At 35.4% G+C, this 57671-nt stretch carries 59 protein-coding genes and 6 pseudogenes; 47 read left to right on the top strand and 18 right to left on the bottom strand.

All coding sequences use genetic code 11. The features are described 5' to 3' along the window. Positions 1-727 precede the first annotated feature (727 nt). The 3 genes from BIV60_RS00555 to BIV60_RS00545 all read left to right on the top strand — a co-directional run bounded on the left by BIV60_RS00555 (position 728) and on the right by BIV60_RS00545 (position 2126). On the top strand, positions 728-1111 hold the full coding sequence (locus BIV60_RS00555; RefSeq protein ID WP_071353796.1) for a hypothetical protein: 384 nt from the start codon (positions 728-730) through the stop codon (positions 1109-1111). A 201-nt stretch (positions 1112-1312) separates the two neighbouring features. Further along, positions 1313-1510, top strand: a complete 198-nt coding sequence (locus BIV60_RS00550) for a hypothetical protein (protein WP_071353795.1) — start codon at positions 1313-1315, stop codon at positions 1508-1510. Positions 1511-1667: 157 nt separating this feature from the next. Next, a complete protein-coding gene (locus tag BIV60_RS00545) occupies positions 1668-2126 on the top strand; it encodes a hypothetical protein (RefSeq protein ID WP_071353794.1) in 459 nt (152 codons plus the stop codon). Between the two features lie 42 nt (positions 2127-2168). Here the strand turns inward: BIV60_RS00545 and BIV60_RS00540 are convergent, their stop codons facing one another. Together BIV60_RS00540 and BIV60_RS29380 are read right to left on the bottom strand one after the other, a co-directional pair. Further along, positions 2169-2393 (bottom strand): hypothetical protein, encoded by a 225-nt coding sequence (locus BIV60_RS00540; RefSeq protein ID WP_071353793.1) that lies wholly within the window; start codon positions 2391-2393, stop codon positions 2169-2171. Positions 2394-2470: 77 nt separating this feature from the next. Then, positions 2471-2632, bottom strand: coding sequence for a hypothetical protein (locus tag BIV60_RS29380; protein WP_177177191.1), 162 nt, complete (start codon positions 2630-2632; stop codon positions 2471-2473). Here BIV60_RS29380 and BIV60_RS00535 point away from each other — a divergent pair. Continuing rightward, positions 2626-3006: a hypothetical protein gene (locus BIV60_RS00535; protein WP_071353792.1), complete on the top strand. Its 381-nt coding sequence runs from the start codon at positions 2626-2628 to the stop codon at positions 3004-3006. The genes BIV60_RS29380 and BIV60_RS00535 overlap by 7 nt on opposite strands. A 148-nt stretch (positions 3007-3154) precedes the next feature. Here BIV60_RS00535 and BIV60_RS30105 read toward each other — a convergent pair whose 3' ends face one another. Beyond that, complete coding sequence (locus BIV60_RS30105; protein WP_371261496.1) at positions 3155-3325, bottom strand: transposase; 171 nt, start codon at positions 3323-3325, stop codon at positions 3155-3157. A 161-nt stretch (positions 3326-3486) separates the two neighbouring features. Next, positions 3487-3870: a winged helix-turn-helix transcriptional regulator gene (locus BIV60_RS00525; RefSeq protein WP_071353790.1), complete on the bottom strand. Its 384-nt coding sequence runs from the start codon at positions 3868-3870 to the stop codon at positions 3487-3489. Between the two features lie 207 nt (positions 3871-4077). Here BIV60_RS00525 and BIV60_RS00520 point away from each other — a divergent pair, with 207 nt between their 5' ends. The 15 genes and pseudogenes from BIV60_RS00520 to wrbA (BIV60_RS00450) all read left to right on the top strand — a co-directional run bounded on the left by BIV60_RS00520 (position 4078) and on the right by wrbA (BIV60_RS00450) (position 15346). Then, positions 4078-5271, top strand: a complete 1194-nt coding sequence (locus tag BIV60_RS00520; protein WP_071353789.1) for an MFS transporter — start codon at positions 4078-4080, stop codon at positions 5269-5271. Positions 5272-5296: 25 nt separating this feature from the next. Further along, on the top strand, positions 5297-6139 hold the full coding sequence (locus BIV60_RS00515; RefSeq protein ID WP_071353820.1) for an aldo/keto reductase: 843 nt from the start codon (positions 5297-5299) through the stop codon (positions 6137-6139). Between the two features lie 148 nt (positions 6140-6287). Beyond that, a pseudogene (locus tag BIV60_RS00510) lies at positions 6288-6497 on the top strand (SDR family NAD(P)-dependent oxidoreductase); the annotation flags it as partial. A 325-nt stretch (positions 6498-6822) separates the two neighbouring features. Continuing rightward, the gene (locus BIV60_RS00505) at positions 6823-7860 is read left to right on the top strand and encodes an NADH:flavin oxidoreductase/NADH oxidase (protein ID WP_071353787.1); all 1038 of its coding nucleotides are present in this window, start codon (positions 6823-6825) and stop codon (positions 7858-7860) included. A gap of 499 nt (positions 7861-8359) precedes the next feature. After that, positions 8360-8962 (top strand): annotated as a pseudogene (locus BIV60_RS00500) (recombinase family protein). Positions 8963-9239: 277 nt separating this feature from the next. Further along, positions 9240-9662, top strand: a complete 423-nt coding sequence (locus tag BIV60_RS00495) for a MarR family winged helix-turn-helix transcriptional regulator (protein WP_071353786.1) — start codon at positions 9240-9242, stop codon at positions 9660-9662. A gap of 64 nt (positions 9663-9726) precedes the next feature. Continuing rightward, entirely contained in the window at positions 9727-10125 is a 399-nt protein-coding gene (locus BIV60_RS00490; RefSeq protein ID WP_071353785.1) for a DoxX family protein, read from the top strand. A gap of 129 nt (positions 10126-10254) precedes the next feature. Next, a complete protein-coding gene (locus BIV60_RS00485) occupies positions 10255-11193 on the top strand; it encodes a ring-cleaving dioxygenase (protein ID WP_071353784.1) in 939 nt (312 codons plus the stop codon). Between the two features lie 23 nt (positions 11194-11216). After that, positions 11217-11825 carry a flavin reductase family protein gene (locus BIV60_RS00480; protein ID WP_071353783.1) on the top strand — a complete coding sequence of 203 codons (609 nt, stop codon included), beginning with the start codon at positions 11217-11219 and terminating at the stop codon, positions 11823-11825. Positions 11826-11859: 34 nt separating this feature from the next. After that, positions 11860-12804 carry a ring-cleaving dioxygenase gene (locus BIV60_RS00475; RefSeq protein ID WP_083402035.1) on the top strand — a complete coding sequence of 315 codons (945 nt, stop codon included), beginning with the start codon at positions 11860-11862 and terminating at the stop codon, positions 12802-12804. Beyond that, positions 12804-13412, top strand: a complete 609-nt coding sequence (locus BIV60_RS00470) for an alpha/beta hydrolase (protein ID WP_071353782.1) — start codon at positions 12804-12806, stop codon at positions 13410-13412. Before BIV60_RS00475 ends, BIV60_RS00470 begins: the two co-directional genes overlap by 1 nt. 18 nt (positions 13413-13430) lie before the next feature. Then, the gene (locus BIV60_RS00465) at positions 13431-13706 is read left to right on the top strand and encodes a hypothetical protein (protein WP_071353781.1); all 276 of its coding nucleotides are present in this window, start codon (positions 13431-13433) and stop codon (positions 13704-13706) included. Positions 13707-13739: 33 nt separating this feature from the next. After that, a complete protein-coding gene (locus tag BIV60_RS00460; protein WP_071353780.1) occupies positions 13740-13874 on the top strand; it encodes a BA3454 family stress response protein in 135 nt (44 codons plus the stop codon). Positions 13875-13926: 52 nt separating this feature from the next. Beyond that, the gene (locus BIV60_RS00455; protein ID WP_071353779.1) at positions 13927-14634 is read left to right on the top strand and encodes a pirin family protein; all 708 of its coding nucleotides are present in this window, start codon (positions 13927-13929) and stop codon (positions 14632-14634) included. Positions 14635-14680: 46 nt separating this feature from the next. Beyond that, positions 14681-15346, top strand: coding sequence for an NAD(P)H:quinone oxidoreductase (wrbA, locus tag BIV60_RS00450; protein WP_071353778.1), 666 nt, complete (start codon positions 14681-14683; stop codon positions 15344-15346). Positions 15347-15451: 105 nt separating this feature from the next. Here the strand turns inward: wrbA (BIV60_RS00450) and BIV60_RS00445 are convergent, their stop codons facing one another. Beyond that, positions 15452-16201 (bottom strand): hydrolase, encoded by a 750-nt coding sequence (locus BIV60_RS00445; protein WP_083402034.1) that lies wholly within the window; start codon positions 16199-16201, stop codon positions 15452-15454. Between the two features lie 412 nt (positions 16202-16613). Between BIV60_RS00445 and cdaS the strand changes: the two genes are divergently transcribed. The 4 genes from cdaS (at position 16614) to BIV60_RS00425 (ending at position 19116) form a co-directional block, all read left to right on the top strand. Further along, entirely contained in the window at positions 16614-17240 is a 627-nt protein-coding gene (gene cdaS, locus BIV60_RS00440) for a sporulation-specific diadenylate cyclase CdaS (RefSeq protein ID WP_071353777.1), read from the top strand. 122 nt (positions 17241-17362) lie between these two features. Then, on the top strand, positions 17363-17986 hold the full coding sequence (gene wrbA / locus BIV60_RS00435) for an NAD(P)H:quinone oxidoreductase (RefSeq protein WP_071353776.1): 624 nt from the start codon (positions 17363-17365) through the stop codon (positions 17984-17986). A gap of 117 nt (positions 17987-18103) precedes the next feature. Continuing rightward, positions 18104-18589 (top strand): hypothetical protein, encoded by a 486-nt coding sequence (locus BIV60_RS00430; protein ID WP_083402033.1) that lies wholly within the window; start codon positions 18104-18106, stop codon positions 18587-18589. Between the two features lie 41 nt (positions 18590-18630). Beyond that, entirely contained in the window at positions 18631-19116 is a 486-nt protein-coding gene (locus BIV60_RS00425; RefSeq protein WP_071353775.1) for a hypothetical protein, read from the top strand. A gap of 633 nt (positions 19117-19749) precedes the next feature. Here BIV60_RS00425 and BIV60_RS00420 read toward each other — a convergent pair. Continuing rightward, the gene (locus BIV60_RS00420; RefSeq protein WP_071353774.1) at positions 19750-21057 is read right to left on the bottom strand and encodes a cytosine permease; all 1308 of its coding nucleotides are present in this window, start codon (positions 21055-21057) and stop codon (positions 19750-19752) included. 451 nt (positions 21058-21508) lie between these two features. Between BIV60_RS00420 and BIV60_RS00415 the strand changes: the two genes are divergently transcribed. Further along, positions 21509-21745 (top strand): hypothetical protein, encoded by a 237-nt coding sequence (locus BIV60_RS00415; RefSeq protein ID WP_141770381.1) that lies wholly within the window; start codon positions 21509-21511, stop codon positions 21743-21745. Between the two features lie 85 nt (positions 21746-21830). Here BIV60_RS00415 and BIV60_RS00410 read toward each other — a convergent pair whose 3' ends face one another. Then, a complete protein-coding gene (locus BIV60_RS00410) occupies positions 21831-22532 on the bottom strand; it encodes a GNAT family N-acetyltransferase (RefSeq protein WP_071353772.1) in 702 nt (233 codons plus the stop codon). Between the two features lie 171 nt (positions 22533-22703). Between BIV60_RS00410 and pdxR the strand changes: the two are divergent. After that, positions 22704-23978, top strand: a pseudogene (gene pdxR, locus BIV60_RS00405) (MocR-like pyridoxine biosynthesis transcription factor PdxR). 240 nt (positions 23979-24218) lie between these two features. Here pdxR and BIV60_RS00400 read toward each other — a convergent pair. Next, a complete protein-coding gene (locus BIV60_RS00400) occupies positions 24219-25442 on the bottom strand; it encodes an IS110 family RNA-guided transposase (protein WP_071353771.1) in 1224 nt (407 codons plus the stop codon). A 562-nt stretch (positions 25443-26004) separates the two neighbouring features. Here BIV60_RS00400 and BIV60_RS00395 point away from each other — a divergent pair. From BIV60_RS00395 to BIV60_RS00370, 6 genes are all read left to right on the top strand, one after another. Next, positions 26005-26601: a hypothetical protein gene (locus tag BIV60_RS00395; RefSeq protein ID WP_071353770.1), complete on the top strand. Its 597-nt coding sequence runs from the start codon at positions 26005-26007 to the stop codon at positions 26599-26601. A 263-nt stretch (positions 26602-26864) separates the two neighbouring features. Beyond that, the gene (locus BIV60_RS00390) at positions 26865-27074 is read left to right on the top strand and encodes a hypothetical protein (RefSeq protein WP_071353769.1); all 210 of its coding nucleotides are present in this window, start codon (positions 26865-26867) and stop codon (positions 27072-27074) included. A 419-nt stretch (positions 27075-27493) separates the two neighbouring features. Continuing rightward, positions 27494-28201, top strand: a complete 708-nt coding sequence (locus tag BIV60_RS00385) for an SDR family NAD(P)-dependent oxidoreductase (protein ID WP_071353768.1) — start codon at positions 27494-27496, stop codon at positions 28199-28201. 747 nt (positions 28202-28948) lie between these two features. Further along, on the top strand, positions 28949-29221 hold the full coding sequence (locus BIV60_RS00380) for a hypothetical protein (protein WP_071353767.1): 273 nt from the start codon (positions 28949-28951) through the stop codon (positions 29219-29221). A gap of 3 nt (positions 29222-29224) precedes the next feature. Further along, positions 29225-29563 carry a hypothetical protein gene (locus BIV60_RS00375; protein ID WP_071353766.1) on the top strand — a complete coding sequence of 113 codons (339 nt, stop codon included), beginning with the start codon at positions 29225-29227 and terminating at the stop codon, positions 29561-29563. A 57-nt stretch (positions 29564-29620) separates the two neighbouring features. Continuing rightward, positions 29621-30088 (top strand): UPF0158 family protein, encoded by a 468-nt coding sequence (locus BIV60_RS00370; protein WP_071353765.1) that lies wholly within the window; start codon positions 29621-29623, stop codon positions 30086-30088. 530 nt (positions 30089-30618) lie between these two features. On the opposite strand, the gene BIV60_RS00365 is transcribed toward BIV60_RS00370, so the two are convergent. After that, positions 30619-30990: a winged helix-turn-helix transcriptional regulator gene (locus BIV60_RS00365; RefSeq protein WP_071353764.1), complete on the bottom strand. Its 372-nt coding sequence runs from the start codon at positions 30988-30990 to the stop codon at positions 30619-30621. Positions 30991-31385: 395 nt separating this feature from the next. Between BIV60_RS00365 and BIV60_RS29375 the strand changes: the two genes are divergently transcribed. Both BIV60_RS29375 and BIV60_RS00355 read left to right on the top strand, forming a co-directional pair. After that, the gene (locus tag BIV60_RS29375; protein ID WP_177177190.1) at positions 31386-31553 is read left to right on the top strand and encodes an SDR family oxidoreductase; all 168 of its coding nucleotides are present in this window, start codon (positions 31386-31388) and stop codon (positions 31551-31553) included. 258 nt (positions 31554-31811) lie between these two features. Beyond that, complete coding sequence (locus BIV60_RS00355) at positions 31812-32168, top strand: hypothetical protein (RefSeq protein ID WP_071353762.1); 357 nt, start codon at positions 31812-31814, stop codon at positions 32166-32168. Positions 32169-32374: 206 nt separating this feature from the next. Here the strand turns inward: BIV60_RS00355 and BIV60_RS00350 are convergent, their stop codons facing one another. Then, positions 32375-32659 (bottom strand): transition state genes transcriptional regulator AbrB, encoded by a 285-nt coding sequence (locus tag BIV60_RS00350; protein WP_071353761.1) that lies wholly within the window; start codon positions 32657-32659, stop codon positions 32375-32377. Between the two features lie 414 nt (positions 32660-33073). Here BIV60_RS00350 and BIV60_RS00345 point away from each other — a divergent pair, with 414 nt between their 5' ends. Next, entirely contained in the window at positions 33074-33586 is a 513-nt protein-coding gene (locus BIV60_RS00345) for a DinB family protein (RefSeq protein ID WP_071353760.1), read from the top strand. A gap of 680 nt (positions 33587-34266) precedes the next feature. Here BIV60_RS00345 and BIV60_RS00340 read toward each other — a convergent pair. Then, positions 34267-34986 carry a DUF6022 family protein gene (locus BIV60_RS00340; protein ID WP_083402032.1) on the bottom strand — a complete coding sequence of 240 codons (720 nt, stop codon included), beginning with the start codon at positions 34984-34986 and terminating at the stop codon, positions 34267-34269. A gap of 195 nt (positions 34987-35181) precedes the next feature. Between BIV60_RS00340 and BIV60_RS00335 the strand changes: the two genes are divergently transcribed. Together BIV60_RS00335 and BIV60_RS00330 are read left to right on the top strand one after the other, a co-directional pair. Continuing rightward, positions 35182-35649, top strand: coding sequence for a MarR family transcriptional regulator (locus tag BIV60_RS00335; protein WP_071353759.1), 468 nt, complete (start codon positions 35182-35184; stop codon positions 35647-35649). A 336-nt stretch (positions 35650-35985) separates the two neighbouring features. Further along, positions 35986-36285, top strand: coding sequence for a hypothetical protein (locus tag BIV60_RS00330; protein WP_071353758.1), 300 nt, complete (start codon positions 35986-35988; stop codon positions 36283-36285). 322 nt (positions 36286-36607) lie between these two features. Here BIV60_RS00330 and BIV60_RS00325 read toward each other — a convergent pair. Both BIV60_RS00325 and BIV60_RS00320 read right to left on the bottom strand, forming a co-directional pair. After that, a pseudogene (locus BIV60_RS00325) lies at positions 36608-37641 on the bottom strand (GerAB/ArcD/ProY family transporter). A gap of 1525 nt (positions 37642-39166) precedes the next feature. Further along, complete coding sequence (locus BIV60_RS00320; protein ID WP_071353757.1) at positions 39167-40441, bottom strand: IS110 family RNA-guided transposase; 1275 nt, start codon at positions 40439-40441, stop codon at positions 39167-39169. Between the two features lie 283 nt (positions 40442-40724). On the opposite strand from BIV60_RS00320, the gene BIV60_RS00310 reads away from it, so the two are divergent. Next, a complete protein-coding gene (locus BIV60_RS00310; protein ID WP_071353755.1) occupies positions 40725-42020 on the top strand; it encodes an IS110 family RNA-guided transposase in 1296 nt (431 codons plus the stop codon). 738 nt (positions 42021-42758) lie between these two features. Further along, positions 42759-43055 carry a DNA polymerase gene (locus tag BIV60_RS00305; protein ID WP_071353754.1) on the top strand — a complete coding sequence of 99 codons (297 nt, stop codon included), beginning with the start codon at positions 42759-42761 and terminating at the stop codon, positions 43053-43055. 92 nt (positions 43056-43147) lie between these two features. Here BIV60_RS00305 and BIV60_RS00300 read toward each other — a convergent pair. Beyond that, positions 43148-43827, bottom strand: a pseudogene (locus tag BIV60_RS00300) (tyrosine-type recombinase/integrase). A 204-nt stretch (positions 43828-44031) separates the two neighbouring features. Here BIV60_RS00300 and BIV60_RS00295 point away from each other — a divergent pair. From BIV60_RS00295 to BIV60_RS28000, 6 genes and pseudogenes are all read left to right on the top strand, one after another. Further along, on the top strand, positions 44032-44691 hold the full coding sequence (locus BIV60_RS00295; RefSeq protein WP_371261495.1) for a lysoplasmalogenase: 660 nt from the start codon (positions 44032-44034) through the stop codon (positions 44689-44691). Positions 44692-44724: 33 nt separating this feature from the next. Then, positions 44725-45006 (top strand): hypothetical protein, encoded by a 282-nt coding sequence (locus tag BIV60_RS00290; protein WP_071353753.1) that lies wholly within the window; start codon positions 44725-44727, stop codon positions 45004-45006. Positions 45007-45473: 467 nt separating this feature from the next. Beyond that, complete coding sequence (locus BIV60_RS00285; RefSeq protein ID WP_071353752.1) at positions 45474-46985, top strand: spore germination protein; 1512 nt, start codon at positions 45474-45476, stop codon at positions 46983-46985. Further along, positions 46978-48087, top strand: a complete 1110-nt coding sequence (locus BIV60_RS00280) for a Ger(x)C family spore germination protein (RefSeq protein ID WP_071353751.1) — start codon at positions 46978-46980, stop codon at positions 48085-48087. Before BIV60_RS00285 ends, BIV60_RS00280 begins: the two co-directional genes overlap by 8 nt. Positions 48088-48106: 19 nt before the next feature. Continuing rightward, positions 48107-49216, top strand: coding sequence for a GerAB/ArcD/ProY family transporter (locus BIV60_RS00275; RefSeq protein ID WP_071353750.1), 1110 nt, complete (start codon positions 48107-48109; stop codon positions 49214-49216). Between the two features lie 101 nt (positions 49217-49317). Then, positions 49318-49719: pseudogene (locus tag BIV60_RS28000) on the top strand (DUF3291 domain-containing protein). Positions 49720-49991: 272 nt separating this feature from the next. Here the strand turns inward: BIV60_RS28000 and BIV60_RS00270 are convergent. Beyond that, entirely contained in the window at positions 49992-50276 is a 285-nt protein-coding gene (locus BIV60_RS00270) for a transition state genes transcriptional regulator AbrB (protein WP_071353749.1), read from the bottom strand. A 375-nt stretch (positions 50277-50651) separates the two neighbouring features. Between BIV60_RS00270 and BIV60_RS00265 the strand changes: the two genes are divergently transcribed. After that, positions 50652-50861 carry a hypothetical protein gene (locus BIV60_RS00265; RefSeq protein ID WP_071353748.1) on the top strand — a complete coding sequence of 70 codons (210 nt, stop codon included), beginning with the start codon at positions 50652-50654 and terminating at the stop codon, positions 50859-50861. Between the two features lie 359 nt (positions 50862-51220). Here BIV60_RS00265 and BIV60_RS00260 read toward each other — a convergent pair whose 3' ends face one another. The 3 genes from BIV60_RS00260 to BIV60_RS00250 all read right to left on the bottom strand — a co-directional run bounded on the left by BIV60_RS00260 (position 51221) and on the right by BIV60_RS00250 (position 54401). Next, positions 51221-52054: a carbohydrate ABC transporter permease gene (locus tag BIV60_RS00260; protein ID WP_071353747.1), complete on the bottom strand. Its 834-nt coding sequence runs from the start codon at positions 52052-52054 to the stop codon at positions 51221-51223. After that, positions 52054-52998 (bottom strand): carbohydrate ABC transporter permease, encoded by a 945-nt coding sequence (locus tag BIV60_RS00255; RefSeq protein ID WP_083402041.1) that lies wholly within the window; start codon positions 52996-52998, stop codon positions 52054-52056. Before BIV60_RS00255 ends, BIV60_RS00260 begins: the two co-directional genes overlap by 1 nt. Positions 52999-53072: 74 nt before the next feature. Next, entirely contained in the window at positions 53073-54401 is a 1329-nt protein-coding gene (locus BIV60_RS00250; protein ID WP_071353746.1) for an ABC transporter substrate-binding protein, read from the bottom strand. A gap of 1029 nt (positions 54402-55430) precedes the next feature. On the opposite strand from BIV60_RS00250, the gene BIV60_RS30785 reads away from it, so the two are divergent. Both BIV60_RS30785 and BIV60_RS00240 read left to right on the top strand, forming a co-directional pair. Continuing rightward, positions 55431-55700: an aspartyl-phosphate phosphatase Spo0E family protein gene (locus tag BIV60_RS30785; RefSeq protein WP_071353745.1), complete on the top strand. Its 270-nt coding sequence runs from the start codon at positions 55431-55433 to the stop codon at positions 55698-55700. Between the two features lie 740 nt (positions 55701-56440). Further along, positions 56441-56812: a bacterial transcriptional activator domain-containing protein gene (locus BIV60_RS00240; RefSeq protein ID WP_083402030.1), complete on the top strand. Its 372-nt coding sequence runs from the start codon at positions 56441-56443 to the stop codon at positions 56810-56812. Positions 56813-57671 lie beyond the last annotated feature (859 nt).

Raw genomic sequence — 57671 nt, 5'->3', positions numbered from 1 at the left:
TAATATTGGATTTTTCTAATTTAAGTATTACTCATACCAAAACAACTTATTCTTCCTTTCATATTTGTATAGAATAAGCGAAAGAAAATAAATAGGTAAAATCTGGAAATGTTTGAATAAGAGTGGACAAGCGTGGGAGAAAAAAACCTTTATAAAATAATACCTTACCTTTTTTCCGACCAAACTTATTTCTTTCTACAATATTACAAATTCGGTACAAGATTGAGAATGAGAAAAAGAAGGGAATAAGCCATTAATTACGGAAAATTTTTTGATTTTAATATTCAGCTCCTATCTACTTTGTGGTAGGGGTTTTTGAATAAAGTATTAGCGACGTAGAAGAAATTCTATACCAAAATTCTTTACCAAAAAACGAACTTAAAAAATGAATATTTTTTCTTTCAAAAGAAAGGATTCAACAATGAAGGATTATTTTGTAAAACTCTTTTTTGCGTTATTGGCAATAGAGATTCTGTATGGAATAGCCTATATTTTTAAGATTGACTGGCTTATCGGGAATTACGGAAGTCACTTTGTTATATTACCATTAGCCTTTGTTGCAGGCTGGGGTGGTTGGTACCTTTATAAAAGAGTATAAAATTAACTTTGACTCTTTTACTTCTTCAACTAATGGAGGATTGTCACAACCAGGATTGTATAGATAACCAATATAAAATATCGAAATGAAATTTGATTATTATTGAGCTGACGGGTGCTTATATGGAATATGGGGGTTGTTTTATTGACAAAAAATCACAGGAAGTATATTTGGATAGAAGCAGAGGAATGGGCAGATGGTGAATGGAATATTGAAGATGATAACACGGATGTCATCGTAACATTTTCAAACCGTTCAAAATGGATAGCTAGTTTTTTTACATATAAAAATATCCAGACATTGAGAGAGAAGAATAAACAGACTGGTGAAAGTATGAACGGTGCATATTTTTGGTCGAGTGAGATGGTTCTTATAGATTTAGTAAGTCGGGAACGGATTGTTGAAGTTATCGAATACCTTATAGAAAATGATGAGTTCAATTCTGTTTTTACAAGATATCCTGATGTTGAACCTGAAGAGGACTATTTATATCCCGAGGGATTCTTTATCTGAAAATTTCTGTTGTAAAGTCTGAATCCTCTTCAACTACGGTTACTTTATTTGAAGAAGGTTGGGGTTGCTGCGGCAGCCTTTTTCCTTATTCCACTAAATGGCAGGTTACTCGAAGAAGGTTAACATTCATAAGAAATCGAATATTAAAACAAGCTGTTAAGCTAAGTACGACATACTGAAGGATGAAGGATGGATAATACTATGACACGTAATCGTGAGCTACCGCAGTTTGAAATCCTAGATGTTTCAAAAGATGATATTGGAAGATACGCTAAGATTAAAGCTATATATCCAGACGGAGAAATAACAATACGATGGGGGCTGGATTCTTTAACTTATGTAAATTTAAAAAGTACATTTTCTGCTCGTGTATTCGACAGGATGCCAAATTTGAACTAACAGTTTTCTTATCTTGCAATACGATCTTCTATAATCGGGCGCAAGAATTGAACAAAAATGGACTGTTTCAGCGGTCCATTTTTCTTAGACTTAAATCAGTTAAATGGCGAATAAGTGAACCATTGTAAGAAAAAATAAGTTTAAAAAGGACATTTTTATGATTGGACTTTTTAGTGCTGTTATTCTTTTTAATTTAATTGCTTTTATAACTAACAAGAGACTTACCAAAAATCAAATTGTTCATATTTGGCTGTTCACCATTACTTTACAGGTTATTGCTGATCTGTTTATTGACCAAAAATACCACGGCTATTGGTACTTTACACAAAATGTTGATTGGGAAGGTTTACCCAGCCTTATAATGCTTTTACCACCTGTAAATATGATGTTTTTGAATTGGTATCCATTTAACTCTCCATTATTAAAAAGAATTCTTTATTATATTTCTTGGTTAGTATTCATGATGATTTATGAAGAAATAGCATTACTACCAGAACCTTGGGGGTACTTCAATTATGGCTGGTGGAAATTGGAGTATTCTATTCTTGTTGACCCTATTTTGTTGATTATATTATTGAATTATTATAAGTGGATTTGTAAGATTGAAAAAAGTTAACAAACGGGGGCTTGAGTTTAACAAAGAGTCGTAGCCCCCTTCTCAATCTTCGAGAGGGGCTTTTTCTAATTCCATTACTAATTCTGTTATATCTTCTCCACTTGCTTTTACTCGTACCAACTCTCCATCAAACGGCATTTCTCTTTTGATCTGTTTCCAAAATTCAAAAGCTACCTCTTCAGGCCGTTTTCTTCTCAAAGGAAATTCTCCCCTACGCATGACTTTATTTTCATTCGAGATAAAATGAAACTCAATGGATACATTCATTCTGGATCAAATCCTAAGCACTTGTTTTTTCTTAGCTTCAAATTCTTCATCTTTCGCGTAGTAAGCACACATTTGTTTTACTTCCGATTCTCCCAATGCTCTTCAATCTCCAATTCCTCTTCAATCATTCTTTTTAACTGTGTTTCATCCACATATTTAGGACCCTTAAATAAAACATTTAAAGCTTCTCGATAGGTATAGACTGTTTTAAAGGATGGGCAATTAAGAAGAAATGTCATTTACACTAAATCTATTTTTCTCCCGTTCTGCAAACATCCTTAATGCCCTTTTGATTTCCTTACCAGAAGCTGCTAAAGTGGTCGAATATCAATGGCTAATGTTTTACCCATGTGTATATATGTATGCCATGTATGATGCGAATAAACATGCAGAAGGGGAAAATCCCAGGTTATCATTCGTTCCATTTGCTTTTGGAGCCTACTTTGTTACAATAGGGCTAATGTATTCACCTAATTTGTTTTTCGGTATATCCTTCGGACCTATATGGCTTCCAATGTTGTCATTGATTCCGGGATTATTAATTGGATTTATTATTGGTTATATTTTAATAAAAATTTCTTCTAAGCCTAATTATAGCGGGAACGAACAATAGATTGATGTTTTTGCTTATCGAAGTAGTCTTCTCCTAAAACTACATACATTTCTTTACAAGTTAAAAGATATTGAGCGAATACAATTCTTGCTCGTTTTTTGCCCTTTCGTTAGGCTGTACGCCTATGCGGTGCTCCTAGATAGTTTTTTTATCCTCTTACAGAATGAGCTGCTTCAGTTAATGCTGATCTCAAATACTTGTTTCCTTTTTTAGTTTTAGCTGTTTTCCTTTTTCCCGCACTTTCGTTATGCCTTGGAACTAATCCTGCCCAGGAGCACATATGAATATAACTTTTCATTTGTTTTGTCGTTTTTATCAACGAGAATGACGCAAAAAGGGTATGCGGGGATTTTGTATACAAAGAAGATTTTCAAACTAAAAAATCCGATCCCCTAAATATTTGAGGAATCGGATTTTTTGATTTGTCTTATTACACAATCATGCCCGATGGTTTTGCGATTGTTGCTGGACTATTTTACGTTATGATGGCACAAAATCAATCTTTTTGTTTAAGATGTTGTCCTCTAAGACAGATGATTTATCACCATATACTTTTGTAATATGATTTTCTCCCCAAGCACATAAAGAATCCAAAATAATTTTCAAACTCCAGCCATATTCGCTAAGCTCATATTCCACTTTTGGGGGAATTTCATTATAAATAATTCGGTTAATAATTCCATCCTGTTCTAATTCACGTAATTGTTGAGTTAACATTTTTTGTGTGATATTTGGCATAAGGCGCTTTAATTCGCTTGTTCGTTTTTTTCCGTGAGTTAGATGGCAGAGAATCACACATTTCCACTTTCCACCGATGACTTCTAATGTCGCTTCAACAGAAATATTGTATTTCTTTTTTTGCATCTTTGTCCTCCTCCTTCATATAGGCACCAAAAAGTACTTATATTACTTTTAGGTGCCTATATAACTTTAAAGTGCGTACTTTTCTTTATAATCAATATATTTCATAATAACATTTGCCGGCCGATTCATACTATACTTTCTTTCAAAATTTATTATTCGCTGAAATGAAAGTTTCCATTTATATAACAGAAAAAAGGAGAGGATAATATGGCTTTAAGTAAAAAGCAAAGCACGTTCGCACTGCTTGCTTTAGCAGTAAGTGCTTTTGCAATCGGAACGACTGAATTCATCAGTGTCGGGTTGCTGCCTCTTATTGCAAATGATTTAAGTATTCCAGTTACCACTGCAGGATTGACTGTATCTTTATATGCTTTAGGGGTAACGTTTGGAGCTCCTATTTTGACATCTTTGACATCGAGAATGTCACGTAAGACATTACTACTTTGGATTATGATTGTCTTTATTATTGGCAATACTATTGCTGCTATTTCTACGACAATTGGTTTATTGCTAGTAGCGCGTGTGATCTCAGCATTTTCACATGGGGTCTTCATGTCAATAGGATCGACAATAGCTGCCGATTTAGTTCCGGAAAATCGCAGAGCTAGTGCGATTTCAATTATGTTTACAGGACTTACAGTAGCTACGGTAACCGGTGTTCCATTTGGAACCTTTATTGGACAGCAACTAGGTTGGAGAACTGCCTTTGTTACCATTGTTATCATTGGCGTCATTGCCTTAATTGCAAATAGCATTCTTGTCCCATCTAATTTACGAAAAGGAGTAAAAACTTCTTTTCGTGATCAGCTTAAGCTTGTGACAAATGGTCGATTATTGCTTTTATTCATTATTACAGCGTTAGGATATGGCGGAACATTTGTTGTGTTTACCTTCTTATCCCCATTGCTTCAAGATATCACCGGGTTTAAAGAAGGAACTGTAGCTGTCATTTTATTAGCTTATGGAATTGCGATTGCGATTGGGAATATGATTGGAGGTAAATTATCGAATCAAAATCCAATTCGTTCATTGTTCTATATGTTTATTGTACAAGCAGTCGTCTTATTTATTTTGATGTTTACAGCTCCATTTAAAATTGCTGGATTAATAACGATTCTTTTAATGGGACTGTTAGCATTTATGAATGTGCCAGGCTTACAAGTATATGTTGTGATGCTGGCAGAGCGCTTCGTTCCTAGTGCGGTTGATGTGGCATCAGCAATAAATATTGCTGCATTTAATGCCGGGATTGCTGTTGGATCCTATTTAGGCGGTCTTATTACAGACTCGATAGGACTTATCCATACGTCTTGGATTGGAGCACTTATGGTTTTAGTGGCTGCAGTCTTAACTGGATTTAGCAGAGCTTTGGAACGAAAAGATCAAGTAAATAAAGCTTAATAAAAATTTGGAGGTATTAAAAATGATGGTTAAAAATATACAAGATACAACAACTTTGAATAATGGGGTAAAAATGCCTTGGCTTGGAATTGGAGTTTTTAAAGTCGAAGAAGGTCCTGAATTAGTAAACGCAGTAAAAACAGCTATTAAACATGGATACCGTAGCGTAGATACCGCTGCAATTTATGAGAATGAAGAAGGTGTTGGTAAAGGAATCCAAGATGGCTTAAAAGAAGCAGGTATTTCAAGAGAACAGCTCTTTGTTACTTCAAAGGTCTGGAATGCAGATCTAGGGTATGAATCAACAATTGCTGCATATGAAACTAGTTTAAAGAAACTTGGCTTAGAGTATTTAGATTTATATTTGATTCATTGGCCGGTTGAAGGGAAATATAAAGATGCTTGGAGAGCATTAGAAACTCTTTATAAAGAAGGCCGAGTAAAAGCAATTGGTGTAAGTAATTTTCAAATTCATCATTTGGAAGAATTAATGAAGGATGCTGAAATTAAACCAATGGTCAATCAAGTAGAGCGCCATCCCCGATTAACTCAAAAAGAGCTGCAAGCATTTTGTCAAAACAACGGTATTCAGCTCGAAGCATGGTCACCATTAATGCAAGGTCAGTTGCTAGACAATGAAGTTTTACAGGAAATTGCGGACAAGCATAATAAATCTGTCGCCCAAATTATTTTGCGTTGGGATTTACAACATGGGGTTGTTATAATTCCGAAATCAACAAAAGAGCATCGAATTGTTGAAAATGCGAATGTGTTTGATTTTGAATTGACGAAAGAAGAAATGCAAATCATTGATGACTTGAATCAGAATTATCGAGTCGGTCCAGATCCGGACGATTTTGACTTTTAATAAATCTATATACTTTTGAGAAATGGGTAGCTCCTCTTATTTTCTGTTTAAAGTAAGAGGGGTGATCCATACGATTAACAATATAAACGTAATTATTCATTCCTACATAGGTTAATGGTATAAAAACACGAATCTGGGAGGGACCTACATGCATCTATATTTAAAAGGAAAAACGGCACTGGTTACTGGGTCGACAGCAGGAATTGGAAAAGCAATCGCCATGTCATTAGTGGCGGAAGGTGCCACTGTACTTATTAATGGACGTCGTGAAGAAAAAGTGAATCAAACTATAAAAGAAATTCAAGCAAAGTATCCTGACGCAATCCTTCAGTCAGTAGTAGCTGATCTAGGAACAGAAATAACCTTTTGGAAGTTATTAGTCTAATAAAAGGCAACTGATCCCTAGCTATCTTTTTTGGCGTTTTTATTTTAGCATTTTGATCATCAGAGTCGTTCACCCGTTAAGAAATACAATGTGTAGGTTTAAAACAAAGTTTGATTGAAAATATATGATAATCGGTGATTTTACGTTATATCTAGAATTTTCTTTTTGAAAAAAAGATTAATTAAAATAACCATTTTCTAATCATAGGAATAATTTCTTATGTAGTACCACTAGCAAAACAAAATGGACAGGCAAAAGCTGACCCAGAACACGAAAAATTATTTGGAGATGATAAGAAATGAGCAATAAGTTATTTTCACCTTTTGAACTGAAATCTTTAAAATTGAAGAACCGGGCTGTTATGGCTCCAATGTGCCAATACTCAGTAACTGAAAAGGACGGGAAGCCTAACGAGTGGCATTATGTTCATTACGTCAGCCGAGCTATCGGAGGGACTGGTCTAATCATAATGGAAATGACTGATATAAATCCTGATGGAAGAATTACGGATTATGACCTTGGTTTATGGGAAGATGACCAAATTCCAGCCTTCTCAAGAATTATTGACCAGGTCCATGCCTATGGGACAAAAATAGGCATACAGATTGCCCATGCCGGACGAAAAGCAGAGGATGCTGCCAATCCTGTTGCCCCCTCTGCGATAAAATTCCCGGATGAAGGCTATAAAACTCCACGTGCTTTATCAACTGAGGAAGTAAAGGAAATGGTTCAGCTGTTTGCTGATACGGCAAGTAGGGCAGTGAAAGCGGGAGTGGACATGATTGAAATTCATGCTGCTCACGGGTATTTGATCCATCAGTTCCAATCACCGCTTACGAATAAACGTGATGATCAATACGGGCAGGATCTTTCCCTTTTTGGGAGGGAGGTTATCCAAGCTGTAAAAAAAGAAATGCCATCTGACATGCCCTTATCTGTCCGTATCACAGCAGTAGAATACGCTGATGGAGGATATGATTTAGATCATGCCGTTATGCTAAGTAAAGCCTATAAAGAAGCAGGTGCTGATATTCTCCATGTTAGCAGCGGTGGTGAAGGAATTCCAGGTGAAAGAAAGCCAGGAAACTACCCAGGTTACCAGGTTCCATTTGCCCGTAAGATTCGTGAGGAGGTTAGCATTCCGGTAATTGCAGTAGGAATGCTCGAGAAACCTGCTGTAGCGGAGGCAGTGATTGGGAATGAAGATGCAGACTTGGTTGCAATTGCCCGCGGAATGCTACTGGATCCATATTGGTCTACACATGCAGCGATTGAATTACGGAGCAAGCAGTTAAATGTACCGAAACAATATGAAAGTGGTTATCATATAAAATAACGCTATTTATTGCGTGGTCAACTTTTTCATAAAGACTTGGATCTATTATTTCTACAAGCATGACAGCTTGGACTGCACTATTCATTGATGGAAACTGACAAAGGATCAAAAAAGTACTCATTCACGGTGATGCAGGTGGGGTAGGCAGTATGGCGATCCAATTAGCAACACATGCAGTACATATGTTGCTTCGACCGGCAGCACATCTAATATGAACTTCATGAAGGAGCTTGGAGCAGATGTAGTGATTGATTATACAAATCAGGATTTTACAAATGTTATACATGGTCCCGGCAAACTGGTTTTTAATAATTTCTTGTAAAATGCCCGTTCGAAAAAGTACACTTTTGCGAACGGGTATTTTTTGTTCAAAAATGGCTATTTTTCACGTTCGTAAAACTTAAAAAATAATTTATGAACGTTCTCTGTTTTTTAAGCACTTTTACGAACGGGTTATAGTAGAATATGAAAAAAAGAATTAAAATTAGGGGAGTTTAAAGTGGAAGTTAGAAAGTTTGGATATATACGAGTCAGTAGCAAAGATCAAAATGAAATACGACAACTTGAAGCCATGAAGGAAAAAGAGATAGACGAACGAGATATCTTTATGGACAAACAAAGTGGAAAAGATTCCAAACGAGTTCAATATCAATTACTCAAGCGTATTTTATGAAAAGGGGACGTTCTTTTTATTCATTCCCTCGATCGCTTTGGACGAAACAAAGAAGAGATATTGCAGGAGTGGAATGACATTACGAAAAACATCCAGGCTGACATTGTTGTATTAGATATGCCCTTATTGGATACCACACAATTTAAAGATAGTCTAGGCACTTTTATTGCCGATCTGGTTTTACAAATTCTTTCTTAGATGGCAGAAGACGAACGCAACCGAATTCGAAAAAGGCAGCGTGAAGGAATAGATGTGGCTTTAAAAAATGGTGTAGCTTTTGGCAGAACGAAATCGCATATCACGGAAGAGTTTAAACAAGCTTATCATCGATGGAAATCAGGAGAGATGACAGCTGTGAAAACGATTGAAGAAATTGGTGTTAGAAAGACAACTTTTTATAAGCTAGTTAAGGAGTACGAAAGAGAATAGAAAAGTATCAGTATATAATAGAAGGAACTCGTAAAAAAAATCTTTGCTTATAGAAAGCAAAAGGATTTTATGTCAACAAATGGGCCCGTTTGTTGAGGAGCAGTATCAATAAAATTGGATATTTATGTTGAAATATAGAGTATAGATTGTGAAAGTTTTCACTTAAACGGGGCAGTTTAGTAAAATAAAAAAAGGTTATTGACAAATAAATTTATAAGTATTATTATTATCTCAGATTCAAGATAATTTAATCCAAGGCTTTTAGGGGGTGAAATCAATGGAGAGGAAATGCAATAATCTGCCCTTTCTGATATTAATGCAAACATCTAAAGCCATTCATGATCGAATAAAGGATGAAATGGCAAAAAATAAGTTAGGTATTACGGAATTTTCTGTTTTAGAGGTACTTTATGAAAAAGGGAAACAAACAATTCAACAAATTGGAAATTGCATATTGATTTCAAGTGGTTCGATGACATATGTTATTGATAAGCTAGAACAAAGAGGTTTATTAAGCCGTAATGCCTGTCCAGATGACCGCCGAGTGATGCACGTGACATTAACTGATGATGGAAATCGATTGATGAACGAAATCATGCCGAAATATATTGAGATCATTAATCATATGTTTGACTCATTAAGTTCTGATGAGGCCGAGATATTGGTGCAGCTTTTGAAAAAAGTAAGGAACAAAGTTTAAGATTGCATTTTTTTGAAATAATATCTCGAATTCGAGATAAAATATAATCTAGGAGGATTTTAAGATGATAAATATTGGTTTATTAATAATTCGTTTGGTAATTGGAGTATTGTTTATCGGTCACGGTGCTCAAAAATTGTTTGGTTGGTTCGGTGGCTACGGATTAAAAGGAACTGGTGGATGGTTCGAATCCATTGGGATGAAACCAGGAGTAACAATGGCTCTTTTCGCAGGATTAGCAGAATTTATTGGCGGAATATTGTTTGCATTAGGATTTTTAACCCCACTTGCAGGAATTTTGATTGTAGGGACTATGGCAATGGCGATTACAAAGGTTCATGCTCCAAACGGATTATGGGCAACAGCAAATGGTTACGAATATAACCTGACCTTGCTTGCAGTTGCTATTGGTATTGCGTTAATTGGCCCTGGTCACTATGCTTTAGATTCATTTTTATTTTAATATATCTCAATTTAGAGATTCCCAAATTACTATCAGTGTTATTGGGCTCTAAAAATTGCAATAAGTGCATAATAAGGTATCAAGTTTATTTAAATAACTGGATTTTACTTTCAAAAGGAGTGCTGAAAAATGAGTAAGAAAACAATGGGTATTCACCATATCACAGCAATCGTCGGCCATCCACAAAAGAATGTAGATTTCTATGCAGGAGTTTTGGGATTACGTTTGGTTAAGCAAACTGTCAATTTTGATGATCCAGGTACTTATCACCTTTATTTCGGTAATGAAGTCGGAAAGCCAGGGACCATTATTACATTCTTTCCATGGACAGGAGCTCGTCAAGGAATCATTGGAGACGGTCAAGTCGGGGTTACTTCTTATGTAATCCCGAAAGGTGCCATGGAATTTTGGGAAAAGAGACTTGAAAAATTCAAAGTTTCATTTACAAAAATGGAGCGATTTGGAGAGCAATATTTAGAGTTTGATGATCCTCATGGGCTTCACCTTGAAATCGTGGAAAGAGAAGAAGGAGAAAACAATACTTGGACTTTTGGTGAGGTAACACCTGAAGTTGCTATCAAAGGATTTGGTGGAGCAACCCTTTTATCTGATCAACCTAATAAAACTGCAGAATTGTTAGAAAATGTGTTGGGCCTAGAAAAAATCGGGACAGAGGGAGATTTTATCCGCTTTCATTCCTTAGCTGATATAGGAAATGTCATTGACCTTAAATTAACTCCAATTGGTCCAGGACAAATGGGTGTTGGTACAGTACACCATATTGCATGGCGCGCTAAAGATGATCAGGACCAATTAGATTGGAAAAAGTTTGTTCAAGCAAATGGATATGGCGTTACACCAGTACAAGATCGAAACTACTTTAATGCTATTTACTTCAGAGAACACGGAAAAATACTGTTTGAAATTGCAACTGATCCTCCAGGATTTGCTCATGATGAATCACAAGAGACAATGGGAGAAAAATTGATGTTGCCATCACAGTATGAGCCTCAACGGGCAAAAATTGAAGCAGCATTATTACCATTTGAAGTTAGAGAACTAGACTGATTTTACGAAAAGGAATGATTTCTTTGCTTTCAATCGATCCATCTTCATTATCTGAACGAGATAATTATAAATTCCTTATTGGAAGTATTATACCTAGACCGATTGCTTTTGTTACAACTAAATCTAAAGAAGGTGTGCTAAACGGTGCACCCTTTAGTTACTTTAATATCATATCATCCAATCCCCCGATGATTTCATTATCCATTCAACGGTCATCGGGGAAACAAAAGGATACAGCAAGAAACATCTTCGAGTCAAAAGAATTTGTTGTTCATATCGTGGATGAACAAAACGTTGAAAAAATAAATAAAACAGCTGCAAACCTTCCTCCTGATGAGAGTGAGATTGAATTAGCAGACTTAACTCCAGTCAAAAGTGTGAAGATTTCAGTTCCTGGAGTTAAGGAAGCAAAGATCAGAATGGAATGTTCGTTGGAGCACTCTTTGGAACTGGGAGGCTCGGATACGCCAGGTTGTGATCTGATTATAGGGAAAATCGTTCAATTTCATATTGAAAGTGATATTTACGAAAATGGAAGAATCGATCCAAGGGGTATGGCTGCTGTAAGTCGATTGGCTGGGAATAATTACGCCAAAATTGGTGAGATTTTTGAAATTGAAAGACCTAAATAGTTCCACATCCCATGGTTGAATTGGAGGGTAAAAAGTGCAAAAAACATCTGGTATTCATCATATCTCAGCAATGGTAAATGATGCTCAACGAAATATAGACTTTTATGCTGGAGTATTAGGTTTAAGACTTGTTAAAAAAACCATCAATTTTGATCGTCCAGAAGTGTACCATCTTTATTTTGGAAATGAAACGGGTCAACCAGGAACTGTGATTACATTTTTTCCATGGGCTAAACAGCTAAAAGGGCGAATTGGAACAGGTCAGGTTGGTGTGACCAGTTATGTTATACCGAAGGGCTCGGTTCCATTTTGGGAAAATCGTTTGCGAAATTTTGGAGTTGAATTTATATCTTCGATTCGATTTGGTCAAAGATATATAAAGTTTAACGATCCTGACGGACTACAGCTTGAATTAACAGAACGAGATGAAGGACCAATGAATACTTGGAACTTTGGTGGAGTTGAAGCTGAAAATGCGATTAAAGGATTTGGGGGTGCTGTTCTGTTTTCTGCACAGCCACATAAGACAACAGAGGTTCTAGAAAATATTTTAGGGCTAGAATGCATTGGTCAGGAAAATGAATTTTTAAGATTTAAATCTGAAGGAAACATTGGAAATACCATCGATATACACTTAAATCCTTCAGTCCGAGGGCTAATGGGAGCAGGAACGGTTCACCATATAGCATGGAGAGCGAAGGATGAAGAAGAACATAAAAGGTGGAGAACACTTCTCCTTGAAAAAGAATATTACCCGACTGAAATTCTCGACCGAAACTATTTCAAAGCCCTTTATTTTCATGAACAAGGGGGCATCCTTTTTGAAATAGCAACCGACCCACCAGGTTTTGCAGTGGATGAACCTGTCGATGAACTGGGAAAAAAGCTTATGCTACCATCTTGGTTAGAGTCAAAAAGAGAAGAATTGGAAGAAACCTTGCCACCTGTTGAGGTTCGAGTTCTGGAGGAAGATAAATAATGAAACATATATTCAATAAGGGTCAAGATCCAAAAAAACCAACATTTTTATTGCTTCATGGTACTGGTGGCAATGAATTAGACCTGTTACCTCTTGCGGGAAGAATTGATGAGGAGGCTTCTGTCTTAAGCGTTCGTGGGAATGTTTTAGAAAATGGAATGCCTAGATTCTTCCGAAGATTGGCTGAAGGAGTATTTGATATTGAAGACCTTATTTTCAGAACAAAAGAATTAAATGAGTTTCTTGACGAAGCAGCAGAAAAGTATGGATTTGACAGAAATAATATTATCGCCATTGGATACTCAAATGGGGCCAATATAGCTGCAAGTTTATTGTTCCACTATCAAAATGCTATAAAGGGTGCTATTCTTCATCACCCAATGGTGCCAAGAAAAGGAATTGATCTTCCTGATTTATCTGGTAAGAATGTGTTTATTGCAGCTGGAACAAATGATCCAATTTGCTCGCCAATGGAATCTGCTGAATTAGAATCTTTATTAAAAAATGTTAATGCTAAAGTTGAACTTCATTGGGAGAATAGAGGTCATCAATTAACCATGGAAGAAGTTGAAGCAGCTGCAAAGTGGTATAAAGAACTTAATAAGTAACATGGGGGTCATTTCTATATGCTATTGATTCGTCATTCTATCGGGAGCCGCCTACTTTGCCAACCTGAACTTTATACGATTGTAAATAAAGGTGAACGTTGGGAGATTAGCCTGTCAGTTGATGAAGAAACATCTTCAAAGATTTTGAATTTTAAGCATGAGTTAAATGTATTTCAGGTAAATGAAACGGAAAAGACCTGGTATTACTCTACTGATGCACAAGTGAATTATCAACCTAATGAAAAACAATTAGTGATACTGGCTGACCATAAAACGGTATATCCAACTAAATAGGTTAACAATTATTTTTAAAAGGAGAAATTAAAAATGTTTGAGGTATTGGTTACAGTTAATTATAAAGGTAAAAATTATCAAACAAATGTCCTTGCTAATAAAGGAATGACTTGTGAAAAAATTATGCACTTAGCCGAAGAGCAAGTAATTAAACAATGGAGTAATTAGAGCACATTGTCATCAATTGGGATATTGAAAATGAACTTAGGAGAGAAATTTTATGCTAAAAAAAATCGAAAGTGGCAAAATGGGTTCAAGTGATATTGGATGGTTAAAAAGTAAATTTCATTTTTCGTTTGCAGATTATTTTAATCCAGACAATATCCATTTCGGCGTTTTACGGGTAATCAACGATGATTTGGTTGAAGCAAAAAAAGGATTTGGTGTACATCCTCATAGGGATATGGAGATAATATCGTACGTTGTCAATGGGGAATTAACACATGGTGATAGCATGGGGAATAATAACACTGTAACTCGTGGTCAAGTTCAATACATGAGTGCAGGTACAGGTGTACTTCATAGTGAGTATAACTTAGGGGAAGATACACTTAGATTTTTGCAGATATGGGTCCTCCCTGTAAAAAATGGACTTGATCCAAACTACGGAGATTTTAGATTCAACTGGGAAGACAGAAAAAATAATTGGCTCCATATGGTTTCAGATATAAACGGAAATGCCCCAATCAAAATTAATCAAGATGCGAATATATATTCCTTGGAATTGGAACAAGGAAAAAACATTGAGTTCCCAGTAAAAGAAGGAAGACAAGCTTATCTAGTTCAAATTGAAGGGACTTCAGTAATAAATGATGTTGAGTTAAACGATCGAGATGGTATGGAAATTATTGAAGAAAATATTTCAATTAAGGCGGTTGAAACGTCACACATCTTAATTATAGAAATGGAAAAACAGTTCGAAGATTAGGGATATAAATTGTGAAAAAAGAAATAATATGGTTGGTGTAAAACAAATGGGTATTTTATCTAAACTATTTGGAGATTCATCTGATAAGGAGACAGAAAAAATGACAAATGTAAAATTAGCAGTAATCTATTACAGCATGGGTGGAACAAACTATCAACTATCAAAATGGGCTGAAGAAGGAGCAAAAGAAGCTGGTGCTGAAGTAAAGGTCTTAAAAGTTCCTGAACTAGCTCCACAATCAGCAATCGAAGGAAATCCTGTTTGGAAATCACATGTTGAAGCTACTAAGGATGTACCAGAGGTTAAATTAGAAGATTTAGAATGGGCAGATGCCATTATTTTCAGCGTACCAACTCGTTTTGGTAATATGCCTTCTCAGATGAAGCAATTCTTAGATACTACTGGTGGTCTTTGGTTTAATGGGAAGCTAGTAAATAAGGTTGTAAGTGCAATGACTTCTGCTCAGAACCCTCATGGTGGTCAAGAGGCAACTATATTATCACTTTATACAACTATGTATCATTGGGGTGCAATCGTTGCAGCACCTGGTTATACTGACCCAGTTACATTTGGAGCTGGTGGTAACCCATATGGAACAAGCGTTACTGTTGGTCAAGACGGAAAAATGATTGAAGATGTTCAAGCAGCCGTAAAACATCAAGCAAAGCGTACTGTTACAGTTGCAGAGTGGGTTAAGAAAGCAAATCAATAAATTTTATTAGAAAAAAGTAATACGGAAAAAAGTACCCCATAGTGTAGATTTTAAAAAAGTCTACTAAGGGGTACTTTTTCTTGTTTGTTTACTATACTTCATATATTATTTTCCATTACTTCCTTTTCTTCCGTACTGAATCCCGAACATCTCATTCGCATAAATTATTCCCAGTCCGTAAGCACCCCCGTGTTGTTTTATAATATCGAGTGTCCCATTGTAAGTCTCTTTAATAGCAAAATCACGCTGTAATTCTAACAAATATTGTAACCAGGTGATTGGGTGTGCTCCAGCCTGTGTCATACGTATTACGGCCATGTCATGTGATTCTTTATTTACTCCACCAGAAGCATCAGTGATAAAAAACACTTCATATCCGTCGGCGATAGCACTCAGTACAGGTTCAAGCAAACACACCTCTGTCCAAAGACCCGCCATGACTATTTTACGTTTTCCATATTCGTGGATTTGCCTAACTACTCTTGGATCTTCCCAAGCGTTAATCACTGTTCGATCAATTGGTCTTCGGTCAGGAAAGACTGATTGGATTTCGGATAAAATTTTACCGCTAAAAGTTGCTGCCGTTATTGTTGTCATTATAATAGGGATACTAAATAATTTTGCGGTTTTTGACAATCCAGCGATGTTATTTCGCAAATGTGCAATATCATGTGATTGCACTGAAAATGTCATTTGCGGCTGATGGTCAATTAACATCAGAGTATGGTCAGTCGGGGTAAGTAAATACTGAGAACGGGGCTCTGTCGTTGTTATCCTTGACGTTCCAGAAACATCAGTAGGAATACCGTAAAAATGGTTTCTACAAATTGGGCACCTATAAACTACAGGGTTCATGTGAATTTCCCTCCAATATCCATGGGGATAAGAAAATTATTCATGAAGTAATATATGCATAAAGACACGATGAGTGGCTTGTTGTTACAAATGGTATTGATACCTGCCAAGCAAAGCGTACAGTAACAGTTGCAGAGTGAATTAAGAAAGAAAATTAATAAACTATTCGTTTAAAGGCTAATCGTAACTTCACGATTAGCTTTTGTTTTTTTCGATTATATGAGAGATAAGAAGTTGTAATTTTTAATTTCAAAAATAGCCACGCGACTAGTCATCCGTTAAACAAAAGAAGGGAACACTTTAAACAACATACCATTCTTATATTAATTAAATCAGAATCTTTTTAGAGGGGGCTCATTGGGAATTAATCATTCAAAAGTTACTGATAATAAAACGATCTGGAGGGACCATCTTGGAGAACACTAAATGTGATTTTTCACCTTTGAAAGAGAATTTAGAAAATGGCATTAAACATCTAATACATATACTCCAATCTAACCTAAACGTTCTAGGAAGTGAAAATTATTGTGTATTAGGTAGTCTAGAGGATGCTAAAAACCAGCTAAATTCAATTGAATCTACGGCCGCCTCTTATTATTTAGAATGTTATTTATCCTCTTTTACTGATGTATATAAGGATCTGTCAACAACTGTGCAGCTCCTTTCAAAATTAAAACATGGTGCACTAATCGTAGTTGAACGTGCTAAATCTATTGAAACTATTATTCAAAAAGGAACAACAATTGGAGCAATGGTAACACCTAAATTATTAGAATCGATTTTTTACCCTGGAAACCCTCTCCATGATGGAGCTGTTTTAATCCGTGGAAATGTGGTGGTTTCAGCAGCCAATGTTCTTCCTTTAACTAATAAAGTATTTGAAGGAAAGAAACTTGGAACCCGTCACCGTGCAGCTCTCGGAATATCTGAACAAAGTGATGCACTTGCACTTGTTGTTTCAGAGGAAACGGGGCAAATTTCATTTGCCTTAAACGGTAATTTATATCCAATTAACACAACACAACCCATTGTTTTTTAAGTTTATAAATAACAATAGAAACCTATAAAAAAGAAGTATAAAGAGGGATTTAAAATTATTGGAAGGGCAACATTATCAATGTGGATTCTTATTTTAATAAAACGTAAAGGAGATTGGCTTCAATGACAAATGTAAATCTTGCAATCGTTTTTTATAGTTCAACAGGTACAAATTATCAATTAACACAGTGGGCATCCGAAGGGGCAAGAGAAGCTGGAGCTGACGTTAAGATCTTAAAAGTTCCCGAATTAGCTCCACAAGAAGTTATTGAATCAAATCCAGCATGGAAGCACTACTCAGAGGAAGTTGCAGTATGTGTTCCAACTGTTTCACTAGAAGATTTAGAATGGGCAGACGCAATTATTTTTAGCGTGCCAACAAGATTCGGAAATATGCCGTCTCAGATGAAGCAATTCTTAGATACAACTGGTGGACTGTGGTTTAATGGAAAACTCATAAATAAAGTAGTAAGTGCTATGACTTCTGCTCAAAACCCTCACGGTGGTCAAGAGGCAACCATTTTGTCATTATATACAACGATGCACCATTGGGGAGTTATTGTTGCCACTCCAGGATATACTGATCCAGTTATTTTCGGAGCAGGAGGAAACCCATATGGGACAAGTGTGACTGTTGACCAGAATGGAAAAATTGTTGAGGATTTTTCTGCTGTTCATGCCGCTGTAAAGCACCAAGCAAAACGCACAGTTACAGTTGCTGAATGGGTGAAGAAAGGGAATCTATAAAGTTAAAGAGTTAATCGACAAGTTAGGTTTTCACTTTTTTATATTTTGTTTCTATATATAAGAGCTTAATATTGAACAATAAATATAAAATTAAAATATGGTTAAAGGAGCAAGCATATGTTTAATAATAAGAAAATGGCATTCGCCATAGGAATGCTAATCATTCCATGGCTAACTGTACCTTTTCTTGGGAAAAAATCATTTTTCAGGTTTTTGCCTGTAGCAAGCTTTACTAATTTATTCATAAGTATGTTTAGTGTCATTGCTAATAAGAGAAAATGGTGGGAAAATAAAAATCCTTTATCTCCTGGTCTTGTTGATTTTACATATATATTGGGTCCTTTTTTTGTAGCCACACTTTGGATATTTAAACTGACATACGGGAATTTCCTCAAATATTTTATTACAAATGCAGTTTTGGATGTTATTTGTGCTTATCCTTTTGCTGAAATATGGGAAAGAGTAGGAGTATTTAAATTAAAAAAATTAAGTCATACGATGTGGTATGTGTTTTGTATTTCTTTAGCAATTATTATTTATGGGTTTCAGAAATTTGTGGAAAAATCGATAAGGGAAACAAACGGTTCCGAATCAAAATTGTAAGGTAAAGCATCATATATACCGATATTAAAGGCTGATATTTAATGAAAAAGACAACTAAGTTGGAAGCAATACTTTGGAGCGTTGCTTTTCCAGGTTTTGGACAACTGTTAAATGGTCACCTTATAAAAGGAATTTTGTTTATCTTTTTAGAATTCACCATTAATGTTAACAGTTTATTTAACCAAGCTATTATGTTGAGTTTTCTTGGGAAGATTACAGAGGCTTCTAGAGTAGTTAATCACCAATGGCTTATGTTTTATCCTTGTGTTTATATGTTTGCAATGTATGATGCCTATAAATTTGCGGAAGGAGAAAAACCTCGGTTATCGTTTGTCCCATTTGCTTTTGGAGCCTATTTTGTCACTATAGGTCTTATGTACTCACCAAATAAAATTTTTGGCCTATTTTTCGGTCCTATTTGGCTTCCAATGATGTCTCTTATTCCTGGGTTAGGAGTTGGATTTATCATTCGGAATATTATAATTAAAATTGGTCGAAAACATAGTTATAGTGAGAGACATTCCTAAAAGGACAAAGGAAAGGTAACTTTTTTTATAAGGGTAAAAGATTGTGAAATAAGGCACTTAAACTATAGGGTGCTTTAGTTTCACAACAAAAAGGGCTGTTTCGGCAGTCCTTTTCTTGTTCCACTCAATAACTAAATACTTCAATAATTTTTCTATCTAATTTTGCTTTTGATTTGGAGCACTAATGTCTTTAATTTCTGCTTTTTTATAAATGAAAGTGACAAGTTTGAAATATTTAACTCATATTTTACAGCACAAAACCATCCTTTTTAGGATGGTTAAGGAAAACGGACTGAGTTTTTATTACAAGATATTTTATTCACATTTTGTGAAAATGTATTTAGGCAATTAAACATTTTAAATAGAACAACTGTTCTTTATAAGGGGGTGTTTAATGTATAGGAATAAGATTAGTAAGGCTTGATGTATAAAAAAAACTACTCATGTAGATGAGTAGTTGGTAAAAAGGGGTCTTTTACTTTATTCTTCCCGTTAATGTATAGAACCATTTACAAATAATTTTATTGTTGATTGTACTGTGGTTCTTCAGCTTGAATTTCTTGAAGACGTGGTTCAAGGCTATGAAGAACTGGTTTTACTATTAAATTTTTCGCTATTAAAAGGGTTACATTCCTATAGTGTATTCTGTTTAGATTTTTCAATAGAAGATGACTTAAGGAACAGACTTCCTAAATAATAGAAAATGGCTGAGGAAACTATACCAGAAACAGCAACTGAAAGATAAGGAGCATAGAAATTAACTAGTAATGCAACTGCTGCAGCTAATGCCCAAGCAACAAAAGCTAGTGGTTTCCATGTTGCTGAATCAGCCAATTGATTTCTATGTAGAATAAGTTGATCAACAATTATTATTGTTGCAATTGGTGGGACAATTAAACCTAGAAGTTCTAACCAACTTTGAAAGGCATTCCAGATTCCTGAAACAGCCGCAATTATACCGATTATTCCCAGTAAAATGGTTAGTGGCCGCATTTTTCTCCCAGTCATATGTGACCAACCAACTGCACCATTGTACAAACAGTGTGTACATCCAACTCCAAGATTTATAAATACAAATACTATAGCCAATATTGAAAGCAGCGAGCCGTGTTCTGATAATAGCGGCATAAAATCACCGCCATTCGTTGCAGGGTTTTGGATGATTCCGGTCGCAACAATAATTGCACCAACAACTTCAGCCAAGAACTTTCCGAATGGAAAAGCAGTAATTGCAGCTAACAATCCTTCACGCCCATTTCGTGACCAACGAGTAAAATCGGCGGTCATCGTACCAGAATCAGCAAATGTAGCAAACACCATCGTAACTGCTACCCCAAATGACATGACACCAGCGCCCGAGCTTGGATGGTAATTTATGATGTCTTTAGTACCAGTTTTTAACGAGATGACGATGGATATTATTGCTAAAACGATATATAAAGGGGCTGCGATCCATCCTAAAATGGATAATGCTTTAATTCCAATAAAAGTTGCAGCAACATAGAGTACACCGCCTAGCAAGGTCATCCATAACAAAGGTGCACCGAATGATCGAGCCATCGTATCACCAGTAAGACCTACCATGAGAGCAAACCATCCAACTACGACGGTGGAAAGTAATCCCGATACGGTCATATATCCGTATCGTCCAAAAGTCTTTTGAGCAGTCATGGCAAAATTCTCACCAGTATTACCAGCCAGATAACTTAGTGCACCAACAACCAGACATAATAGCATGTTACCAACTAGTATCGCGCTGACCCCTACTTTGAATCCCAATAAGGCTGTGATAACCCCACCTATAACGGCGCTTGTCAAAACCATTGGAAAACCAAACCAAACTGCCGATACGGAGGCTAAAGATTTTCGATATTCCTTTGGTACAGCGGTGGTTTCAAATTCTGGATCCAATAACTTTTGATCAGCATTGTTAGTGATCATACAATTACCTCCTAATAAATCACTTTATTTTTCCAATTCCTTTTTTAAACACTAAGTTTCTTTAGATACCTCTTTATTTTTTTACAATACTAACTTAAGCGCTTCTATTATAATTTGATAAATTTATCATAAAATGTAATATTTTCCTCGTCATTGTTTAACAATACTAAAAATTTACATTAGTAATTAGGCATACTGCACAATGGAAAGTAGGTGAATTTTCTATTGAGTTTTACAACTAAGGATGGGAAAACAACACTTTATGAAGTAAGGGAATAGGAAACGATATGAGGCCGTGCGATACTTCAAGAAGAAGTTCGCTTTTTTTCTTTTTCCACAAGAAAGATTGTGAAATATTGTACTTAAACTATCTGGGCAGGTTACTTTAAGAAGAAATGATAAAATAGAGAAAAGAAATATGTATTTAAAGCAAATATTGGGGCTGAAAAATATGTGGAATGAACATTTTAGTAAGGATAAATTTATCTCAACGATATACTCGAATGTACCTTCTTTGAAAAACGTACGAATTGAAAAGATAGAAATTTCAAGTGAAGGTGATAAGATAACAATTGGTTTTGATTTGCCTATTTTCCCAGATAAACCACCAATCATAATCTTTGTAAATAAAACAGCAATCGCACAAACGAATGTTCTTACTGAAAAAGGTTTTCGAACGAATCCGTGATGGGTGAGAGAGTTGTTTCCGTTCGAGTAACACGAACAGAAACAACGGCATTGCACCTTGTAAAATGAACGATATTTTTTTGTTCTTATTGCTTAAATGATTCTAATCTTTGAACTTGAATTCCTTCGTCGTCAAAGTTCTCATCTGCCAACCATTGAGTTAATGCCTGTTTATGTAGAGGCCATTCTTCTATTAGCATTGAAAACCAGTTGGTGCTTCGTGATCGGTTTTTATAGATAACGTTATTTCTAAAGGTGCCTTCATACTTAAATCCTAAACGTTTTGCTGTTTTAATGGAGGGGGCATTAAGAGAATCACATTTCCATTCATAGCGTCGGTATTGGAGTTCTTCAAAAACATACTTGGCTAATAAATAGTGTGCTTCGGTAGAGATTCTTGTCCTTCTTAAAGCATCCGAAAAATTAATACTTCCTACTTCGACCACCCCATTTGCCTGATCTATCCTCATTAAACTAAATATCCCAAGTGGTTTGTTTGTCTCTTTATTTAACACAGCATAATAGATCTGTGTGCTACTTTCTATTTTTTCTAGTAATGTTTGTTCAAATTTTTCATAGTTGTGAGGTGGTTCGTCGGTTAAATAAGTCCAATTACTAGGATTAGAATTTTTATAGGCATTATAGAGTTCTTTAGTATGTGCACGAGATAATCTAGTGACAATAGTATGTTTTCCAACATAATACATATCAGAAGGGAATTCTCTTTTCTGCCAATTGGACAACTCCTCACCAATTGGCTGGTTGTATTTGTTTATTCTCTGATTCATTTAATCACCACATTTTATTTTATTACAGTATAGATGGAAGGCGTGCCGAGTTTAAAGTGTTATAACCATTTTAGTCATCTCGTTTACCTTTATTTAAACACAATCTGGTATAATCAAAAGTACCAGATACGACAATTTTAATGGTACCAGCATTAAAGTGGGAGTGGAAATATGATTGAAATAACACCTGTTTTGGATAGTAAAAATGAAAAACCTATTTCATACAACTAGCCAATTACATTAAACAAGAAATTTTATCTGGAAGAATAAAACCAAAAGAAAAATTACCATCAAAATGAAATTTATCAAATTACTTTGAAGTAAGGTTAAACACCATTCAGTCGGCTTACGAACAATTATGTGCGGAGGGGTATGTGGAAAGTAAACCTCGAAAAGGAATGTTTGTTACAACCTTTGATAATGATTTAATTATTCACCAAAGAGGCTTAGAAAAATTGGAGATAACTTCCAATAAAGAGATCCTCAAGGGGAACAACTTCTTCGTGAACAAATTGCAGCCTATCTTTATGCTTCCAGAGGTGTAAGATGCTCTGCGGAACAAATAATAATTGGTGCAGGTACACAGATACTTATTGGATTATTGTGTATGTTAATCGGTAAAAAACATATCTATGCCCTTGAGGATCCCGGTTTCCATAGAACAAGAATAACTTTAGAAGATCTAGGAGTACATACGGTTTCTTTACCTCTTGATGATGATGGGATAAATATAAATCAGTTAAAAAATACGGATGCAAATGTTGTTTATGTTACACCGTCTCATCAATTTCCTTATGGGATGATAATGCCCATTTCAAGAAGAATGGATTTGATAAAATGGGCAGAAGAAGAGAACGGATATATTATTGAAGATGACTATGACGGTGAATATCGATATAAAGGGAAGCCGATTCCGTCCTTACAAGGGCTGAGTACAAAGGAAAGAGTCGTGTATTTAGGTACATTTTCGAAGTCTTTAATTCCATCTATACGTATTAGCTATATGTTTTACCATCTCCACTAGTGAAAAAATATCTGGAGCACTTTACTATTTATAAACAGACCGTTTCTCGTGTCCACCAGGATACTCTTTATCGTTTTATGAAAGAAGGATTTTGGCAAAGTCATTTAAATAAAATGAGAACTCTTTACCGTAAAAAGCATATTACATTAATGTTAGCCATTAACAATTATTTTGGACAAAATGTAACCATAATTGGTGAAAAATCAGGACTTCATATTGTTTTGGAAGTAAAAAACAATATGGAGGAAAATGAGTTAATTAATACTGCAATGAACGTCGGTGTAAAGGTTTATCCATTATCAATATATTATAACGGAGTAACAGGATTTGTAAGTTCTAGAATCTTCCTTGGCTTTGGAGGATTAACGGAAACTGAAATTAATAAAGATATTAAGTTATTAAAAGAAGCCTGGAAGCTCTAGGTAATGCCATATATTTTTTCAACAATTAATGAGTTTGTAAAAGGTAGGTTTGTACATACGAACGGGTGCTAGAGTTCAAGAAAGGGTTTCTTAGGCGATCCTTTTTTCTTGTTAAACTACCATGAAAATAAACTTCTGTAATTCTGGAAAAAAGGCAATACTAAAGAAGACGCAGCTCATTCATTTTTAAAAAAGGGGAGAGCGCCTAATTCATTGATCTTTGGAATCGAGTTGAATAGATTAAGATGCTTCTGGTTCTTGTAAGGTAACTGTGTATCCTAAACTTTCAAGTCTTCGTAGTGAATGCCGAACAATGGATTGCTGTCTCTGTTTATCAAAGTAGTCTTCTCCTAAGTCTACATACATTTCTTTCCGTGTTAAGAGATAATAAGAGATACGTAACATGGCATGTGCGACCACTATTCCGGCTCGTTTTTTGCCTTTTCGTGATGCTGTTCGTCGATACAGTGCTCCGAGATAGTTCTTCGAACCTTTTACTGAATGAGCTGTTTCAGTTAATGCTGATCTCAAATACTTATTTCCTTTTTTGGTTTTAGCTGATTTCCTTTTCCCGGCACTTTCGTTTTGTCCAGGAACCAAACCTGCCCAGGAACACATATGGGCTGCACTTGGGAATTGTTTCTTAATATCAGTTCCGATTTCAGCTAAAATTTGCTCAGCCATCCTGGTGGCTATACCAGGAATAGAATCTAATCGTTCCACATCTTCCTGGTTGGTACGTACTCTTTTCGCTACTTCTTGATCGAGCATCTCAATCTCTTCAGTCAAAAAGTCAATATGTCTTAAAATCGTTTTTAACATTAGACGTTGATGGGATTGAATATAACCTTTAAGTGCGAGTTCCAGTTCATCTTTCTTCTTTTTCATTGAACGACGTGCAAAATTTGCTAGTTTTTCAGGATTCTCTTCGCCTTCGGCAATAGCGTCAAGCATATCTCGAGCTGAAACACCTAAAACGTCTGAAACAACTGAACCCAATTTAATGTTCGCTCCTTCTAATACCTTTTGAATTCGATTGATTTGTCTTGCACGTTCCTCAATGATACTCCGACGATATCGAACGAGTTCACGTAGTTCCCTTTGATTACGATCTGGAACGTATCTAGCTTTCAACAGTCCATGACGAAGAAGTTTGGCAATCCATTCTACATCCTTAACATCTGTTTTACGTCCGGGGACTGCCTTCATATGTTGGGCATTCACCACTAAAAACTCAATATCCTCAGCTTCTAGTAAATTCACAATAGGCTTCCAATAAACACTCGTGCTCTCCATGGCGACATGGGTACAATTATGTAGTTTAATCCAGTCAACCAACTGTAATAGAAATACAGTTTTAGTAGAGAACGTTTGAATCTCCTCTCCTTTAGGTGTCAAAATACAGGCAGTAATATTGTCCTTATGGACATCCATACCGCATGCTCTTTCAATGACTACATCCATTGAAAACATCTTTTCTACGGCTCACAATAATATTGGAGGCTGGTGCAGCAACCAGAATAGGATTAATCTACCATGTGTGCTTCCCGTAAGGGAGCAACAGTCAGTGGTGCACCGTGGTCGTTGGAGTCAGACTGATGGGCTCTAACGCACCATAGTTGATCGACCTTCCTCTCCCAGCCGTAGAATCAGTATTGACGGTTTAATAACATTTTCATTCTTTGTGGTGAAGTGCCGATTTTTGCGCTTCATGAGTGGCTAACGGGTGCAAGAGTTAAAGAAGGTACCGATGCGGCGATCCATTTTTATTGTTGAGCTAACTGGCAGGTTAGTGGAAGAAAAATTGTATTTTTTATCCACTAAGAGAAGTAGAAATGTTAAGATAAGTTTATTAATCACTCTGTTGTTAAAAGATGGTTAATTATATAATAAAAGTGAATTTTGGAAGTGATTATATCTATTTCTGTAAAGTTCAATAAAGGGGGTAGGTGTTGTAGTTTTAATTGCTGTACAAAAGGGAAACAGAATGAACTATAAATGATGAAATCTCAGGAGGAAATTAGAGTTGCCCAGTATTACAAGAGTTATTGAAATACATCAAGAAATAGAAAGTGCATCTAATGCACCAATGTTGTTTATAAGTGAAATATTATGGACATTTCTTGGAATTGTATTTATTGTACATTTAGTGAAAGATAGGAAATCATTTTCTGTACTTGGCTTATCATTCAGAGGATTATTCTTTGTAATGACACTTTTAATAATAAGTCATTTAACCATTTCAATCATGAATTGTAATTTTTCAATAAATGAAACACAATGGAAAAAAGGCTATTTAAAGCCTTATATTTTATCATTACCTGAGCATAAAAAAAATGTAGAGGACTTTTCCTTGCTTCTAAATAATAATGTAAATGGAATTAAATCTATCTATATAAATGGAGAAAAGCCTCTTTGGTTTGAAATATCGTTATCAGATAATCATAGACTTTCAAAAAAAATAGCTGTACAATGTATTCTTCAAAAAGAACCAATAATAAAGCCGTTTTTAACTTATAAAAAAATTAATAAAAATATATCTAGCCAATATACTACTAATGCGTATTACGAAACAATTTTACATATACCAGAAGAATATAAAGTTATAACTCCAACAAATTAATGAAAAGACAAAGTTGCCACTTGTTCAACTAACGGGTGCAAGAGTTAAAGATCCCAGCTGCCAATGAAGGCGGCTTTTCTTTTTGTGCAAAGGGGGCAGATTACTTCAAGAAGCGAATGTACGCGTTCAAAATAACGCTCTGTTTAATTGAGTGTCAGCTCATGTTATAATGAGAAACTTAGGATAATTACGACTTTTGCTCATGATTGAACGGATGCCAAGAAAAGCCTCCGTCTAACGATAAAATATGGAGGTGTAAGTGAATGAATAAACGATGGACGATTGGTAAAATTAGAGAATTTGTTGAGAACAATTCGGAAAGTAAGTTGCTAACGACGGAATATCACGGTTTTTCTCAAAAGTTACTATTTAAATGTGCATGTGGTAGCAACTTTGAAAAAACATTTACAAAATTTAAAAATAATAACCAACGTAAATGTGATGTGTGCCAACCGCCAAAAGCGTCACGCTAAACGTATAGCGAATAAACAAAGTGCCGATTTCTATTAAATAGAAGTTGGCGCTATTTTTAAAAAATTTTGATTAAAATCACCTTACTCCTATTGTTTTATTAGAGGTAAGGTGATTTTTTAATGGATATTTGTGTTAATTTTACTGAAATATTGTGAAGTAATTTACTTAAGCTAGAGGGCAGGTTACTTGAAGAAGGATTTTTTGTTACCATATAGAATTTATCGGTTATACAGGGGCTTCACCGCGACGGATCTCAACAACTTAGAGGGAACGCTCACGGTCCAACAGGCCGCACGTCATCCTGAGCGCCTCACGCTCCTCGACGAGAACGGTCCACGGGCACTTTCTCGTCGAGGAGCGTGAACGGCCCAATCCTGTGGTGAGCCAATCATTTCATTCAAAGAAAGGAACATTTATAATGGAAATTCGTGAAAAAGTTGTTCTTATTACTGGAGCATCCGCTGGTATCGGCTTAGCCACAGCACGCCGCTTTGCCGCCGCTGGTGCCAAATTAGCATTGGTAGCTCGGTCTGCCGATGTACTCAATCATCTCGCCGAGGAATTGAAGGGCCGGGGAAGTAACGCTGTAGCTCTGCCTGCTGACGTGAGCGATCCGAAGCAGGTTCAACGGGTCATTGAGGAGACGGCGCAGCACTTTGGTCGCCTGGATGTGGTCATCAATAACGCTGGACAAGCTGCAAGAGGCACGATTGCTGACCTCAATCCTGATGATTTTCAGAAGATCTTTAACCTCAATGTGATAGGACCATTAACAGCCATGCAAGCTGTGATCCCTATTATGCGAGAGCAAGGAGGAGGACTGATCATCAATATAAGTTCGGTGGTCACCAAGATGAATATTCCTGGAATCGGAGCCTATGCGGCTACCAAATCCGCTTTGAACATGCTTTCCGATACAGCACGAGGCGAATTGGCCTCAGAGCAAATCCGGGTGATTTCCGTCTATCCGCGAGTAACCGCAACCGATTTTGGAAAAAACGCTCTGGGCGTTCGCCGGCAGCAGCCACAAGGCTCTACCAATCCATCTGATACTCCTGAATTTGTTGCAGAGAAAATCTTGGCTGCAGCTTTAAATGAGGCAGATGAACAATATATGGATAAATGATCTTCGAGAAAAAACTTTGTTATAAATTAAAGAAGGCTTTCCTAAATTAAAGGAGAGCCTTTTTTATAACACAATCGGGGTAGCATTCCTATACCAAATGAAGTATGAAAGGGAAAGTTTGTGAAATAATTCACTTAAACAAACGGGTGCTTGTGTTTAAGTAGGGACCGCTGCGGGCGATCCTTTTTCTTATGCAACTAACGATAGCAGTTTAGCTGAAGAAGGATAATTAAGAACAAGCAGAGAATTATTATGTATATAAATCGAGTGCAATAGTTCAACAATAAACTAAGTTTAGGTAGTGTGATTTATTTGGTGGCGGTAGATATTTTTCTATATTCATTAGTATTAGCAATCTCTTATGTGACTTTTTGGCCGTTGTTTATTTTAATAATGATTGTGCTTTTAATATTTTCTAGACAACGATGGTGGATTAAGCTTATTTCTTTAATTCTTGCTATACCAATTGTTATTTTATTTATGATTTTCCTCCCCCAATTATAAAAGCGTTGTTTTCGCCATTTTCTTATTTAACTATCGGGTGCTTTAGTTGAACAAAGAAATATAGGAACAGCTATATGGATTTACGTCTTCCAGTTTTTCTTAGTTTACTTAGGAAATGTATATAAATTTACAAAAGAGGTAATTTCCTTGCGTATATTCGTAATATTCGTCTCTTCATGTGTATTATTTCTTGGGATTTTCATCCTTCATGATTCTCTTACTCCACCCCCTGAGAAAAGTTAAATGAGTTCTATATCAGGAAAATTTGACCATTATGTACCAGATGGAAGAAAATACCCCAAAGCTGAACTGCATCTTACAAATGGTTCTGAATACTTCATAGTAGACCCTGAGTATCAAGTATTTGCTGAAGATGCATTTTTGAAAAATGTAAAGAAAAGGCAAGAAGTCGAACTCCTTGTCGATAGTACATCCGGCTCAAATTATAGCGGAAGAAGGAATTTCCTAAAACTTTCAGAATATGTACTAAAAAAAGTTGAAAAAACGAGGGAATAAAAGATGAATACCAATAAGTTAAGAGAGTGGGCAGAAAATCATTCTATTGAAAGTAAAACCATAGAGGGGTTTTGGGATAATTTAAGTTCCTACAAATACGAACAAGAGAAAGAGTTCCGTGAAATATTCGGAGACGATTTTGACAAGGTTCACTTAAGAGTAATTATGGATAGCCTTGCCCTTTTTATAGATAAGTGGAACAAGGATTCTTACCACTCATACGGTTTCGATTACATTGTGTCATATCTTCCAATTGTTTATAAAGGTGAACAAGTCGGGGAATATAAAATGCTTTTTAATCTAAAAGGTGACTCTTTTTATGACTATTTTGTAACTCATTAAAAAGAAACCTTGAACTAACTGGGTGCATTAGTAAAAATATAAAGAGGTGATCAAATAATGTGTATACAAGTCAAACTAAAAGATATCATTGAGGAAATGGAAATACAGTTTGAAGAGTCACGTTCATTACTGAATATTAAAACGGGCGAATTTGTGTTAGTAACATCGGAGGATCTGAGAGCTGCTGAAGACGAAAAACCATTTGATCATTTACCTGAATGGGAACAAGAAAATAGGATGGTTGCAATTGATGTGGTTGAAAACTTTGAAAATTATTTAGAGTTACCTACTAAATATGAAGTTAATGAATATGAAATAATGGAAAACTTTTGCTTATCAGTAGGTGATTTACGGAAGCAGGATTCCTTATTAAGGGCAATTAAGGGAAAGGGTGCCTTTAGTAGGTTTAAGGACAAAATTATTGATTTTGAAATAGAAGATCAATGGTATTCATACCGGTACGAGTGTTTCAAACAAATTGCGATTGAATGGTGTAAGGAAAATAAAATAAATTTTATTGAATAGGTATGACAGTGGGTGATTACTGAACCAAGGAGTAATCACCTTTTCTTATTTAAGTAAAGGGGCAGGTTAGCTTAATAAGGATTACAAAAATTGTATTTCTCATCTCTGATACAAATACTAATATAGACGAATAGTATTTCTAAGGAGAGAGATGTATGAAGAAATTGATAAGTGTGGGATTCATGGTAGGAATATGTCTACTTTCAAGTTCACCAGGATTGGCAAGGGAAAATGTCAGTACCACTAAAATATAATCTCCGCCTGAAGCACCATAAATTATGTTTTTAAAAATCCAGACGCTAAAGCAAAAGCATCAACTGGTGATTTCTTTAGAGAAGTAAGTGGGAAGATGCAGGCTATATTTAAAAAGTATTTGACAATACCTTAGCATTGTTGCTCCGCACAACATATTGAATACTAAAAGCCGATAAACAACTACATACAGTGGTAATTTATCGGCTTTTTTATTAAAACTTCGTTTGTCAACAGCCCCTTTTGTGAACCTTTTTAGTTTAATCCCATCAAGTTGATTAGTTACTGTTTTTTTTAAAATCCTTTAGTTTATGATCTTCTCCATATAATTCGTCTAGATGTTCAAGATGTTTCAATCCCCAATTTCTCATAGATACTAACACTGGTATTAAACCCTGACCGTATTCAGTCATTGAGTATTCAACCTTTGGAGGCACTTGTTGATACACTCTACGATTAATGATGTCATGATATTCTAATTCTCTTAATTGAGAAGTTAACATTTTTTTAGTGATTTCTGGAATAGCCCGTTGAAGTTCACTAAAGCGTAATTTTTCGTTGATCATAAGGTGAAATAATATAACTGGCTTCCATTTACCAACTATGATATCTAGTGCAACCTCAATGTCTCCCGTACAATTATTATTCATATCCTAATCTCTCCTCTATAGAAATGTGTATGAAAGTCACTTATTCTGCATGGTTTCATAAAGGTGACTATGTTTACTTTTTGTGCCTTCTTCCAAAAATCTAACCTAGGTATTATTATAGCTTTAGTGGTCGGATTGATACAAATAAGTCTTTTGAAATTTCAAATATATAAAATTAAAAAGGCAGGTGATTCACTTAATAGTATTAATAGCGACTTAACAAATATATTAATTTTTTTTTGGTTGATATTAATAATGAATACTTTATAACATATAAACATTTCCTTTGACATTATATTGTAATTCAATTCGGTTCTTGTTTAGCAAGCTTAATATCCGTTACTTTCGACAATAACAATAATAATACCCTCAAAGGGAACCCGGCATACGGCCATATGGATGAAAAGGAGCGTCAAGACTATTACAAACAAATTGCCTCACGCTTGCCTGCAAAAAACACCGGAAGACCTCGCGATATCGCGGAGGCCGTGAAATTTGTTGTCACAAACCGGTTCATGACAGGAAGCACGATTGAAATTAACGGGGGTCATCCGCTTGTGTGATGAAAGGACCATTTTATGTTACCAGAGAATGGTTTTTTTCTAAAGGAGAGTATAACTTTTTCTTGTTGATGTCTAGCTCTCACGGCCTGCTCCTTCAGCAGAATAACCTTTGGCAGAAGCAAAGGAGAGCCGTGTCCGCTTTTCTAAGAAGGTAAGAAAGTATACATTTTCACATGAATAACGAAAAAGCCCAACCTTTCTGTAAATTTACGGAGAAGTTGGGCTTTTTAGTATTGGTATTTCCTTGAGGGAGAGATTATGAGGGGTAAACCAGAACTAAAAATAGAGACAGAAAAGATTTATAAAACAAAGAAGAATGATAATGGAGCGTTTGTAGCACGGATTATCCAAATGCCAAAAGGAGAAAAGCTGGACTTTGTTTTGGGAATTAAGAACCTTAAGAACAAGCAATTAACCTATAAACAGGTCTTGGTAACAACCGATAATGATTATTTTTCCTTTCGGATTGCAAGAGGAAATATTGATTGGGTATCTTTAAATACGATTGCTGTATGGGATAGACTTTGTCATAAATTAGTTGAAGTAGCAGCTTTAACAGGTAAGGAAAATTTCCGTATCTCCGATGAACACTGTTCAGCCTATCGAAAGGAATGATACAACTATCGCCTTTTATCGTGACAAAGATTGTGAAACAATGTACTTAAGCTAACGGGTGCAAGAGGTTAAGATCCAGCTGCCTTTTTTGGCGGCTTTCTTCTTGTGCTAACTGGAGCAGGTTAGCTGAGGAACGGTCATATATGTCCTATAAAACAAAAAGCTCTCGAATCAAAGATTCTAGAGCCTTTTTATTTTAATCTATATTATTTTGCTAATTCAAAGCTTGCCATAATTTCTTTCAAAAGGTGCTCTGCGCCTTCGCGACTGAGAATTAATTTTCCACCGGCAAGCTGATAATTATCGTCAGAAACTTCACCGGTAATAGCACAAGTCATATTTGGTTTATATTTTTTTAAGATAATTTTGTCTTCATCAACATAAATTTCGAGCGCATCTTTTTCAGCGATATCAAGTGTACGTCTTAATTCGATTGGAATAACCATGCGTCCTAATTCATCAACTTTACGAACAATACCAGTAGATTTCATTTCTTTAAGCCTCTCTCTGTTTATGATCTATTTCTATTTTGGAATTCACTATTATTCGACAAATTTCTTTCAAATTCACGATACCATCCGTTCCCATATCGGTCAATTATTATAAATTTAAAATTACATTAGAATTTGATGAAAAAATATATTTATTCATGAGTCAGTAAGGGAATGTGAAGGTTTGCACTTAAACTAAAGGGGCAGTTTAGTGGAAGAGTCCAGATTAATCTTTGTTCAGCAATCGGACCATTTAATTCAATAGGGCTTATCAGCTAACTGCAGTTAAGTTGTAAAAGGATTTTTGTAATTAAAACAGAATAATTATATTTACTCCAGAATTTGTAAGCAAGTTATTTATCATTAGGTATCAATTAAAAAATACAAGATAATGAAAAAAGGAGGAAATTTAAAATGACGCATCCCGCATTAAAAATGTACGGCTACCACGCATGGGCAAATGGAGTTATAATTGATCGTTTAAAAGAACTGCCGCAAGACATTTATCATAAGGAAATTCAAACAGGCTTTTCTTCAATATCAAAGGTGTTGTCTCACATTTATGCCTCAGATTACACATGGTTTGACATTATTTCAGGTAAAAGCATGAATGAAGCATTGGCACATGAAGATCAGTTAAGAGAACAGGCGGAAACAAAAAGTATTGAGGAAATGAAAAAGATCTTTTTAGACTTATCTGAACGTTACAAAGCACTTCTAAACAGTCAAGAAGATATTGATAAGGTGATTGTAGTTGATAACCCCTATGCTGGGTTGCTTGAAACTTCTGTTTCTGAATTGGTGCTACATGTTGTCACTCACGGATCTTATCATCGTGGGAATATAGCTACCATGTTACGGCAAATGGGACACATCTCCGCGATGCAAGATTATGGACTTTACCTATTCATGCCCCAAACTTCATGATTACTCGTCTGGGGGTCTTGTATATTTTTATAAAATTTTTCAATTAAAAGAGTGCTAATGTAATAAGGTGTGAACACGTTTCAACGACCTGAGTAATTCTGGAATAGGGCGCTTTTCTTTAAAAGAACGCGTCTTTTTGTAATGTGATTCTAGAAAAATACATTTATGGGATTGGATTATGTTAAAGTGTGTAAGAGATTGTGAAGGTTTCTACTTAAACTATAGGGTGCTTATGTTTAAGAACCAGCTGCCATTGGGCAGCTTTTCTTGTTCCACTAACGTGACAGTTTAGTTGAACAATCGTCATTTGCTTTTATTCAACAATCGGGCCAGATTGTTGAAGATCACGTATTTAAGTTGTGTACTTTTACTTTAAAAAGGATTGACAAGGATTAAGCTTTTTGGGGTAAATTGTACGTCAATAAAAAATATAAGCGAACCCCTAAGATACCCATACGTCAAGGAGTGGAAGATATCGAGGGGGTTAGCTACAATTTTAGGTAGAAACAGTAACCGTGTAATCAACTGAAATCTGCTTACCGAAATGACTTTCGCAGTTTTCCTGCGAGCAAGAATCTGCTGAGCGGTCGTTTTTATTGATTAAAGTAACAAACAGAGTCATTTAATTCCCATGGTACTACATCTTAGAAGGCAGGTAACTACATGCTTACTTTTAATTTCTACTCTCTTCCGAAAACAGGACGTTTAAAGAACGCAACTAGACGTCCCTGATAAGGAACTACTGACGTTAGTTCCCAGTTATTGTGTCCCCAAAGAGAAAGAGCATGGTCAAGCATCCCCTCGCTCATTTCGGGGTTATCGATTTCAAGATAATCTCCCAATCCGACCTCAACACTGTATTCCCAACCTTGCTCCTTTTGTTCGTCATTGTCGATTTTTTCTGTTAAAAATGTACCAGTGAATTCGTTATATTTGGTGATGCGGGTGGAAGCACGGGAAAGCGCCTCGACGATCTCGCTTTTTTCCGTTTTCTCAAGTGCTATGATATCAGGTGAACGTGGTATACGAAACTGCGTATGATCGTGAAAGACACGGGTGACCAAGCTCCCGATTGGAGTACCATTGGCTTGTTTACAAAAATGCCACATGCACCGTTCCCGTTCTTCCGGCGGCCCCCAATACTCCACGGAAGAAGCCAAATGATCAGACTCCAAGACAAACCCTTCACCCTCAATTTCCTTGATCAAAGGACCGAACAACTTACGTCCGAAGATACCATAGGCAAATTCCCCTGACTTATCAAATGCATCCTGAAACTCTGATTGATATTCTTGCAATACGGATTTCCAATTATTCCGAGTATATTGCTGCATGAAATTTGCAAGCGTATGAATAGTAATCCCTTTATTTTGCGAAAGAACTTCTTTCAGTGAATTCATTGAAAAAACACCTCTCAATTTATTTTTTTTCTCCCACTTATATAAGACATCTGCGTCAAACGATTGCTAATAATGTGCAATACATTTGAACTATTACTGTAGTTTTTGAATATATTATGGTTAATAAGAATCTTATCTCGTTTACTAAATGTCTTATCTCGTGAGATATATTATTTATATGCGGAGGTTTTCAAAATGTTAAAAGAAAATTTTTCGAGGGAACAATTATTAGAATTATTTAATGAAGAATTGAGGAACTTCAGCACGGAAACCATCATGTTCCATCAAAACGTTGCTGAAAGACTGGGTTTAAATTCGACAGATCACAAATGTCTGGATATTATCTTACGGAACTATCCGATGACTGCTGGCAAGCTGGCCGAAATGACTGGATTTACGACAGGAACTGTTACTGGCGTGATTGACAGGCTTGAAAAAGCTAGTTATGTGTATAGGGATAAAGATCCGAACGACCGCAGAAGGGTCATCATTAATGTACATCTTCAAAAAGTGGAGAAAGAGATTCTCCCTCTCTTCGCTTCTTTTAGCCAATCTATGAGAGAACTATTCGAAAAATATAATAATCAGGAGATTAAATTTCTTTTTGACTTTGTAACCCGCAGTCGAGCTATACTTCACGAAGAGTCAAAGAAAGTAAGATAAAGTGGAAATCATTCAACCGGTATCCTTACAGTTGAAGTTGGAGTAGGCATGCCGCGCATTTGGAAAGACATGTGGGTAATCTAATATAACCAAAAACGATGTTCAACAATCGGGCGCTTTTCTTTAGTAAGAAGGCGTCTTTTTGATATTCCCCTACACATTAAGGGATTAGATTTTGTTAAGGTAAAAAAAGATTGTGAAGATTATCACTTAAACTAACGGGTGCAAGAGTTAAAGATCAAGCTGTCAATTTCTTATTGCACTAAAGGGGCAGGTTAGTGCAATAAGAAATTGACTTTTTGTGGTAAAATATTGGTAAAAATAGGAGGAGATGTTTTGAGAAAAAGAAATTTTATTTATGTCATTTCATATGTAGTAATCTTTGCTTTACTTAACTATCTTTTTATATCAACTTTGATGGATTCAACAATGCAATTTACCTTTCCTAATTCTCAATTTATTATGATTTTTATTTTAATGATTACTTCAAGTTTGGTTATTGGGTTATTGGTAAAAAGTTTTATTAACAAAACAGCCAATGGAAACAAGGTATTAAGAACTAATTTGACAATGCTTTTTGTTATTGGAACTGTTATTTCAATAATGTTTTTATTAGGATCATTTACGTTGGTGTAACTTCAACAGTTGCGATTTTTCAAATAAGGGTAGCTTTCTTTAGCAGTAAGATTGTGAAATGTTGTACTTAAAGTAACGGGTGCTTAAGTTGAACAAGGGATTGCTGCGGCAGCCCTTTTTTTCTTGTTCCACTAACGTGGCAGGTTTGTTAAATAACAATTGAAACAAGCTGTTCAATGATGCCGCTGGTAAAACAAGAACATACGAGCTTTCAAGACTTGAACATGTGTCAGTTATCATAATCACTGCTGGGTACCCCTTTTTCAAGGGTGACGTAAAATGGTGTGGAAGTTTTTTTATTTTTCCCATGTAAAAATAGGTATCATGATGTTCTATATTTTTTCTTTACTCTCTTCACAATCAATATTAGAAAAAAGAGTAAAGGAATGTATCCATAATCTATAATAAATCCTATTTTTCCTATATAGTTAGTTAACGTATAAATTTGTTGCCCTGTCTTTAAAAAATAAATGATAATTAATACAAGCATAAATATCAAAAGAACCCCATATTTTTGCTTCAAGTTGGCCACCTTTTTTATAATACGGCTGGTACACCAAAAGGAAATACAAAAATTAGGAAGAAGGACAATAGTCCAAGTGGCAATACCAATGTATTCAAATCTCTCAACGAAAGGCATCTCTACTATTTTCCACATCGTTAAGGTTGGCCATATGTTTTTTTGCAACTGTCCTTCAGAATATAAGCAAAGGTTAAAATTGTAAGAAATGTATAGGCAATCATAGCAAGAAGAACAGCCAGATGAGCCCATTTTTTTGATTTTTTCGGTTCTTTGATAAATGGATAAATAAACAAAAGTATCAAATAGCCAGAATAGGTAAAGGACATTTGATAAGATGCTTTAACCAGATCCTTTATTGAGTGGTCAAAAATTGGAAGGAGGTTCCTGAAATCCGTATAAGGTATCGTAAATAGAAAAGTGAAAACTAAATAAGCGGGAAGAACAAATCCAAAAAACGCCACACCTGCTATGGTTCTAATCCCTCCAAAAACGATATAAGTAGTTAAGCAACAAAAAGCTAGAGAATACCAAAACGTACTAAGATCCGGAAACATCCACACTTGAATGACCTTTATAAAATTACTAAGAACAGTGACAGCGCTAACAAGATAATAGATAACAAATGGTAGGGATATGAGTTTGCCCATTTTATTTCCAAATATGACGGTATGAGCTGTCATTATATCGCCATCTGCTGTTTCGGCGATTTTGTACAGCATCCATAGAATGATATGGATGCTTAAACCGGAAATTATAACGGCAATCCATGCATCGTATCCTGCAGTTAATGCGATAATACGCTGGAAGCCAAGAACCCCTACGCCAACTTGCATCTTATGGATCAGAAAAAAAACTAAAAAAGGCGATATTTTTGCTTTTTCAGGCACTATTTGTTCCATTAGCCCTTCCTCCGGTTCTTATGTCAATCATTTTTTTCGCTTTTACTCATGTGGAAATATTTAGGGTTTTATGCCCTTTAAGTTTATGTTTATTGTGATTGATTGCTGAATGAGAATAATCTTAAGTCCACCATTCGCGGTGTATAGATTGGTTCTAAAAAAGACCAGTTAAGGAGGGGGGAAATCTTAATAAGTGGGTCTGTATTTATCTTTTCCTTATATGGAATAATTATGAATCATGCTGCTGTATGGGTTTTTATCCAGGTCTTGGTGCTCCAGGCTACGGATATGGCTATCCACACTCGCACCCATACCCCATACCATTAAATTATAATTTATAAATTTTTTTAAAATTAAAATACTGATGTTAAAGAGTACGAGTAAAAATGGGATATTATTTAAAATGGAGCGCCTCTATAATATTTGGAGACGCTTTTTCTTATTCGACAGATGGTTTGGTTTAATAGGGATGTTGTTGCGGGGGTGTTGGCTAATAAAAATGAAGAAATCACCAACTAGTAAATAAAAGAGATGTGGTGTAGAATGAACTTTCTGTTACACAAGACTGTAAGCCTCATTTAGGCTTTTTATATAATTAAAAATAAGAGGTATAACATAGGAATATGGAAGATGAGGATTTGGAATGATTGGATATTTAACACCTTCAATAAAAACAAAGTATTCTTGACATCCTTTTGAACAATATTTCCCCGCGGTCCATAGAACAATGGTATGCCAGTGGTTCCGGAATATTGAGCAGGATGACCTCCATACGTATTCACACTAAGCGTTTTCGCAACTCCTAACTATGTTATGCAAGGCTGATTTTTCCTGTTTTTGGCATCTGTGCGATTTTTTTAAGCCCATGAAGGATAAAGCTTAATGAAGAAATAGATATTGGTATGAATGAAGAACCTCTTAAACTACTTGTTACATCTCAACTTTGTGAAGGATTATACTTAAACAAACGGGTGCTATAGTTTCATAACAAATGGGCTGTTTTCGGCAGTCCTTTTTCATTGCCGTTATTGAACTCCCTCAGTTTAATACGATTTTCTCCCGAATACTCGCTTATTCGCAGGATTTCATTACCCTTTATTTAGGTATAACGGTTATATGAAATGAGTTCAGATCATTATGGCTTCGTGAAAGCATAGTTAAATAAAGGAGTATAATGTAACTCCATATTTTACCATATGATGTACACGCTCCACGCCGCCCCTGGAGGCTTTCCCTCCCATGTCTCAACGGGTCAATTGCCCTATCATTCCTTCGTCATGCCTATCCAAGGGGTGGAGGCCAGTTATGCTAACGGAATGGGTCTGTGCCCTTATGTTCAATAAACCTGGTACTCCGTACATATTTGAAATCCTACGAATAAGCCAACATTCGGTTTGTACTCATTGCCAATTATATATAACGATGTCACATTTGAATAAAGTTCAACGATTCTACTAATTTATGCTGCTAGGGGTGAGAAAGTTTGGAGTTTGTCAGGGCAATAAGACTCGTTACGTCGGGCTATGCCTACAAAAACCCTAGCTAACTTACCAATTAATTTCATAATTGATTTCATTTTCTTTATTTTTTTTACTTTAACATTGTGAGCGTGTATTGCTTGGAATTCTGGATTGTTCATCACAAGACTCATTGTTGCTAAGTAAAGGAATCGCCGTAGTCTAGATCTTCCACGTTTAGAAATGACAATTTGACCTTTCCACTTACCAGAACTTGCTTCAGCTAGGTGTAATCCTGCATGGCGAAGTAGGGAATTACCATGCGAAAAACCACTAAGATCTCCTGCCTCACCTAATATACCTGCTAAAGATATTTCGCTAATTCCTTTAATGGTAAGTAATTTCTTTGCGAAAGGAATTTCATTCAATGCACTTTTAACTTGTTCTTCAACTCTGTCGAGTTGTAATACTGCTAAATCATATTCCTCCAATAATTGTGTCAAATGAAATTTATAAGCATCAAGTGCTTGTCTTGTACCTATAGATTTCTTAGCTAGCTGGAGGAGTAATAGGGCCTTTTTTAATCCAGGCTGCCTCTTCATTACAGATTTCCAACCAGTAATAACCTCGTGGGTCTGCATAATTTCTAAGTCCATAGGGGACGGGAATAAACGAAGAGTTGCTATTGCCCCTTTAGCCGTAATATCTTTAAATACCTGTCGGAGTTCAGGAAAGACAATATCTACCCAACGGTTTAATTGATTAATAGAACTGACAAGTCGTTTAACAACTACATCACGGTTAGACATAAGAACCCTTAGTTTTTCAAATGTTTCTGATGAGTATCGAACCTCGGAGTAGTAACCGTTCTTTACCATATCAGCTATAACTAAGGCATCCTTTTTATCGCTTTTTGACTGAGTATTATCACGATTTTCTTTATTCCTTTTAACTAAATGTGGGTTTACTGTTACAACGTCAATATCTTTTTTTAAAAGCCATTTTGAAAGATTGATCCAATAATGTCCAGTAGGTTCCATCCCAACTATAGCTTCATCTAAGTTATTTAATCTCTGAAGATTTTTAATCCAAGTTAGTAAACAGGCAAAGCCCTCTTCATTATTTTTAAACGTAAGTGGATCTCCCACCACAATTCCACGGAAATTAACAGCTCTAGCAACGTGTAATTGTTGAGCAATGTCCACACCAACAACGAGATGTTTAACGGAAATTTTTTCAATTAGTTGATTTTGTTTGTTTTGCATTTTAAACTTCATAGTAGGGGTTCCTCCTTAAGGTTTTGAGTTAGATTGGTCTCTATACTCATATCTTACTGAGGAGCTCTATTTTTTTCAAAGTTGAAAAATAGCGATCTACAGGAATGCTATAGGGTGCGATTCTTAAATAAAAAAGGATCGTTTTTTTATTCAAGTAACGTGGCAGCATTCCTGTAATGAAGGAAAATGGAGTTTGAACAAAAAAATAACCTCTTGGTAGAATAAGAGAGTCCTGAAGCTGGCCAGCGAAAAGGACAACACTCAAATACCAGGAGGCCGTAAAATGAATTATAACCAAAATAAGAAAATTGCTCAAATTACTTCTCAAACACTTATTATAGGAGTCGACATCGCTAAATTCAAGCATGTGGCACGTGCCCAGGACTTTAGAGGAATGGAGTTCGGATCCCCTTGTTATTTTGAAAACACAAAAGACGGATTCTGTCATTTTCTTAAGTGGATTTCAGAAATAAAGAAAGAACAATGCATGGATAAAGTGGTGGTTGGGATGGAACCGACAGGCCATTATTGGTTCAATCTGGCTCACATTTTGAAAGAAAATGAGATTAAGTTTGTAGTGGTAAATCCCTTGCACGTTAAGAAAAGCAAGGAACTTGATGATAATTCACCAACTAAAAATGATGTGAAAGATGCCAAAGTAATTGCCCAGCTGGTCAAAGACGGGAGATACGCCGAACCTACAATACCACAAGGAGTTTATGCCGAACTCAGGGTGGCTAAGAAAATTCGTGATCTTTTAACAGATGACCTTCAGACGGTTCAAGGCCAAGTTCATAACTGGATTGATCGGTACTTTCCAGAATTTCTTACAGTCTTTAAGAAGTGGGAAGGCAAGGCGGCAATACAATTCTTGAAACTATATGCCTTACCACATGAAATAATAAATTTTTCTGAACAAGAACTGCTTACCCACCTGAGAAAAGCAGTTGCCCGGAGTGTGGGGCTTAATAAGATTCGAGAGTTAAAGCAAGCAGCCAGTAAGTCCATCGGACTTCGGCAGGGCTCTGATATGGCTAAATTGGAGCTGAAAACATTACTTGATAAATATGAATTAATCCAAATTAAATTCGAAGAATTAGATGCAAAAATAGATGTTTTACTTGATGAAATACCCGGTGTACCGCAAATGTTGGCTATTAAAGGTGTTGGAAGGGATACGATCGCCGGTTTCTTTGCGGAAGTGGGTGATCTAAATGATTATTCTCATCCCCGACAAATTATTAAGCTGGCTGGCTTAAGTTTAAAAGAAAATACATCCGGTAAGCACAAAGGAAAAACGACAATTACAAAGAGGGGCCGGAAGAAACTAAGGGCTCTGTTGTTTAGAGTTTGTATGATTCTAGTCGCAAAAAATTCAGCTTTTAAAGCATTACACGCTTACTATACTCAACGTTCTGATAATCCATTAAAGAAAATGCAGTCTATTATTGCTTTATGTAATAAACTGATCCGTATTTTCTTTAGCATAGGTAAAAAGCAATTTGTATTTAGTGAAGAAAAGATGTTAAAGGATATTCCTCATTTGTCAGTATCAAAGAAGGTAGAAATGGCCGCTTGATTCTGTTTTAGATTAGATTCAATAGTAGCTACGAGTTTTATAGATTAGGGTACATTTGAAGCACGGATTAGTCGGCAAAGCAACTAAATTACGGGCAAAGGACCCTGTGGGGCAGCATGGCTGACATCCACCTCATGGAAAGGTTGGACGAAGGAATTTGAGAGCGAAGACTCTGTGAGACATGGGAGGGTTGACCTCCATGAGAAATGTGGACATCCACCAGTGCGATCATATTTTAACTTATTCACCAATTTCTGTAAGTTATTGGTTAGTGAGCTATAAGTCTTTTTCTCAAATGGTCCATATTTATCCTTTTCAGTAATTTACACCCTACTATTAAGCGATTAAAACAAGGTAAACCACTATGAAAATCTAAGAAAAACGGAGAAATCGGGAGATTTCGCTTTCTTTATTGAGGGAGTTTAGTTCAAGAAGGAAACGAATTGATGGAAGTTGAATTATAGAAAAATAGATTATTAGAAAGAAATGGTAATTTTCGGATGTTAAACAAAGGGGATTTTCCGAAAAGGCACTTCAACATTTATTTATTGGAAGTCAACTAGATGGAGTCAAATTCGGTACTGGACCTGGTTCGATTCTGATTCGATTTATGCATTATGATTCTAATCAACCAAGGAAGCACAAGCCATTCTAGATGCTTTCAATAAGAAGTTCCCTAAAGTAGCTAAGTTCGTAAAAGCTAACACTACTGAAGCTTGTAAGTAGGGATTTGTTGAAATGAAAATAGAAGAACTAGGTATCTCAAGAAAGAGAAGATTACCGTTCTTCAAAGGTGAAAATCCAAATAAGGTTTATGATACCTACTGCACTAATGCCAAGATTCAAGGCACATCTGCTATTCAAACAAAATTAGTAATGCTTGCAGGTGACAAGCTTTGTAAGGAATTGTCTAAGGATGGTAGAACATTTGGTATCCTAGCACAAATCCATGATGAATTGTTATTCCGAGTACCAAAGGATATTACTAGAGATATGACTCCTGTTAAATTCTTCTTCAAATCAGAGGTAGCTTAATTGCTATCTCTTTTTTACTTCTCTTAATATTTTATTAAGAAATACCAAAATGATACCCGTAAAGATAGTGGTCATTATTCCTCCACCAATGACTATGGAATCGTTTTATTTATGCCTGCCCTTTTTGAAATTCGCTTGATGATATATCTCATTTGGGCAATACTCATGCGGTGTGGAAACCGTTCGGTAACAAAAATGGCGTCATCGTCATCTTGGCGTTGTTCAAAGTATCTTTTAAGCCAAATTTCACAGCGGATATTAAAATAAACTTCTCTTTCCTTATCACCTTTTCCCCTAACAATGGCAGATCGGTTTAACCAATTAATTCTACTCCTCTGTAATGTAACAATTTCTCCAATGCGACATCCTGTAGAAAACATGAATTCAAACAATGCCTTTTCCAACGAGCTGGTACAGGCCTCACGTAAATATTCAATTTCAATTTCTGTTAAAAACTTAGGAATTCGTTTCCCCGCTTTAGGTTCCTTTATTTTTGCAGCGGGATTTTTTGAAACATATCCTGCTTCATTTGACCAACGAAAGAATGATTTCATAAAACGTATTCGGTGAGATATACATGAGGGTTTTAAGGTTTCACTCGATTTCGCCAGGTATTCTTTTAGTTGAACAGTGGATAGGGTATCAACATTAACATCCTTGAAATATCGAATAAGTAATGTGGATTGAAGTTTATTTGCTTTAAGAGTTTGCGGTGAGACCCTTCAATTCGTTTATCCGATTCATACGTTTTCCATGCCTTTGACAATAACAAAATACATCTCTCCCTAAAATTTCTTTTTTAGAGGAATTTTTGACTTGATTCTCGAAATTGAAACAGTAGATACTATTCAACTATCGGATGCAGTTTATTTTCGGAAGGAAACGTTAAGTTATAAAGAAAATAGTAGATTATTGAAATCCTATTTGGTGACGCTGTTGGCTATAAAACAAGGAGAAATAAAACTGTTACAAAGAGGTGAACGTATTGAAAACTTATCTATTACCCATTTTCATTTTACTTATGAGCCTTATATACATATCTGCCATTCCAAGCAAACCAGAAGTAATCAAAATGCTATTTAAATTAATCCCAATGTGGCTAATTCTTTTCTATGCTTATAAACAAATACTTGATAAAAAATCACGCGCTCATTGGATTATATGGTGTGGATTATTTATCTGTATGCTAGGTGATGGGCTAATTAGATGGTTCGTTATCGGCTTAGCGGCATTCCTAATTGGGCATCTGTTTTATATTGCAGGGTTTTCCCGTTATTGGCGTTTTACAAAGCTTTCACTTCTTATGATTATACCTATTGGATTATATGGCTTTGTTATGGGGTATCACATAATCGCTGTATTGCTTCAGAATCATAATGATACTTTAGTAGTTCCCGTACTTATGTATATAGTGATTATATCTCTGATGTGTTGGACTGGATTTTTGTCCCAAAATATATGGGCAATAATAGGAAGTATTTTATTCGTCCTCTCAGACTCAATTCTGTCATGGAATTTGTTTGTTTCAGAGATTCCCTATTCTGATATCCTGATTATGACAACCTATTATACAGCGCAATTTTTAATTGCACACAGCTTGCGCTTATTTCCTAGTTTTGGCAACTATTCTAGGTAAATTGATGTGACATTAATGGAGTGTGCTAATTAAATGCTAGACTTTTTATTCTCTCTACTAGGAGAATTTCTTGAAGCCATTTTTGTTAGCGATGGCAGCCTTGTTACAAAAAAGATTGATAAGAATATTGATATATTGCGAACACAAGGTTGGTTTAAAGTAATATACGAAGATGAGAAATACCACAGATTATTTTTTACCAATAGACACATTAGGCGTTACTTACAGAGCAACAATCGTACTAAAAAGATTATTCGAAGTAATAAAGCTAGAGAAAAGTTTCTAATGATTTTAGATAAACAATTAAAACGTTGAGTTAGGAAAAGAGCTGTCATTTTGACGGCTTTTCTTGTTCCACTAACGTGGCAGATTAGTTCAACAAGAAAAAACAAATTTTGTATTTATTCGTAAATAAGTCTGTTGACAAAAAAATTTGTAAGTATTACTATAATCTTGAATTCAAGATTATTTAATTAGAGGTATTTTTTATGGGTATTACTGAATTTTCTGTTTCAGAGGTACTTTATCAAAAAGGGAAACAAAACATGTTAGAGTATTTTATTAAAATTAAAAAGGAATACTTTTTTAGTATATAAATTGAAAAGAACGAAAAAATTAAGGAGGAGGTATAATTGCTATCGAAGTATGAATACATAAAAACGAAATTGAACAATGTCAAAGAAGGGTTATTCTTTTATACTCCTTAAATTTTTTATCATTGTTCTTCTTATAGTGAGAACATAAATTTAATTGCAAAAATACAAATCCATTTGGTGATTCAAATGTCATTCAAGTTTATAGATCGATTTTTAAATAATCCAAAGTCTGAGAACGAAACAATTTCAATAAAAACTATTTTTCAACAAGCTGCTAAATCGAGTGATTTCCATCAATTTACATTATCGGAAGAACAGGATATTACAATTAGTTACTATAAAAGTATGGTAGATCCCCAAAAATTAAATACCCTTCTTCTGCCGGCAATACAAGAACATATAAAGGAAATTAGTAAAATTTATGATATTAAAAAGTTTATTCCTTTTGAGGACATCCAAGTTACAAGTAACCCCTTTGATATTGAAAAAAGGCTGATAAAAGGAAATGTTATTCTTCAATTCAAAGATTTCAATGAAGATTTTTTGACGATAAATATTGAAAATACGAATCTTGGTTATCGAGAGAATAATGATACCGAAAATGAATTTAGTGTTATTGGTCCAAAAGTTGGTTTTGTAGAAAATATTAGTACTAATCTTCATTTATTAAGAAAGCAAATGGCCGTTACAGAATTAGTTTTTGAGGAAATAAAAATTGGTTCAATGTCTAAAACGGAAGTAGTCATTGCCTATTTGGATGGAATTACTAATCCGGAATATATTCAAACTGTTCGACAGCGACTGAAGAATATTAATTTTGATGTTATTTTCGATAATTCACAAATTGATCAAATGATTTCAGATAATTCAAATACCCCCTTTCCTATTTTTTTATCTACTGAACGGATTGACAGGGTTTTATATGCAATGATATCAGGACAAGTTGCGATCTTATCGAATGGGTCACCTTACATTGTTACAGGACCAACAACGATATTAGATTTTTTCATTTCTCCAGAAGATTATTATCTTAACTGGGTACTCGGGTCGTTTTTTCGAATCATTCGTATTATTAGTGTTATTTTCTCGTTGTTTGCTACACCTATATATGTAGCAATTTTAACCTTTCATTATGAAGTTGTACCTGATGATTTATTGCAGCCCCTTATTAGCTCAAGAGCTCATGTTCCATTTCCTCCGGTATGGGAAGCTATTTTTTTGGAAATTACCATTGAATTGTTGAGAGAGGCGGGGGCACGCTTGCCGACAAAAATTGGGCAAACACTGGGTATTGTAGGTGGTATTGTTATTGGTCAGGCATCTGTCCAAGCTGCTTTAACAAGTAATGTTTTACTTATTATTGTTGCATCATCTGCACTTGCTTCTTTCACAACTCCTATCTTTAAAATGTCAAATGCAATTCGTCTCATCCGGTTTCCATTAATTTTACTTGCAGCATTTTTGGGTGGCTTTGGAATTATAATAGGATTTGTTCTTCTGTTAGGACATTTATTAAAACTTAAATCCTTGGGAAATCCATATATGGTACCTCTATTTCCTTTTAGAATAAAGAACTTTCGCGACAGTTTTATTCGATCATCATATCAGTTTACAACGACACGAAGCAGATTTTTAAGACCTCTTTCACTTAAAAGATATACACCAAATCAAGATAAGGATGATATTAATAATGAATAGTCAAAAGCGAAAAAATATAAGGTATTTTTGTGCTCTTTTGCCTCTCATTTTGATTATTCCTGGCTGTTCTTTTCCACGGCAAAAAATTATAGATGATGTGCAACTTCCTAAAGTATTAGGTTTTGACAAAGTTGATAACCAGTATGTTGGAACTGTGCTTTATTCTGATTATACGGGAGATGAAAAAAAAGGTGGGAGCACTATTTTACAGGGGGAAGGAAGGAAATCCCATTTAATAAAACAATCTATAAATGCACAATCTCCTAAACCGCTAGAAATTGGAAAGTTGAACCTTTTAATCTTTGGTAAAGAATTAGCTGAAAATGGGGTGTCTTATTTTGTTAAGACTGTTTGCAGGGATCCTTTGATTGGAAGCAATATGTTAGTGGCTGTTTCAGAAGAACCAGCAGGAGATATTTTAATGAAAAATAAAAATCGAAACAGCGACTATCCTTATCAATTGATTGAACAAAATTATCGAACTCAAAACGTACCAATTCCAACTATGCAAAGTTTTTTATTTGATTTCTATGGAGACGGAAGAGACCCCTCCTTACCTTATTTAAAGATTAATCAAAAGGGGAACATTGAGGTAAACGGGCTAGCAGTATTAAAAAAAGACAGACTAAGACCTATCTTAAATCAAAAAGAAAGCTTCTTATATAAAATTTTAAGAGGAAGAGTGATTAGAGGGCAAACAGAATTTAACATACATAAGGGGCAGGCGAGGGACTCAGTAATTTTAGCAATTTTAAATGGAAACAACAAAAAATCAATTATGAACAAAGGTTCGAAATCAAAGGTAACATTCAATATAACACTAAACGGAATGGTAAAGGATTTTCCAGATTGGCTAGATTTAAGGAAAAAACAAAATAACATATTATTAAAAAAGCAATTGGAAAAACAAATGAAAAAGGATTTTGAAAAGCTATTCGTAAAATTTCAAAAGCATCAAGTCGATCCTTTAGGTATAGGTGATTTAGCAAGAGCGTATTCAAAAAAATGGAACGAAAAGGAGTTTTATGAAAAAGTGTACCCAACTATCGCATTGGATATAAATTTAAAAATAGAACTATCTCAGGCAGGGATTGGCGAGTAAAAAGAAAAGGTGATTGACCATGAGTAAACAATTAAATAAAAGTTTGACTGTATCTCCTTTTTTTTTATTTTTTCTGATTCACAGTACCCAAACCGGTGTAGGCTTGTTGAATTTTCAAAGTAAAATAATAAAGGGAGCAGGACAGGATGCATGGGTTTCAATTGTATTGGTTGGAATCAGTATACATCTAATTATTTGGCTACTGTATTTCTTATTAAAGAAATCAAATAATGGTGATATTATGTCTTTACATCAACAATTATTTGGGAGATGGCTAGGAAACGTATTAAATATTTTCTTTTATGGATATATGTTTTTAATTGTTTCAACTATAATTAGGTCCTATTTATCAGTTCTGGTTACTTGGGTTTTTCCTTATACCCCTATTTGGTTTTTATCACTTACCATGATTTTTGTGATTTCATATTTAGTTGTTGAAGGTTTTAGGGTTATTACCGGTATTTGTTTTTGGGGGATGCTAATCCCTTCGCTTCTTCTGCTTACGGTATATTTTCCATTCCAATATGCTTACTGGACGAATTTATTACCCGTTTTTAATCACAGCTTAAGTGACTATTTTGTATCAGCAAAAGAAAGTATCCTTATGTATTCAGGACCAGAATTTTTACTTTTATATTTTCCTTTTATTAAAAATAATCAAATTTCCCAAAAATGGGCCCACATTTCACAAGCGTATACAACCATTTTATATTTATTTATTACAATCATTTCATTTGTTTATTTTAGTCATGGGCAGCTTGAACATGTTACTTGGCCAACCCTCATGATGTCAAAAATTATCCGCTTTCCATTTATCGAAAGATTTGAATATATCTTTATTTTTATATGGCTCTTAGTGATCCTACCCCCTTGTTGTATGGCATTGTGGGGGGCGATTCGAGTTTTGAAAGAATCGTTTAAATTTAAATCGAGAAAGTCATTTTGGATATCAATTATTATCGTTCATTTCATGATTATTAACGTCAAAAGTAAAATGGAAGTTGAGGAAATAGGGACTTTCATTACATTTGTCACATCCAGCTTTCTATATATTTATATACCAATTTTGTTTTTGTTTTTTCTCATCTTACAAGCCTTAAAAAAAGCCAAGAGTTTGAGGATAAATTAGTTTCAATTTATTAAAATGAATAAAAGCAGAATGGAATTAACGAAAAGTTTTCTAGGCTATACCACCCCTATGATCTCCCTGCCTCTCGTGAATTTTTCCAAGTGGGAAATGAAGTATATCGTCAGGCAACTAAATCAGGACTTGTAGAGGCATTTTCACCTGAAAGAGTCCTTTTCTCTGAAGAAACCGTAAAGAGAAATGGTTCTTCTATTCTTACACTAACAGTATGGAGATGCCTTCAATCCATATATCGCTTTACCTATTCAGGACAGCATATGTAAGCAATATGAGATAGAAGCAGATGGATCAAGCCATATCCAGAGAAACACCATTCTTATGTAGTTTGGTGGACAGAAAAGGTGAAGGATGTCTCATGGAAGGAGGCATTCAAGAGATACAACTATTATATTCAGCACGGTCTCACTCCTTTTGGATTTGATTTTAAGCTGCAATTGATGAAAAAGGGGAGACGTTCTTGTTTAAATAGGGGGACCCTTTATTAATTGGTAAATTAGCCATTTAAACTAATGATGACGTTAAGGAATAATACACCTTCCTGTGACATTTTTATCACTATTTTTTATTTATTCTGGAGGAAATTGTGAAGTATTACACTTAAACTATCGGGTGCTTATGTTGAAGAATAGGGGGCTACTTCGGCAGCCCTTTTTTGTTCAACTAAAGTGGCAGGTTAGCTGAGGAACGGCCATATATGTCCTATAAAACAAAAAGCTCTCGAATCAAAGATTCTAGAGCCTTTTTATTTTAATCTATATTATTTTGCTAATTCAAAGCTTGCCATAATTTCTTTCAAAAGGTGCTCTGCGCCTTCACGACTAAGAATTAATTTTCCACCGGCAAGCTGATAATTATCGTCAGAAACTTCACCGGTAATAGCACAAGACATATTTGGTTTATATTTTTTTAAGATAATTTTGTCTTCATCAACATAAATTTCGAGCGCATCTTTTTCAGCGATATCAAGTGTACGTCTTAATTCGATTGGAATAACCACGCGTCCTAATTCATCAACTTTACGAACAATACCAGTAGATTTCATTTCTTTAAGCCTCTCTCTGTTTATGGTCTATTTCTATGGAATTCACTATTATTCGACAAATTTCTTTCGAATTCACAATACCCTACGTCAATTATTATAAATTTAAAATTACATTAGAATTTGATGAAAAAATATATTTATTCATGAGTCAGTAAGGGAATGTGAAGGTTTGCACTTAAACTAAAAGGGCAGGATAGTTGAAGAAGTTTTTCGGGGAATGTGGAGAGTGGCTGAATAGTCTCTCTTTTTGTATGTAAAGAATAATTTATAAGTTTTTTTAAAATATTTTTAAAAGATTGTACAGGTGTATAAGCAGTCTTATTTATCTTGAATAACATTTTAATAGAAGGGAGTGAAATAATAATATGAGAACATATGAACAATACATGCGTAATCGTCAGAATCGAATTGATCCTGAAGAATGTGTTCGAAATTGCGTTTCCCAATTTCGTCAATGTGCTGCTATTTGTGAACGTGACAAGGATATTGTATGCCTTCGAAAATGTTCTAGTGAACAATCTATCTGTATTGCAAGATGTAGACCTGGTCAGGGATTTAAAAACAAACCCTGCAGGTGCTGAATAGGAAGTGTCCCAAGAAAAAGACCCCAATGTTAAGGGGCTTTTTCTAAAATATAGAAGGGATTTTCCCTTTTCGGTTCAAAGGATGTTATTAAGCTATCGGGTGCGATTGTTGAACAAGAAGTAAGAGGGTGATACATATTATAAACATGACTAATATGTATCACCCCCTATTTTTTTATGGCTTTTTACAATTTAAGTCTTGAAGTCTTTCTGTCATTCTGTACGTGTCGCTTTGGCACTAAATGGCACGATAACCACGGCCTGTATGGTTGACATCTAAATTCCGTAGACTCCTGTTCCATTTAGGGCAGGCCCCGTATATCTACTTTCATATTATTTCCTCCAAAGAAATTGATAGATTTACCCTTTCACCGCACCTTGCGTCAGACCATTTACGAGGTACTTTTGACAGAAAGCAAACAAGATCATGGTAGGAATAACCGATAGTACCGTTCCAGCTGACATTGCTCCCCATTCAATATCATATTTTTTTATAAAAGAATTCATCGCCACCGGAATGGTTTTGACCGATTCCTCATCAATAAACATGACCGCCATAATAAGCTCGTTCCAGCACTGAACAAACGCAAATATAAAGGTGGCCATAATTCCTGGCAGCAATACAGGAACAATGACCTTAAATAAAGCGCTTATTCTTGAGCATCCATCAATCATTGCAGCTTCTTCCAATGTGGCAGGAATTCTCTGGAAAAACCCAACCATAATAATTGTGCAGAAAGGAATCAACATAACCGTATAGATCAGCATTAAGGAAAACAAATGATTAATAAGCTGCATATTTGACATCATCATATATAACGGAGCCATACCAATGAAAATAGGGACCATTTGAGTCATGAGGAAGCCGCCAATCACCTGTCCTTTCCCTTTGAATTTGAATCTTGCAAGGACATATCCCCCAAGCAAAGAAATTATCAATACAATAAAGGAAGCAACGATGGAAACCAAAAAGCTGTTAAAAATATATGTTTGAAAATGAGAGATTTTAAATATTTGAATATAATTATCCAGTGTGAAATCTTTTGGCCAGTATTGAATCGGCTGAGAAAAAATGTCCTTCTGTGTTTTAAAGGAAGTAATAATGATCCAATACAAAGGAAAAATGGTGATGGCCAAAAAAATGCTTAAAAAACCTACTTTCAGAGTACGAAGCCAAACTCCAGCATTAGTCATTAAAAATCACCTTTCTTTTCAAATTTTGAAGCTTTTATGAAAAACACCATGAAAGAAAGAAGGATGACAACGATGATAAGACCTACTGCAGAGGCTTGTCCATAGTTCTGTTCAAACATAACCTTATCAATCAGGTATGTAGAGAGAATATGCGTTGCACCAGCCGGACCCCCATTTGTCATGGAATAGATAATATCCGGGAAGTTGAGAATCCAAATTACTCTCAAGAGAACGGTAATAAAGAGGGTAGGTAAAATATAAGGCAAGGTAATATAGAAAAGCTGATGAAGCTTGTTTGCCCCATCTATTTCAGCCGCTTCATACAACTCGTCAGGTATTGATTGAAGCGCTGCCAAAATCATGATGGCAAAGAACGCTACTCCATACCAAATATTCGCGATAATAACAGAAGCCATCGCCCACTTGGCTTCCGCCAAAAACGCAATAGGTGCATCAATCAACCCTGTTTTGTGAAGAAGATCATTAATGACTCCAAATTGCCCGTTAAACATCCATCGCCATATTAGCCCAATCAAGAATCCCGACATCGCCCATGGAAAGAAGACAAGACCCTGATATATTCCTCTTCCTTTGAAGTGTTTCCTCATGCATAGGGCAAGCGCAAAGCCAAGGAGCAATTGAAAAAATAATGAGATAAAAACCCAATACACACTGTTCTTAACAATGGTGGCAAAGTTAGGACTTGAAATAACAGCTTTAAAATTATCCAATCCAATAAAATGAATATTCATTAGGTCGAAGAGGGTGTAATTCTGAAAAGCCATAATTGATCCCCTAATGATGGGATAATATACAAATACCGTTACTAGAACAATCGCAGGCGCTAGACAAAGAAGAATAAAAATCCCTTCTTTTGAGAAACGAAAGGGGGCTTTCCCAAGCTGAGCTCCTGGATTGCTCGTATGTAAAATCTGCTTCTCCATTTTCAACTGATTTCCTCCTTAATATAGTAACAGGGAGAAATGGATAGCTTTCGCTATCCATTTCCATTGCCAAACTACTTTTTGTTTTCCGCTTTTTCTTTAGTCCAATATTCGTCCCATTTTTTCAAGAGATCTTTAGCCGATGTATTTCCGGATAAGAAGGCCTGAAGATCTTGGTCAGCGGCTGACTGCCACGCACCCCATCCCTTGAAATCGATTGGTCTTGTCACATCAGGGAATATATCCGGTTGTGCGTTCATATCTCCGTAAGGTTTAAAATAACCGGTTTTATAAAATTCATCATCATAAGCACTCTTATGAACCGGAATTACAGAACTCCTTTTTGTATAATCATTGCTCTGTTCCGGATCACTTAGAAACTCAATAAGCTTCCATGCTTCTTCTTTATGCTTAGAGTATGCGGTCATCCCCCAGCCAGGCCCGCTGATTACTTGCGGGGCTTCACCAGATGGTCCAATCGGCAGAGGTGCCGTTGCCCATGTTCCATCTTTTAGTTTTTCCTTCGCGGCATCGATGACTTCCGCATCCTGGATCAACATCGCGGTGCTTCCTGAAACAAATCCTTGCACCATTTCTGGGTAGCCCCAGCTGATCGAATCTGGTGGAGAAACTTCCTTATAAACCTTTTTATAAAAATTTAACGCTTCCAACGATTCAGGTGAGGAGAATAGAGTCTTACTATTCCCTAAGTAAAATGCATTATCTGGATTAACCTCTTTACCATTGTAAGCCCACATCGTAATTAGAGCGTAATCCCATCCGGTCGGGCCTCCACGAAAACTATATCCATAGCGATTCTTAGCCGGATCTGTTAATTTCTTTGCTGCTTCATAGAATTCTTCCCATGTTTTAGGTACCTCTAGTCCTGCTTCTTTAAACCAATCGGTACGGTAAAATAAGACACGCTGATACAAACCGTTAGGTATGTAGTATGGAGTATTATTCACCCAATTGGCACGCTTTTTGGCAATATCGTTCAAGGAATCGTAGTTTTTCCATTTCTCCGTGTAAGGCTTCAAATCTTCGATGAAACCATTCATGGCAAATTGTTTGGCATTGAATTCGCGGACTTCTACAACATCCAACGCCTCTTTAGCCATTAGCATTTGGGTAATTTTTTGGTCCGCACCATTAAAAGGTGGTGAGATCAATTCTACTTTGATATTCGGATTCGCAGCTTCAAACTTGTCTATTAATTCGTTGAGCAATGCCGTTCTTGCCGGGCTTGAAAGGCTCTCGATCATTTTTAAGGTAACCTTTCCATCCGAATCTTTCCCATTACCATTCGACTCTGTACTTGATGCCTTGCTGCAACCTACAACAATAGCAAGTAATAGGCAAATGGAGAAAAATAATGCAAAATACTTTTTCCTACTTCTCATCTAAATCCCCCCTAAAAGCACAATATAGTTGTTACCATGTCCCACCTGATTGCATGAGATGTTATAACCTACTTAAAATTGATATTTTCTAATCACCTCATTCTATTGAACTAATTTAATCAGGATATCATTGATGTCTGAATACCCATAAAGATTAGACAACAATGACAGCCCTTTCATAAATCATTTCAATAATATTAAATACAATTTTATAAATCAACAAATTATTCTAAATATTCATAATAATGTAAAGATAGTATAAAAATAGGTAAAGATAATATAAAAATAGCTAAAATTATTTAAAAATTTTCGATTACTCACATTCTATTGGCTTTAAATTTTTGCCTTTTTGTTAATTATGAAGTAGGTTTCTTTGAGGTTAAAAATTGCGCTTTCCTTAAATGTACTTACGAAACTTCCTCCTAATAGGTGATATTTTAAACAAGAGGAGGATCCTGTATCTAAATAGGTAAGGGATAATGAGGGAAGCTACTACTATGAAAATTCGTTTGCTTGGAACAAATAAAGAGGTCCAGTTCTATAGCACTTTATGGGACTTAGTGATACTAGAAAATACATACTGTATAGAACTTCAAAACTGCTTGGGGCCTGCGTGCCAGGTCTAGTGGGTTCGATTCCCACGGAGTCCCGCCAACCTTGATATATAAGGCTTTCTGAGGGTTTTTTTTGAGATTAAAATGGAAGATAGCGAACTCAAATAAAAAAATTTCACTTTTGGTCACAAAGATTAATTTAAAAATAAATAATACTTACTATTAAGTTGCTCAAATTGGTTAGCAGCTTCTTTTTGCATATACGGTAATAGAGAGTGGCTGAAAATGTCACCCTTTTTTTATCCAAATTATACTCACATTTGTCTGTTTTTGTCTGAATTTCCCGAATCAATATATCTTAAGTCATCTATATATCTTAGGTCGAAAAATGTTAAAATGTAAATCGTATACAAGATGCCTCATAAGATTTGCAGATATGCACAGTAATAATAATTTTTAGAGGTGTGAGTCCATAATGAAACAAGTAGATTTGGAAGTTGCAATAAGCAGGAAAAGAGAAGAAATGATTAAGTTAGGAATGGATAAAGGATTGTCATGTCATGAAACAATCAAATGTAGCCAAGAACTTGATAAGCTACTTAACGATTATAATTATGTATTAATTGAAACAAAACAAACCGATTCTTTGGATGTATACCATGAATTTTTAATATTTCTACAAAAATCTATTTTTAAATCTTTACGTATAAGTTACGGTTCTATTTTTTCCTATCCTCCAGTATGAAAATTAATGTTTCATTTTAATATGGAGTGGCTAAATCGTCACTCTTTTTTTCATAATTTTTCCAATAAATATTCCCTAAATAAGTTATGATTTGGGTGTAACTAATTTGGGAGGTGCTTTAATTTTTACAAATTGCAATTTGTAAATGCAGACAACACCTAAGAATTGCTAAGAGAAGTTGATTATGAAAATACTGACATTATTGACAGTTTGATTGAACAACTTGAAGAAAGAAACAATACTGATTTATTTTTAATGGATAGTGATATGCGAATTTTTCAATGAGATTATATTAAGATGGATATAAGGCTCGTTATTTTCTAATTCCGCTTCTATAGTCATGTAATTAAACAAGGACCGGAGGGAGGATTTATAACGATTTACTGTCTTAGGATTAATTTGTTTTTGTTTCATCGTCTGATATTTTAAATTTTTTCCTCGCTATATATTTAAAGTAACTCCTTGCTTGAACTAATGTGATTGAAGATAGTACATCTGGGGGAATATACTTAATTCGATTACACTTCACAATTCCTTCCGTTATAAGCCAATTAAAGAAGTCACGAAAATCTCTTACATAATTATTTAAGGTGATGGAAGAGGGATATCTTGTTTAGCATCCACATATTCCACCACATAATGGGGCTTTTCTTTAAGTAAGGTTTTCAAATTGATAAAAAGCTGTTGCTTGTCGGGACTGTAACCCATTCTTCAATTGGACAGACATGTAGTTTTTTATCATGTTCTTGTTATTTATTCAGTCGGGGGAGCATTATACGTTTTGTTCGCAAGAAATCATGCTCGATGTTGATCATTTTCTCAAAGTACTTTCTGATAGTACCAACGTGTCACAATCGGATCGTATCAAGAGTCTACTTAAAGCAGAGTCGCTATACCGAGGAGATTTTTTTGAAGAGTATTCCTATGAAAGCTATCTTGAAACGGAACGAGAACAGCTACGTCATACCTTTCTGAATATTTTGATAGAACTTGCAAGGTATTATTGGGATTGCAAGGATTACATCAATGGAATGAAATACTATGAGAAGAGCCTTGAAAAGGACCCCTATCAGGATCATGTGTATGTGGAATATATAGATCGACTATTGTAAGCTAATCATGAATCTATGGACAAGAAAGTGTCCATACGCAGACATAAATATATCGAACAAGAACTGGGTATTTTTGCACATCCCCTCGAGAAAGTGGAATAAGGGTCAGTCTAAAAGCTATAACAATATTGGTTCGTAAAGAGGGAGATATTTCTCTCCCTCGGTACTCGATTAGTTTGGATTACTGTTTGGAATTACTTTTAATAGCGCCACTTCTTCAATAATTGCATCCATTTTAATACTCTATGTGTGACGAAACAAAAAAAGCATTGACAACTTTTAAACGTCAATGCCCAAACCCTTTAAGTATACGAGAGGTGTAAAACCTTCATATCAGTATTATTAGCAATTGGCAGGTATAAAATTCATTCCATGTATGTCAAAACTAATGCTAATATGGTATAGTTTTTTCCAAGAAATAAATTAAATGACACAAGCAATAGTATAATTGGCTGTTTCTGTTTTGTTTTCCATCGCATTAATTTACTTTTAAAACCACTTTCTGCGGCTTCAACAGCAAACATTGTTACTTATGACCAATTGTTCCATTACCTGCCTTGACGCATGCCTTGAAAACCTCGGGGGTGCATATTTTAATAAATAGAGTAACGCTTGTCCAAATACTTGAATAATATATAGTAGACGCCGAGGTAGCACCTTGCGTCACATTGGATTGACTTATATAGTCAGTCTATTTTTTGTTCCTTTTTAGCGCCATAACTTAAGACTTTACGGTATTATATAAAACTAAATGTAATCAAAAAAGATACCTTCACTCTAACTTCAAAACTGTTTGAGAGGCTCGTGTAGTCTCTGCTAGGTTCGATTCCTTGGCAGTCCCGCCATAGTATCCTATACA

This window comes from Bacillus sp. MUM 116, from assembly GCF_001866655.1.
In the GTDB taxonomy this organism is placed as follows: Bacteria; Bacillota; Bacilli; order Bacillales; family Cytobacillaceae; genus Neobacillus.
This window is presented reverse-complemented; position numbering and strand designations above follow the sequence as displayed.

Coding starts and splice junctions, on each gene's coding strand:
- BIV60_RS00280 (WP_071353751.1), top strand. CDS start 46,978: ATGAATAGTCAAAAGCGAAAAAATATAAGGTATTTTTGTGCTCTTTTG.
- BIV60_RS00485 (WP_071353784.1), top strand. CDS start 10,255: ATGAGTAAGAAAACAATGGGTATTCACCATATCACAGCAATCGTCGGC.
- BIV60_RS00390 (WP_071353769.1), top strand. CDS start 26,865: ATGAATAAACGATGGACGATTGGTAAAATTAGAGAATTTGTTGAGAAC.
- BIV60_RS00515 (WP_071353820.1), top strand. CDS start 5,297: ATGGTTAAAAATATACAAGATACAACAACTTTGAATAATGGGGTAAAA.
- BIV60_RS00355 (WP_071353762.1), top strand. CDS start 31,812: ATGAGGGGTAAACCAGAACTAAAAATAGAGACAGAAAAGATTTATAAA.
- BIV60_RS30785 (WP_071353745.1), top strand. CDS start 55,431: ATGAAACAAGTAGATTTGGAAGTTGCAATAAGCAGGAAAAGAGAAGAA.
- BIV60_RS00270 (WP_071353749.1), bottom strand. CDS start 50,276: ATGAAATCTACTGGTATTGTTCGTAAAGTTGATGAATTAGGACGCGTG.
- BIV60_RS00350 (WP_071353761.1), bottom strand. CDS start 32,659: ATGAAATCTACTGGTATTGTTCGTAAAGTTGATGAATTAGGACGCATG.
- wrbA (WP_071353778.1), top strand. CDS start 14,681: ATGGGTATTTTATCTAAACTATTTGGAGATTCATCTGATAAGGAGACA.
- BIV60_RS00260 (WP_071353747.1), bottom strand. CDS start 52,054: ATGACTAATGCTGGAGTTTGGCTTCGTACTCTGAAAGTAGGTTTTTTA.
- BIV60_RS00525 (WP_071353790.1), bottom strand. CDS start 3,870: ATGCAAAAAAAGAAATACAATATTTCTGTTGAAGCGACATTAGAAGTC.
- BIV60_RS00255 (WP_083402041.1), bottom strand. CDS start 52,998: ATGGAGAAGCAGATTTTACATACGAGCAATCCAGGAGCTCAGCTTGGG.
- BIV60_RS00290 (WP_071353753.1), top strand. CDS start 44,725: ATGCTAGACTTTTTATTCTCTCTACTAGGAGAATTTCTTGAAGCCATT.
- BIV60_RS00455 (WP_071353779.1), top strand. CDS start 13,927: ATGCTAAAAAAAATCGAAAGTGGCAAAATGGGTTCAAGTGATATTGGA.
- BIV60_RS00310 (WP_071353755.1), top strand. CDS start 40,725: ATGAATTATAACCAAAATAAGAAAATTGCTCAAATTACTTCTCAAACA.
- BIV60_RS00490 (WP_071353785.1), top strand. CDS start 9,727: ATGATAAATATTGGTTTATTAATAATTCGTTTGGTAATTGGAGTATTG.
- BIV60_RS00250 (WP_071353746.1), bottom strand. CDS start 54,401: ATGAGAAGTAGGAAAAAGTATTTTGCATTATTTTTCTCCATTTGCCTA.
- BIV60_RS00265 (WP_071353748.1), top strand. CDS start 50,652: ATGAACAATACATGCGTAATCGTCAGAATCGAATTGATCCTGAAGAAT.
- BIV60_RS00400 (WP_071353771.1), bottom strand. CDS start 25,442: ATGGATGTAGTCATTGAAAGAGCATGCGGTATGGATGTCCATAAGGAC.
- BIV60_RS00505 (WP_071353787.1), top strand. CDS start 6,823: ATGAGCAATAAGTTATTTTCACCTTTTGAACTGAAATCTTTAAAATTG.
- BIV60_RS00550 (WP_071353795.1), top strand. CDS start 1,313: ATGACACGTAATCGTGAGCTACCGCAGTTTGAAATCCTAGATGTTTCA.
- BIV60_RS00425 (WP_071353775.1), top strand. CDS start 18,631: ATGAAAAAGACAACTAAGTTGGAAGCAATACTTTGGAGCGTTGCTTTT.
- BIV60_RS00410 (WP_071353772.1), bottom strand. CDS start 22,532: ATGAATCAGAGAATAAACAAATACAACCAGCCAATTGGTGAGGAGTTG.
- BIV60_RS00305 (WP_071353754.1), top strand. CDS start 42,759: ATGAAAATAGAAGAACTAGGTATCTCAAGAAAGAGAAGATTACCGTTC.
- wrbA (WP_071353776.1), top strand. CDS start 17,363: ATGACAAATGTAAATCTTGCAATCGTTTTTTATAGTTCAACAGGTACA.
- BIV60_RS00415 (WP_141770381.1), top strand. CDS start 21,509: ATGTGGAATGAACATTTTAGTAAGGATAAATTTATCTCAACGATATAC.
- BIV60_RS00465 (WP_071353781.1), top strand. CDS start 13,431: ATGCTATTGATTCGTCATTCTATCGGGAGCCGCCTACTTTGCCAACCT.
- BIV60_RS00370 (WP_071353765.1), top strand. CDS start 29,621: ATGTGTATACAAGTCAAACTAAAAGATATCATTGAGGAAATGGAAATA.
- BIV60_RS00240 (WP_083402030.1), top strand. CDS start 56,441: ATGTTCTTGTTATTTATTCAGTCGGGGGAGCATTATACGTTTTGTTCG.
- BIV60_RS00380 (WP_071353767.1), top strand. CDS start 28,949: ATGAGTTCTATATCAGGAAAATTTGACCATTATGTACCAGATGGAAGA.
- BIV60_RS00460 (WP_071353780.1), top strand. CDS start 13,740: ATGTTTGAGGTATTGGTTACAGTTAATTATAAAGGTAAAAATTATCAA.
- BIV60_RS00555 (WP_071353796.1), top strand. CDS start 728: ATGGGGGTTGTTTTATTGACAAAAAATCACAGGAAGTATATTTGGATA.
- BIV60_RS29375 (WP_177177190.1), top strand. CDS start 31,386: ATGGATGAAAAGGAGCGTCAAGACTATTACAAACAAATTGCCTCACGC.
- BIV60_RS00365 (WP_071353764.1), bottom strand. CDS start 30,990: ATGAATAATAATTGTACGGGAGACATTGAGGTTGCACTAGATATCATA.
- BIV60_RS00420 (WP_071353774.1), bottom strand. CDS start 21,057: ATGATCACTAACAATGCTGATCAAAAGTTATTGGATCCAGAATTTGAA.
- BIV60_RS00335 (WP_071353759.1), top strand. CDS start 35,182: ATGTTAAAAGAAAATTTTTCGAGGGAACAATTATTAGAATTATTTAAT.
- BIV60_RS00470 (WP_071353782.1), top strand. CDS start 12,804: ATGAAACATATATTCAATAAGGGTCAAGATCCAAAAAAACCAACATTT.
- BIV60_RS00540 (WP_071353793.1), bottom strand. CDS start 2,393: ATGAATGTATCCATTGAGTTTCATTTTATCTCGAATGAAAATAAAGTC.
- BIV60_RS29380 (WP_177177191.1), bottom strand. CDS start 2,632: ATGACATTTCTTCTTAATTGCCCATCCTTTAAAACAGTCTATACCTAT.
- BIV60_RS00385 (WP_071353768.1), top strand. CDS start 27,494: ATGGAAATTCGTGAAAAAGTTGTTCTTATTACTGGAGCATCCGCTGGT.
- BIV60_RS00345 (WP_071353760.1), top strand. CDS start 33,074: ATGACGCATCCCGCATTAAAAATGTACGGCTACCACGCATGGGCAAAT.
- BIV60_RS00520 (WP_071353789.1), top strand. CDS start 4,078: ATGGCTTTAAGTAAAAAGCAAAGCACGTTCGCACTGCTTGCTTTAGCA.
- BIV60_RS00545 (WP_071353794.1), top strand. CDS start 1,668: ATGATTGGACTTTTTAGTGCTGTTATTCTTTTTAATTTAATTGCTTTT.
- BIV60_RS00340 (WP_083402032.1), bottom strand. CDS start 34,986: ATGAATTCACTGAAAGAAGTTCTTTCGCAAAATAAAGGGATTACTATT.
- BIV60_RS00320 (WP_071353757.1), bottom strand. CDS start 40,441: ATGAAGTTTAAAATGCAAAACAAACAAAATCAACTAATTGAAAAAATT.
- BIV60_RS00275 (WP_071353750.1), top strand. CDS start 48,107: ATGAGTAAACAATTAAATAAAAGTTTGACTGTATCTCCTTTTTTTTTA.
- BIV60_RS00535 (WP_071353792.1), top strand. CDS start 2,626: ATGTCATTTACACTAAATCTATTTTTCTCCCGTTCTGCAAACATCCTT.
- BIV60_RS00495 (WP_071353786.1), top strand. CDS start 9,240: ATGGAGAGGAAATGCAATAATCTGCCCTTTCTGATATTAATGCAAACA.
- BIV60_RS00445 (WP_083402034.1), bottom strand. CDS start 16,201: ATGAACCCTGTAGTTTATAGGTGCCCAATTTGTAGAAACCATTTTTAC.
- BIV60_RS00430 (WP_083402033.1), top strand. CDS start 18,104: ATGTTTAATAATAAGAAAATGGCATTCGCCATAGGAATGCTAATCATT.
- BIV60_RS00375 (WP_071353766.1), top strand. CDS start 29,225: ATGAATACCAATAAGTTAAGAGAGTGGGCAGAAAATCATTCTATTGAA.
- BIV60_RS00285 (WP_071353752.1), top strand. CDS start 45,474: ATGTCATTCAAGTTTATAGATCGATTTTTAAATAATCCAAAGTCTGAG.